General features: G+C 66.9%; 53 protein-coding genes, 1 tRNA gene, 1 pseudogene and 1 CRISPR repeat array (2 of these 56 only partly in view). Of the genes and pseudogenes, 24 read left to right on the plus strand and 31 right to left on the minus strand.

Features of this window, described 5'->3' with window-relative positions:
* From B2G71_RS09985 to B2G71_RS10085, 21 genes are all read right to left on the minus strand, one after another.
* Positions 1-1276, minus strand: the 5' portion of a protein-coding gene (locus tag B2G71_RS09985; RefSeq protein ID WP_141521544.1) for an SPOR domain-containing protein. Its footprint begins 521 nt before the window's first position; 1276 of the gene's 1797 nt are visible here — the first part of the coding sequence; the start codon lies at positions 1274-1276; its stop codon lies off the left edge, out of view.
* Positions 1277-1501: 225 nt separating this feature from the next.
* The gene (gene ftsZ, locus B2G71_RS09990) at positions 1502-3151 is read right to left on the minus strand and encodes a cell division protein FtsZ (protein ID WP_098105627.1); all 1650 of its coding nucleotides are present in this window, start codon (positions 3149-3151) and stop codon (positions 1502-1504) included.
* Between the two features lie 157 nt (positions 3152-3308).
* Positions 3309-4586 carry a cell division protein FtsA gene (gene ftsA, locus B2G71_RS09995; protein ID WP_098105628.1) on the minus strand — a complete coding sequence of 426 codons (1278 nt, stop codon included), beginning with the start codon at positions 4584-4586 and terminating at the stop codon, positions 3309-3311.
* The gene (locus B2G71_RS10000; protein WP_098105629.1) at positions 4586-5518 is read right to left on the minus strand and encodes a cell division protein FtsQ/DivIB; all 933 of its coding nucleotides are present in this window, start codon (positions 5516-5518) and stop codon (positions 4586-4588) included. The genes ftsA and B2G71_RS10000 overlap by 1 nt, the downstream gene beginning before the upstream one ends.
* A complete protein-coding gene (locus B2G71_RS10005; RefSeq protein ID WP_098105630.1) occupies positions 5515-6477 on the minus strand; it encodes a D-alanine--D-alanine ligase in 963 nt (320 codons plus the stop codon). Before B2G71_RS10005 ends, B2G71_RS10000 begins: the two co-directional genes overlap by 4 nt.
* Complete coding sequence (gene murB / locus B2G71_RS10010; protein WP_098105631.1) at positions 6474-7364, minus strand: UDP-N-acetylmuramate dehydrogenase; 891 nt, start codon at positions 7362-7364, stop codon at positions 6474-6476. The genes B2G71_RS10005 and murB overlap by 4 nt, the downstream gene beginning before the upstream one ends.
* Complete coding sequence (murC, locus tag B2G71_RS10015) at positions 7364-8773, minus strand: UDP-N-acetylmuramate--L-alanine ligase (protein ID WP_098105632.1); 1410 nt, start codon at positions 8771-8773, stop codon at positions 7364-7366. The genes murB and murC overlap by 1 nt, the downstream gene beginning before the upstream one ends.
* Positions 8770-9951, minus strand: coding sequence for an undecaprenyldiphospho-muramoylpentapeptide beta-N-acetylglucosaminyltransferase (gene murG, locus B2G71_RS10020; protein WP_098105633.1), 1182 nt, complete (start codon positions 9949-9951; stop codon positions 8770-8772). The genes murC and murG overlap by 4 nt, the downstream gene beginning before the upstream one ends.
* Entirely contained in the window at positions 9948-11090 is a 1143-nt protein-coding gene (locus B2G71_RS10025; protein ID WP_240530111.1) for a putative peptidoglycan glycosyltransferase FtsW, read from the minus strand. The genes murG and B2G71_RS10025 overlap by 4 nt, the downstream gene beginning before the upstream one ends.
* An 83-nt stretch (positions 11091-11173) precedes the next feature.
* The gene (murD, locus tag B2G71_RS10030) at positions 11174-12505 is read right to left on the minus strand and encodes a UDP-N-acetylmuramoyl-L-alanine--D-glutamate ligase (RefSeq protein ID WP_098105635.1); all 1332 of its coding nucleotides are present in this window, start codon (positions 12503-12505) and stop codon (positions 11174-11176) included.
* A gap of 10 nt (positions 12506-12515) precedes the next feature.
* Positions 12516-13586 carry a phospho-N-acetylmuramoyl-pentapeptide-transferase gene (gene mraY / locus B2G71_RS10035; protein WP_098105636.1) on the minus strand — a complete coding sequence of 357 codons (1071 nt, stop codon included), beginning with the start codon at positions 13584-13586 and terminating at the stop codon, positions 12516-12518.
* Between the two features lie 25 nt (positions 13587-13611).
* On the minus strand, positions 13612-15072 hold the full coding sequence (murF, locus tag B2G71_RS10040) for a UDP-N-acetylmuramoyl-tripeptide--D-alanyl-D-alanine ligase (protein ID WP_098105637.1): 1461 nt from the start codon (positions 15070-15072) through the stop codon (positions 13612-13614).
* Positions 15073-15076: 4 nt separating this feature from the next.
* Positions 15077-16540, minus strand: coding sequence for a UDP-N-acetylmuramoyl-L-alanyl-D-glutamate--2,6-diaminopimelate ligase (locus B2G71_RS10045; protein ID WP_098105638.1), 1464 nt, complete (start codon positions 16538-16540; stop codon positions 15077-15079).
* On the minus strand, positions 16540-18297 hold the full coding sequence (locus B2G71_RS10050; protein ID WP_098105639.1) for a penicillin-binding protein 2: 1758 nt from the start codon (positions 18295-18297) through the stop codon (positions 16540-16542). The genes B2G71_RS10045 and B2G71_RS10050 overlap by 1 nt, the downstream gene beginning before the upstream one ends.
* Positions 18294-18821, minus strand: coding sequence for a hypothetical protein (locus B2G71_RS10055; protein ID WP_098105640.1), 528 nt, complete (start codon positions 18819-18821; stop codon positions 18294-18296). The genes B2G71_RS10050 and B2G71_RS10055 overlap by 4 nt, the downstream gene beginning before the upstream one ends.
* Complete coding sequence (gene rsmH / locus B2G71_RS10060) at positions 18818-19777, minus strand: 16S rRNA (cytosine(1402)-N(4))-methyltransferase RsmH (RefSeq protein WP_098105641.1); 960 nt, start codon at positions 19775-19777, stop codon at positions 18818-18820. Before rsmH ends, B2G71_RS10055 begins: the two co-directional genes overlap by 4 nt.
* Positions 19774-20271 carry a division/cell wall cluster transcriptional repressor MraZ gene (locus B2G71_RS10065; protein ID WP_098105642.1) on the minus strand — a complete coding sequence of 166 codons (498 nt, stop codon included), beginning with the start codon at positions 20269-20271 and terminating at the stop codon, positions 19774-19776. Before B2G71_RS10065 ends, rsmH begins: the two co-directional genes overlap by 4 nt.
* A gap of 317 nt (positions 20272-20588) precedes the next feature.
* The gene (locus B2G71_RS10070) at positions 20589-21386 is read right to left on the minus strand and encodes a GldG family protein (protein ID WP_240530093.1); all 798 of its coding nucleotides are present in this window, start codon (positions 21384-21386) and stop codon (positions 20589-20591) included.
* Positions 21355-21702 (minus strand): hypothetical protein, encoded by a 348-nt coding sequence (locus B2G71_RS10075; protein WP_098105643.1) that lies wholly within the window; start codon positions 21700-21702, stop codon positions 21355-21357. Before B2G71_RS10075 ends, B2G71_RS10070 begins: the two co-directional genes overlap by 32 nt.
* 16 nt (positions 21703-21718) lie before the next feature.
* Positions 21719-22717, minus strand: a complete 999-nt coding sequence (locus B2G71_RS10080) for a cysteine synthase A (protein ID WP_098105644.1) — start codon at positions 22715-22717, stop codon at positions 21719-21721.
* A 103-nt stretch (positions 22718-22820) separates the two neighbouring features.
* On the minus strand, positions 22821-23138 hold the full coding sequence (locus B2G71_RS10085; RefSeq protein WP_098105645.1) for a 2Fe-2S iron-sulfur cluster-binding protein: 318 nt from the start codon (positions 23136-23138) through the stop codon (positions 22821-22823).
* Positions 23139-23245: 107 nt separating this feature from the next.
* Here B2G71_RS10085 and B2G71_RS10090 point away from each other — a divergent pair, with 107 nt between their 5' ends.
* On the plus strand, positions 23246-23863 hold the full coding sequence (locus tag B2G71_RS10090) for a DNA-3-methyladenine glycosylase (protein WP_098105646.1): 618 nt from the start codon (positions 23246-23248) through the stop codon (positions 23861-23863).
* A gap of 51 nt (positions 23864-23914) precedes the next feature.
* Here the strand turns inward: B2G71_RS10090 and B2G71_RS10095 are convergent, their stop codons facing one another.
* Positions 23915-24205, minus strand: a complete 291-nt coding sequence (locus tag B2G71_RS10095) for a 4a-hydroxytetrahydrobiopterin dehydratase (RefSeq protein WP_098105647.1) — start codon at positions 24203-24205, stop codon at positions 23915-23917.
* Here B2G71_RS10095 and ccmA point away from each other — a divergent pair.
* From ccmA to B2G71_RS10110, 3 genes are read left to right on the plus strand one after another with little or no spacing between them, the layout of a single operon-like run.
* Positions 24198-24866: a heme ABC exporter ATP-binding protein CcmA gene (gene ccmA, locus B2G71_RS10100; protein ID WP_346426935.1), complete on the plus strand. Its 669-nt coding sequence runs from the start codon at positions 24198-24200 to the stop codon at positions 24864-24866. The two genes, B2G71_RS10095 and ccmA, sit on opposite strands and share 8 nt — an antisense overlap.
* A complete protein-coding gene (locus tag B2G71_RS10105) occupies positions 24866-25522 on the plus strand; it encodes a heme exporter protein CcmB (RefSeq protein WP_098105648.1) in 657 nt (218 codons plus the stop codon). The genes ccmA and B2G71_RS10105 overlap by 1 nt, the downstream gene beginning before the upstream one ends.
* Before the next feature lie 58 nt (positions 25523-25580).
* Positions 25581-26057, plus strand: a complete 477-nt coding sequence (locus B2G71_RS10110) for a DUF2200 family protein (protein WP_168176325.1) — start codon at positions 25581-25583, stop codon at positions 26055-26057.
* Here B2G71_RS10110 and map read toward each other — a convergent pair.
* On the minus strand, positions 26048-26875 hold the full coding sequence (gene map / locus B2G71_RS10115) for a type I methionyl aminopeptidase (protein WP_098105649.1): 828 nt from the start codon (positions 26873-26875) through the stop codon (positions 26048-26050). The two genes, B2G71_RS10110 and map, sit on opposite strands and share 10 nt — an antisense overlap.
* A gap of 38 nt (positions 26876-26913) precedes the next feature.
* Positions 26914-27759 carry a DUF4163 domain-containing protein gene (locus tag B2G71_RS10120; protein WP_240530094.1) on the minus strand — a complete coding sequence of 282 codons (846 nt, stop codon included), beginning with the start codon at positions 27757-27759 and terminating at the stop codon, positions 26914-26916.
* Between the two features lie 49 nt (positions 27760-27808).
* Here B2G71_RS10120 and B2G71_RS10125 point away from each other — a divergent pair, with 49 nt between their 5' ends.
* The 6 genes from B2G71_RS10125 (at position 27809) to B2G71_RS10150 (ending at position 33017) form a co-directional block, all read left to right on the plus strand.
* A complete protein-coding gene (locus tag B2G71_RS10125) occupies positions 27809-29191 on the plus strand; it encodes a leucyl aminopeptidase family protein (protein ID WP_098105812.1) in 1383 nt (460 codons plus the stop codon).
* A 54-nt stretch (positions 29192-29245) separates the two neighbouring features.
* Entirely contained in the window at positions 29246-29611 is a 366-nt protein-coding gene (locus B2G71_RS10130; RefSeq protein WP_240530095.1) for an SH3 domain-containing protein, read from the plus strand.
* Positions 29608-30531, plus strand: coding sequence for an N-acetyl-gamma-glutamyl-phosphate reductase (gene argC / locus B2G71_RS10135; protein ID WP_098105650.1), 924 nt, complete (start codon positions 29608-29610; stop codon positions 30529-30531). Before B2G71_RS10130 ends, argC begins: the two co-directional genes overlap by 4 nt.
* 187 nt (positions 30532-30718) lie before the next feature.
* Positions 30719-31120 (plus strand): hypothetical protein, encoded by a 402-nt coding sequence (locus tag B2G71_RS24075; RefSeq protein ID WP_168176326.1) that lies wholly within the window; start codon positions 30719-30721, stop codon positions 31118-31120.
* Positions 31121-31343: 223 nt separating this feature from the next.
* Positions 31344-31790, plus strand: coding sequence for a hypothetical protein (locus tag B2G71_RS10145; RefSeq protein ID WP_098105814.1), 447 nt, complete (start codon positions 31344-31346; stop codon positions 31788-31790).
* Between the two features lie 81 nt (positions 31791-31871).
* Positions 31872-33017: a glycosyltransferase family 1 protein gene (locus tag B2G71_RS10150; protein WP_098105651.1), complete on the plus strand. Its 1146-nt coding sequence runs from the start codon at positions 31872-31874 to the stop codon at positions 33015-33017.
* 23 nt (positions 33018-33040) lie between these two features.
* Here B2G71_RS10150 and B2G71_RS10155 read toward each other — a convergent pair whose 3' ends face one another.
* Positions 33041-33487, minus strand: a complete 447-nt coding sequence (locus B2G71_RS10155) for a hypothetical protein (protein WP_240530096.1) — start codon at positions 33485-33487, stop codon at positions 33041-33043.
* A 90-nt stretch (positions 33488-33577) separates the two neighbouring features.
* Between B2G71_RS10155 and B2G71_RS10160 the strand changes: the two genes are divergently transcribed.
* The 13 genes and pseudogenes from B2G71_RS10160 to cas2e all read left to right on the plus strand — a co-directional run bounded on the left by B2G71_RS10160 (position 33578) and on the right by cas2e (position 46784).
* Positions 33578-34906 carry a replication-associated recombination protein A gene (locus B2G71_RS10160; protein ID WP_098105652.1) on the plus strand — a complete coding sequence of 443 codons (1329 nt, stop codon included), beginning with the start codon at positions 33578-33580 and terminating at the stop codon, positions 34904-34906.
* Positions 34903-35787, plus strand: a complete 885-nt coding sequence (locus tag B2G71_RS10165) for a hypothetical protein (protein WP_098105653.1) — start codon at positions 34903-34905, stop codon at positions 35785-35787. Before B2G71_RS10160 ends, B2G71_RS10165 begins: the two co-directional genes overlap by 4 nt.
* 73 nt (positions 35788-35860) lie before the next feature.
* Positions 35861-37588: a DUF885 domain-containing protein gene (locus B2G71_RS10170; protein ID WP_098105654.1), complete on the plus strand. Its 1728-nt coding sequence runs from the start codon at positions 35861-35863 to the stop codon at positions 37586-37588.
* A 90-nt stretch (positions 37589-37678) separates the two neighbouring features.
* Positions 37679-37754: transfer RNA gene (locus B2G71_RS10175), tRNA-Thr, on the plus strand.
* A gap of 139 nt (positions 37755-37893) precedes the next feature.
* Positions 37894-38124: pseudogene (locus B2G71_RS10180) on the plus strand (IS5/IS1182 family transposase); the annotation flags it as partial.
* 86 nt (positions 38125-38210) lie between these two features.
* Positions 38211-40793 carry a CRISPR-associated helicase Cas3' gene (gene cas3 / locus B2G71_RS10185; RefSeq protein WP_098105655.1) on the plus strand — a complete coding sequence of 861 codons (2583 nt, stop codon included), beginning with the start codon at positions 38211-38213 and terminating at the stop codon, positions 40791-40793.
* A gap of 228 nt (positions 40794-41021) precedes the next feature.
* Positions 41022-42359: a hypothetical protein gene (locus B2G71_RS10190; RefSeq protein ID WP_141521545.1), complete on the plus strand. Its 1338-nt coding sequence runs from the start codon at positions 41022-41024 to the stop codon at positions 42357-42359.
* Positions 42359-42898 (plus strand): type I-E CRISPR-associated protein Cse2/CasB, encoded by a 540-nt coding sequence (casB, locus tag B2G71_RS10195; RefSeq protein WP_098105657.1) that lies wholly within the window; start codon positions 42359-42361, stop codon positions 42896-42898. The genes B2G71_RS10190 and casB overlap by 1 nt, the downstream gene beginning before the upstream one ends.
* Complete coding sequence (gene cas7e / locus B2G71_RS10200; RefSeq protein ID WP_098105658.1) at positions 42895-44082, plus strand: type I-E CRISPR-associated protein Cas7/Cse4/CasC; 1188 nt, start codon at positions 42895-42897, stop codon at positions 44080-44082. The genes casB and cas7e overlap by 4 nt, the downstream gene beginning before the upstream one ends.
* Positions 44082-44798: a type I-E CRISPR-associated protein Cas5/CasD gene (gene cas5e / locus B2G71_RS10205; protein WP_098105659.1), complete on the plus strand. Its 717-nt coding sequence runs from the start codon at positions 44082-44084 to the stop codon at positions 44796-44798. Before cas7e ends, cas5e begins: the two co-directional genes overlap by 1 nt.
* 44 nt (positions 44799-44842) lie before the next feature.
* The gene (cas6e, locus tag B2G71_RS10210; protein ID WP_168176327.1) at positions 44843-45553 is read left to right on the plus strand and encodes a type I-E CRISPR-associated protein Cas6/Cse3/CasE; all 711 of its coding nucleotides are present in this window, start codon (positions 44843-44845) and stop codon (positions 45551-45553) included.
* Positions 45553-46419, plus strand: a complete 867-nt coding sequence (gene cas1e / locus B2G71_RS10215; RefSeq protein WP_098105661.1) for a type I-E CRISPR-associated endonuclease Cas1e — start codon at positions 45553-45555, stop codon at positions 46417-46419. The genes cas6e and cas1e overlap by 1 nt, the downstream gene beginning before the upstream one ends.
* Before the next feature lie 17 nt (positions 46420-46436).
* Positions 46437-46784, plus strand: coding sequence for a type I-E CRISPR-associated endoribonuclease Cas2e (gene cas2e, locus B2G71_RS10220; protein WP_098105662.1), 348 nt, complete (start codon positions 46437-46439; stop codon positions 46782-46784).
* Between the two features lie 19 nt (positions 46785-46803).
* Positions 46804-49272: a CRISPR direct-repeat array (repeat unit 28 nt; unit sequence GGTTCCCCCGCACCCGCGGGGATAGTCC).
* A gap of 349 nt (positions 49273-49621) precedes the next feature.
* Here cas2e and B2G71_RS10225 read toward each other — a convergent pair.
* Positions 49622-50347 carry a hypothetical protein gene (locus B2G71_RS10225; protein WP_141521546.1) on the minus strand — a complete coding sequence of 242 codons (726 nt, stop codon included), beginning with the start codon at positions 50345-50347 and terminating at the stop codon, positions 49622-49624.
* On the opposite strand from B2G71_RS10225, the gene B2G71_RS10230 reads away from it, so the two are divergent.
* The gene (locus tag B2G71_RS10230) at positions 50346-51812 is read left to right on the plus strand and encodes an ADP-ribosylglycohydrolase family protein (protein WP_206049366.1); all 1467 of its coding nucleotides are present in this window, start codon (positions 50346-50348) and stop codon (positions 51810-51812) included. The genes B2G71_RS10225 and B2G71_RS10230 overlap by 2 nt on opposite strands.
* Positions 51813-52179: 367 nt before the next feature.
* Here B2G71_RS10230 and B2G71_RS10235 read toward each other — a convergent pair whose 3' ends face one another.
* The 5 genes from B2G71_RS10235 to B2G71_RS10260 form a co-directional block, all read right to left on the minus strand.
* Complete coding sequence (locus B2G71_RS10235) at positions 52180-53970, minus strand: DUF927 domain-containing protein (protein WP_168176328.1); 1791 nt, start codon at positions 53968-53970, stop codon at positions 52180-52182.
* On the minus strand, positions 53963-54823 hold the full coding sequence (locus B2G71_RS10240; RefSeq protein ID WP_098105665.1) for a toprim domain-containing protein: 861 nt from the start codon (positions 54821-54823) through the stop codon (positions 53963-53965). The genes B2G71_RS10235 and B2G71_RS10240 overlap by 8 nt, the downstream gene beginning before the upstream one ends.
* A complete protein-coding gene (locus B2G71_RS10245; protein WP_098105666.1) occupies positions 54810-55202 on the minus strand; it encodes a hypothetical protein in 393 nt (130 codons plus the stop codon). The genes B2G71_RS10240 and B2G71_RS10245 overlap by 14 nt, the downstream gene beginning before the upstream one ends.
* Before the next feature lie 262 nt (positions 55203-55464).
* Entirely contained in the window at positions 55465-55683 is a 219-nt protein-coding gene (locus tag B2G71_RS10255; RefSeq protein WP_098105668.1) for a helix-turn-helix domain-containing protein, read from the minus strand.
* Positions 55684-56255: 572 nt separating this feature from the next.
* On the minus strand, positions 56256-56353 hold the 3' end of the coding sequence (locus B2G71_RS10260) for a tyrosine-type recombinase/integrase (RefSeq protein WP_098105669.1). The gene runs 1306 nt beyond the window's last position; the window shows 98 of its 1404 coding nt (coding positions 1307-1404); the start codon falls outside the window, past its right edge; the stop codon is at positions 56256-56258.

Genomic DNA, 56353 nt, shown 5'->3' on the forward strand with positions numbered 1-56353 from the left:
CCGTCGGCTCGCCCGAACTCGAATCGATGATGCTGGCCGGCGAGGGAATGTCCGCAGCACGCGGCGACGAAGACGTGGCCTGAGCAGGCCTGGCGCTCGAAAGCCTCGCGAGATCGAAGCCCGGAGCGGGGGTTGCCGAGGAGCCGGGCGCCACCGCCTGACGCACGGGCTGGCTTTGCGGCGGCGGCGAAGCGGTCGCGGACGGCGCCGCAGCGGGCTTCGTCTCAGCCGCCTTCGCGCTCGCCGCGGCATTGAGCGGCGGCAATTCCTGGCCGCCACCGCTGCGCTCGATCGCGGGCTTGGGCTCGGGAGGGGCGACGCGCTCTTGCTCCGCCCTGGCGACCTTGGTCGATCGCGCGGGCGCGGCCTGCTTCGGCCTGTCCGCGCTCGCGGCCTTCTTGCCGAGACCGCTGCCCTGCGGAATCAGGCCCGCGTCGGCGGTCCCGGCCTTGGGCTGCGCAAGCGGCTTGGGCGCGTAAGCCGCGATCTTCGGATCGTCGCGACCGATCTCGGACGCGCGCGGAAACTGCCCCAGATTGGCCGCCGCCGCCTGCTGCGCGGGCGTCAGACGCGGCATGTACCGCAGATAGGGCGCAACCCGCTCGGCCAGTTCGGCGGGCAGGATCGTGTTCGAGATCTTCACCGCCTCCTTGATGTCGCCAAGGATCGCGAGCGTGAACGCGCGCGTGCGCCAGGCCGGTTTGTCCTGCTCGCGCAGCAACGGCATCAGCGTCGCCTCGCTCGCTGCGCCGTCCCCGGCGATCGCCTGACTGACGGCGAGCCGCCGCCGGAGCACCTCGTTGTCGCCCTTCTTGAGCGCGGCGGCGTAGTATTGCTGGGCCCGGGCGCTGTCGCCGACGAGATCGTAGGCGAGTCCGCGTTCGGCGGCGAGCGTGTCGGCCGAGGCGCCTGCCGCGACGGCCGCGTCGAACATCGGGATCGCCGCGACCGGATCACCCTTCAGCACGAGCGCCGAAGCCATTCCGGCCTTGACCCGGGGGTTGTTGGCCGAGATCTGGTCGGCCCGGCGAAAGAAGCCGAGCGCCGCATCGGCATCACCCATTGCGCTCGCGGCGTCGCCCGCATCGAGCAGGGCTTCGACGTCGCGCGGATCGCGTCCGAGCTTGGCCAGCGCGGCATTGAGGCGCACGGTATCCTGGCTCGGCAGCGGCTGCACGACTTCGCGCGCGGGCGCCGTACCGGACAGCGCAATTGCGGAGAACGGCAAGGCCAGCGCCAATGCCGCCGTCAGCCGCCGCGCCGTCCGATGCTTCATGTCATCACTCAAGATCGCGTACTTTCCGCCCGATTCCTGCGGCCGTCGTCCATGGGCGACTCGCGCCAAGGCGCACCTCATAGACCCCGGCGCCTCCGACGACAAAATCGGCGGACCACACGGGGGGACCAGGGAGCGCGTTACGACCGTGCGCGACGGAATGGCTCAGGCCACATGAACCAGACGCGAACCGGCGACGCGCACGCGCCGCCGTCGCGCGCGGGGCTACTGGTTGTTCTGCCGCCCGAGGAAACGCGGAATGCTGATCGAACCGGCCTCCTCGTCGTCTTCCTCGGCTTCGGCCGTGCGCGAATTGCGCGAGAGATTGGCCATGCGCTCGAACAGCGTGCTGCCCGAAACCTGCGGTCGGTTGGGCTCGGGCTGCTTCTGCGCGACGGCTTCCTGGCTGCCGACCAGCGGCCGGCGGCGTCCGGAGATCGGCGTGACCGGCGCATCGCGTTCGGCAAGACGATCGGCATCGAGCAGAAGCTCGTCGCTCTTCTTCTCCTCGGCGGGCTTTTCGGCCTGCTCAAGCCCAAGCTCGAGCGGCTCCGCCCGGTCGCGCGTGCCCGAAAGGCTGGCGTAGCTGCCGTTCGCGGTCTCGTCCTCGGCTTCCTCCTCGCGCTCGGCGGCCGGCACTTCCTGGCCGGCGTCGAGCTCGAGTTCGCTGGCGTACTCGTCCTGCGATCCGGACGAGACCTGCTCGGCCCCGGCGAGATCGAGCGGCTCTTCGGCGGCGACTTCGGGCTGCTGCTCTTCGGACGGGGCCACCGGCGCACGCGGACCGCGCTCGAAAAGCGGCTGTACGTCGGCGCCCGTCGAGGCCGGCGTCGGCGTCGCCGCCGGGCGCATCGGCCCGCGCGACATGCCGAGGTTGACCGGGCGGGAGGCCTGTTCGGCCTGTTCGGCGCTCTGCTCGATACCGGTGGCGACGACCGAGACGCGGATGCGGCCCTGCAGATCGGGATTGAACGCCGAACCCCAGATGATGTTCGCGTCCGCATCGACCAGTTCGCGGATGTGGTTGGCGGCTTCGTCGACCTCGAGCAGCTTCATGTCCTCGCCGCCGATGATCGAAATGATCACACCCTTGGCGCCCTGCATCGAGACGCCGTCGAGCAGTGGATTGGCGATCGCGCGTTCCGCGGCCTCGAGCGCGCGGTTGGGGCCCTCGCCCTCGCCGGTGCCCATCATCGCCTTGCCCATCTCGCCCATCACCGAACGGACGTCGGCGAAGTCGAGGTTGATGAGGCCCGGCATGACCATGAGGTCGGTAATCGAGCGCACACCCTGCTGAAGCACTTCGTCGGCGAGCTGGAACGCTTCCTTGAAGGTCGTCTCTGCCTTGGCAACCAGGAACAGGTTCTGGTTGGGGATGACGATGAGGGTATCGACTTCCTTCTGCAGCTCCTCGATCCCCGCCTCGGCGGCGCGCATGCGGCGCGTGCCCTCGAACAGGAACGGCTTGGTGACGACGCCGACGGTGAGCACGCCCTTCTCGCGCGCGGCGCGGGCGATGATCGGCGCGGCGCCGGTGCCGGTGCCGCCGCCCATGCCAGCGGCGATGAAGCACATGTGCACGCCTTCCAGAAGGCGTTCGAGTTCGGGCAGCGTCTCTTCGGCGGCGGCGCGGCCGACTTCGGGGCGCGATCCCGCGCCCAGACCCTGCGTGATGTCGGGACCGAGCTGGATGCGGTTTTCGGCAACGGCGTTGTTGAGCGCCTGCGCGTCGGTGTTGGCGACAACGAAGTCGACGCCTTCGATCTCGGCCGCGATCATGTTCGCAATGGCGTTGCCACCGGCTCCGCCGACACCGAATACGACGATGCGCGGGCGCAGTTCATCGATCGCCGGCGGTCCGATATTGATGCTCATCTTACTCTCCTGGCACGAAACGCGCGGATAGATTCCTTAATCGCGTTTGATTGCACGCATCGACTCGCCGAACCAAGGTGGCCCGGGCCTTTGTCCACAGTCCGCGCGCGCCCGGGGCGGGTCCCCGGCCCGTCGAGGATAGGCGCATCGGCGCCCATCAGAAATATTCCTTCAGCGCTTGGAATACACGGCTCACCACGCTTCGGCCGGGCCGGATCGCGGTCTGGTGGCGAGCCCCCAGGCGCCGAATGTCGATCGGGTCGTGGGCGGCGTATAACACAAGACCCGCCAGCGTTGCGAACCCGGGCTTCACATGCGCCTCGGCAAGCCCGGTGAGATGGGGAGTCGTCCCGATGCGGACCGGGCGGCCGAGCGCCGCCTGCGCGAAGTCGGCAAGGCCGACCAGCTCGGCGCCGCCGCCGGTGAAGACCACCTGCTTGCCGCGCTGCTCCTGCGAGCGCAGCTCCTTGAGCGCCTTGCCGACGTCTTCCATCAGCAGCCCGAGCTGGGTGGTGATCACCCCGATCAGCTCGGCGCGCGGGATACGGTTCTTCTCGTCGGCGTGGCGCGCGATGGGGCCCGCATCCTCCTCGCCCGGCGCGTTGACCGGGATCATTTCGCGATGGTCGTGCGGGCTCGCCAGCGCCGATCCGCTGACGCACTTGAGCCGCTCGGCCTGCGAACGCCGGATGCCGAACACCGAAGCGATCGCGTCGGTGATATCCGACGAGCCGCGTGGGATCGCGATCATGCCGCGCAGCAGCCCTTGCGCGTAGACCGCGACGTTGGTCACTTCCGCGCCGAACTCGACCAGCGCGACGCCGAGGTCGCGTTCCTCGGGAGAAAGACAGGCATGACCCGCCGCGATCGGCGAAGCGACCACCGCCTCGACCTCGAGATGCGCGTTCTGGACGGCCTCGGTGAGATTGCGGATCGGCGCGCCGTCGGCGAGCATGACGTGGATGTTGACGCCAAGGCGCTCGGCATGGAGGCCGCAGGGATCGGCGACGCCGTGCGCGCCGTCGAGCCGGTACTGCGCGGGCTGGGCGTGGAGCACCATGCGCCCGTCGGGGCGGATCGCGTCGCGTGCGCACACGAGCAACTGGTCGATGTCGTCCTGCTCGATCCGGCGGCCGTTCATCTCGGTATCGACTTCGACCACCTGGCTGGCGAGCCCCGCGCCGGCACAACCCACCCACACGCTCTGCACGCTTTGGTTGGCCATGCGTTCGGCGCGGTCGATGGCGTCGCGCACGGCATGCGTGGCCGCGGCCATGTTGGTCACGTAGCCGCGCTTGATCCCGGCCGAGGCACGGTGTCCCGAGCCCAGCACGACCATGTCGCCAAGCTCGGTGATGCCGGCGACGATCGCGGAAATGCGGAACGAGCCGAGGTTCACCGCGCCCACGACGCGTACGATACGAGGTGCCGGCATCAGTCGATCTCCTCCCTGCCCCGCCCTGCCCCGGCGGCAAGCGCGGCCTCCATTTTCGCCCTTTCGGGAATGCGCAGGTAGATCCGGTCCTTGCCGCGCATGTCGACCACCTTGACGGGACCGCCGAGCAGGCGGTTGGTGCCATCGAGGCGGGCGAAGGCGACGAGCGCGGAACTCGCCTGCTTGTCGCCTTCGGGCAACGCCAGGACTTGCCCGGTCTTGAAAGTCAGGTTCCAGCGCCGGTTGCCGATCCATTCCGCTTCGCGCACGCGCGGCTTGAGTGCAGGCGCGGCGGCAAGCAGCCCGCCGAGCTGCGTCACCTGCTGGCCGGCGCCGAGCCCGGAGACGATCAGCATGCCTTCGGCGTCACGGCGGCTGATCGGCTCGAGTTCGTGACCGGTCGCGTCGATCAGCACGAAGCGGTCGGCCTTGCGCAGCACCGCGTGCGGCTTGCGCTCGACGATGTCGATGACGAGCGTATCGGGAAGCTGGCGCGAGACGCGCGCATCCTTGACCCACGAGAGACCGAGCAATTCGGTGCGCAGCCCTTCGAGATCGACCTCGGACATCGCCTGGTTGCGCTGCGCGAGCGCGCGTTCGTAGACCTTGAGCTCGTTGAGGTTCTCGACCCCGCGCACTTCGACGTGCGCGACTTCGAAACCGGCATCGGCGGCGATCGCGGCGACCTGCCGCCGCGCCATTTCCGGCACGCCCATCATCGCGGCCGTGACCCAGGCGATCGCGACCACCACGGCCAGCGCGACGACGAGCACGATCTTGTGAAGCTGGTCTTCGGAAAAAGGCAGCGCGCCCATCACCGTGTCGAGCAGGCCGCCGGTCGTCGCCTTGGCCTTGCGCACCTTGCGGCGGTTGCCCTGCGCCGCGGCGGCCTTGCGCGCGCTTGTCGGCTTGCGCCGGTTCTGCTGACTCATCCGCGCCCCTCCTGCGGTTGCTTCGCCTTCGCGTCGGCCAGCGCCTCGGCGATGATCGCCTCGACCAGTTCGGGATAGTCCATGCCGCAGGCCTTGGCCTGTTCGGGCACGAGGCTGAGCGGAGTCATGCCCGGCTGGGTGTTGGTCTCGAGCAGGAACAGGCCCTCGACCCCCTGCGTATCGTCCCAGCGGAAGTCGGAACGGCTCGTCCCCCGGCAGCCGAGCAGGCGGTGCGCGCGCAGGGCGAGGTCCTTGCAGGCGGCGGTGATCTCGTCGGGCACCTCGGCGGGGCAGACGTGCTCGGTCATCCCGTCGGTATATTTCGCGTCGAAGTCGTAGAAGCCGGACTTGGGCCGCAGCTCGGTGACCAGCAGCGCGCGGTCGGCGATGACCGCCGTCGTCAGCTCGCGCCCGCGAATATAGGGCTCGGCAAGCAGCCGGTCGAACTCCTGCCAGGGGCCCTTCGCCTCGGCGCTGATCGGATTGCCGTAGTTGCCCTCGGCGGTGATGATCGCGACGCCGACCGAGGAGCCCTCGTTGACCGGCTTGAGCACGTAGGGGCGCGGCAGCGGATCGCGCCGGTATAGGTCTTCGGTCTCGACCATGCGCCCGCCGGGCATGGGAATACCGTGCGGGACGAGCGCCTGCTTGGTCAGTTCCTTGTCGATCGCGATCACCGAGGTGGCGAGGCCCGAGTGCGTGTAGACGAGACCCATCAGGTCCATCATCCCCTGCACCGTGCCATCCTCGCCCGGCGCGCCGTGGAGCGCGTTGAACACGACGTCGGGCGCGGTCTCGGCGAGCCGCTGCGCGACGTCGCGGCCCATGTCGATCCGCGTGACCTTGTGGCCCTTGGACTCGAGCGCCTTGGCCACGCCCTCGCCGCTCATCAGCGAGACCGCCCGCTCGTTCGACCAGCCGCCCATCAGGACCGCGACGTGGAGCTTGGGAAGAGTCATTCGCGGCCTACTCGCTGGATTTCCCACTCGAGCATGACGCCCGAGCTGTCCTTCACCCGGCGGCGCACCTCCTCGCCGAGCGCCTCGATCTCGGTGCTGGTCGCCGCGCCTGTGTTGATGAGGAAATTTGTGTGCTTTTCGCTCACTTGCGCGCCGCCCAAGGCGAGGCCCCGGCAGCCGGCCGCGTCGACCAGTTGCCAGGCCTTGTGGCCTTGCGGGTTCTTGAAGGTCGAGCCGCCGGTCTTGCTCCGCAGCGGCTGGCTCGCCTCGCGGCTGGCGGCGATGCGGTCCATCTCGGCCTGGATCGCGGCGGGCTCGCCCGGAGCGCCGCGAAAGCGCGCGGCGACCACGATCGCGCCCTCGGGCAGCTCGGAGTGGCGGTAAGTGTAATGAAGGTCCGCATTGGCGAGCGTGACCAGCTCGCCCGAGCGCAGCACGACGTCGCAATCGACCAGGATGTCCTTGACCTCGCCGCCATAGGCCCCGCCGTTCATCCGCACGAAGCCGCCGACCGTGCCGGGAATCGAGCGCAGGAATTCGATCCCGGCGATACCCTTATCGCGCGCCGTCGAGGACACGAGGATGCCGCTTGCCCCCCCGCCGCATTCGAGCGTGACCGCGTCGATTGCCGAGACGTGCGCGAAGGGCTTGCCCAGCCGCACCACGACGCCCGGCACGCCGCCGTCGCGCACGATCATGTTCGAGCCGAGCCCGAGCGCCATGACCGGCACTTGCGGATCGAGTTCGTGCAGGAAATGCCGAAGATCGGCGAGATCCTTTGGCTCTAACAGCCAGTCCGCCACACCGCCCGACTTGAACCAGACCAGCGGCGCCAGCGGCGCATCCGGCGTCAGCTTGCCCGCGACCTGGGGGAGCGTATCGGCCATCACGCCGCCTGCCTCCCCCGGATCGCGTCGGCGAGCCCGGCCGCCCACTTGGTGATGTCGCCCGCGCCGAGGCACACGATCATGTCGCCCGGACGGATCGTGGCCGCCAGCGCGCCGGCAAGGTCCTCCGCGCTGTCGACGACGTGCGCATCGCGGTGGCCGCGCGCCTTGAGGCCATCGACCAGCGCGGCGGCATCGACCCCCGCGATCGGGGCCTCGCCCGCGGCGTAGACCGGGGTGACGTAGACCGCGTCGGCATCGTTGAAGGCGGTCTGGAACTCGCTCATCAGGTCGCGCAGGCGGGAATAGCGGTGCGGCTGCGCCACAGCGATCACGCGCCCCTCGACGCCCTCGCGCGCGGCGGCGAGCACCGCGCGGATCTCCACCGGGTGGTGGCCGTAGTCGTCGATCACGGTTGCCCCGCCCACTTCGCCGACGCGGGTGAAGCGGCGCTTGACCCCGTCGAACTTGGCGAAGCCGTTGCACACGATCGTCTCGGGGCAGCCCATCTCGATCGCGACGGCGACCGCCGCGAGCGCGTTCTGGACATTGTGGCGACCAGGCATGGGCAGCTCGATACCCTCGATCCTGCGCGTCGCCCCGTCGCGCTCGCGGATCACCACGTCGAAGCGGTTGCCGCCCGGGATCGGCGTCACGTTCTCGCCGCGGATATCGGCCTGCGCGGAGAATCCGTAAGTGATGACCCGCCGGTCGCGAACCTTGGAGATCACCGCCTGCACTTCGGGGTGATCGATGCAGAGCACCGCCGCGCCGTAGAACGGCACGTTCTCGATGAACTCGACGAAGGCATCCTTCACCGCCTCGAAGCTGCCGTAGTGATCGAGGTGCTCGGGATCGATGTTGGTGACGACCGCGATGGTGCCGTCGAGCCGCAGGAAAGAGCCGTCGCTCTCGTCGGCCTCGACGACCATCCAGTCGCTCTCGCCGAGCCGCGCGTTCGAACCGTAGGCATTGATGATGCCGCCGTTGATCACGGTCGGATCGACTCCGCCCGCCTCCAGCAGGCAGGCGACCATCGAGGTGGTGGTCGTCTTGCCGTGCGTGCCCGCCACCGCGACGGTGTTCTTGAGCCGCATCAGCTCGGCAAGCATCTCCGCGCGGCGCACCACGGGAATGCGCGCCTCGAGCGCGGCCTTCACTTCGGGGTTGTCACGCTTCACCGCAGTCGAGGTGACGACCACCGCGCAGCCCGCGACATTGGCCGCATCGTGGCCGATCAGCACCTTGATGCCGCGCTTTCTCAGGCCCTCGACGACATAGCCTTCGGCGATGTCGGAGCCCTGCACGTCGTAGCCCAGGTTGTGCATGACCTCGGCGATCCCCGACATGCCGATGCCGCCGATGCCGACGAAGTGGATCGTGCCGATATCGGTCGCGACGCCCTTCATTCGGCGCCCTCCATCGCCAGGGCTTCCTTGCCGCTCGCGACGGATTTCGGCTTCACGCGGATGACATCCATCAGCGGTTCACCGCCGAAGCTCTCGACCAGGTCGGCGAGATCGGCGGCGGCGTTGGGATAGCCGCAGTTCCACGCGGCGTGCGCCGCGTTGGCGAGCGTTTCGGGATGCTGCGCCATGGCCTGGATCTGCTTGGCGAGTTCGGTCGCGGTGAAGCGCTCCTGCCGGATCGCGCGCGCGCCGCCCGCCGCGACGATCTCGCGCGTGTTGGCGGCCTGGTGGTCGTCGGTGGCGATGGGCAGCGGAACGAGGATCGCGGGGCGGCCGACCGCGGTCAGTTCGGCGATCGTCGAGGCGCCGGCGCGGCCGATGAACAAGTGCGCGTCGGCGAGCCGGTTTTCCATGTCCTCGAAATAGGTCGCGAGCTCGGCGGGAATGTCGTGCGTGGCATAGCGGTCACGCACCGCCGCGATGTCCTCGGGACGGCACTGCTGGATCACCTGGAGCCGCGAGCGCAGCGCGGGCGGCAGCATGGCGAGCCCGTCGGGCACGATCTCGGAGAGCACCCGCGCGCCCTGGCTGCCGCCGGTCACGAGAATGCGCAGCAGGCTCTCGGCGGTGAACGCGGGAAACGGCCGGTCGCGCAGCGCCAGCACCTCGGCGCGGACCGGATTGCCGACGAGCGTGACCTTGTCCGCGAGCTTGGCCGGAAGCCGATCGACCTCGCCGCACGAGGTCGCGATCGCATCGACCCTGGGTGCGAAATAGCGGTTCACGCGGCCGAGCACCGCGTTCTGCTCGTGCAGCACGGTGGGCAGCCCCGCCGAGCGCGCCGCGAGCAGCGTCGGCAGCGCCGGATAGCCGCCGAAGCCGACCACGGCGGAAGGCTCGAAGCTTTCGAACAGGCGCAGCGCCATGCGCCGCCCCTCGAGCACGCCGCGCGCGCCCTTGATCCACCCGAGCGGGTTCTTGCCCGCTATGCGCCCGGGCGGAAGGATGTGCGCGGGCAGGAAATCGGGCTTGCCGGGGATCGCCGCGCCGCGCGTATCGGTGATCAACGCCACGTGGTGCCCGCGCCGGTCAAGCTCGGCCGCCAGCGAGAAAGCGGGGATCAGGTGTCCTCCGGTTCCTCCTGCGGCGAGGACGTAGTGGCGGCTCACGGCGGTCATCGTTTGTCTCCAAGGTCGCTGCCAAGATCGCTGAGCGAAAACCGCTCACCCTGGATAAAGGGATTTCTGCGGGTGATGGCCAGCAGCAATCCGATGCTCAGCCCCATCGCGAGGGTCGAGGAGCCGCCGTAGCTGATGAGCGGCAAGGTCATGCCCTTCGACGGAAAGAGCTGGAGATTGACGAGGATGTTGATGAAGGCCTGTCCACCGAACTGCGCGGCGAAGCCGGTCGCGGCGAGCACCGTGAACAAGTCCTCCTCGCGCACCAGCCGGATCAGCACGCGCAGCACCAGCGCGAGGTAGAGGATCACCACGACCATGCACGAGAGCAGGCCGAACTCCTCGCCGATAACCGAGAAGATATAGTCGGTATGCGCTTCGGGCAGCGCCAGCTTGCGCTCGCCCATCCAGAAGCCGAGCCCCGTCCAGCCGCCGTTGAGCAGCGTGCGGCTGGCAAGGTCGACCTGGTCGAACGCGGTGCCGCCGCCGAGGAACGAATCGATGCGGCGCTGCGCGTTGTCGTAGAGGAAATAGGTGGCGATGATCAGCACGACCCCGCCCGCTCCGGCGACCGCGATGCGGCGCACGTCGATGCCCGACAGCAGCACCAGCGTGAACCAGGTCCCGGCGAACAGGATGGTCGAGCCGAAGTCGGGCTGCGCCATGAGCAATGCCGAAACGAGCGCGACGATGCCGAACGTAACCGACATCATCGGCAATTGCTCGTCGCGCACCTTGAGCGAAAGCAGCCAGGCAAGCAGGATCGGAAAGCCGCACTTGAGGAATGAGGACGGCTGCAGCGAGAGGCCGAGATTGAGCCAGCGCCGCGCGCCGTTCACCTCGAAGCCGAGGAACGGCACCAGCATCAGAGCGAAGATCATGCTCGCCGCGAGCACGATACCGAAGCGACGGGCCATGTCCTTTGGCAGTGTGGAGGCCGCCAGCATCGCCCCGAGCGCGACGATCTGCCAACGCACGTGAAGATAGAAGAAGTGGAGGTCGTCGAGCGACTTGGTCGAGGTCGACAACCGCCGGGCGCTCGCCGGCGAGCCCGCCGCGACGCTGACAGTGCCGATGATCATCAGGATCAGCGCCAGCATCAGCACGCCGCGATCGATTTCCTGCCACCAGATCTGCATCGCGCCGCGCCGCCCGCCGCGATAGTGCGTCACCGCGCGGCTCTTGGCGGCGCCGTTGACGGGAACCGGAGGATGCGTCGCCATCAGTCTTCTCCCTCGCCCGGATCGTCGGCGGAGATCAATGCGCCTACGATCCGGCGGAACGCATCGCCGCGCGCCTCGAAATCACGAAACTGGTCGAAGCTGGCGCAGGCGGGCGAGAGCATCACGACATCGCCCGGCTTCGCCGCCGCCATCGCCTCGCGGATCGCTTCGGCCATCATCTCGCTGCGGCGGACCGGCGCATGCGGCGCGAGCAGGTCGGCGAACATCGGGCCGGCATCGCCGATCGTGTAGGCGGCGGCGACGTTGCCGAAATAGGGCTCGCACTCGCCCAGATCGTCGCCCTTGGGCAGGCCGCCGACGATCCAGTGGATGCGCGGCCTCGGATCGGGCGGGAAGGCGGCCAGCGCGGGAGCGGCCGAGGCCGGATTGGTCGCCTTGCTGTCGTTGATGTAGAGCACGCCTTCGTTCTCGGCCACACGCTCCATGCGGTGCGGCAGGCCGACGAAGCTTTCGAGGCCAGCCTCGATCTGCGCGTCGGAAAGCCCGAGTTGCCGCGCGACGGCGATGGCGGCGGCGGCGTTCTGGCGATTGTGCGGCCCTTGCAGCGAGGGCCAGCGCGCCTGATCGCCGGGCAGCTCGACGTCGTCGATGAACTGGATCGGCTGCCCTTCGGGCGAGAAACGCAGCACGTCCACCCCGGCTTCGGCCTCATGATCGACGATCGCGAGCGATGCGGCGGACTGCATCCCGAACAGCCGCGCCTTGGATGCGACATAGGCGTCGAAATCGGCGTAGCGATCGAGGTGGTCGGGCGTCACGTTGAGCAGCACCGCGACTTCGCAGTCGAGCGAGAAAGTGAGGTCGATCTGGTAGCTCGACAGTTCGAGCACGTAGACGCCGCCCTCGGGCAGCGGATCGGCGGCGAGGATCGGCACGCCGATGTTGCCGCCCACGCGCACGGGGACCCCCGCCTGCGCGAACAGATGCCGGACAAGCATCGTCGTGGTCGACTTGCCGTTGGTCCCGGTTATCCCGACGACGCGATGCGCCGGCAGGACGGCGCGCGCGCGCGCGAACAATTCGATGTCGCCGATCACCGGAACATCGGCCGCGGCGGCGGCCTCGGCGATCGGATGACGGTTGAGCGGAATGCCCGGGGACACGACCACCGCCTCGTACCCCTCGAGCACCGCCGTTACCGGGTCGGCGAGTTCCACTCGCCCTTCGAAGGCCTGCCTCGGCTCCTCGCGGCTGTCCCAGGCCATGACCTGCGCGCCGCTCGCGAGCAGCGATTCGACCGCCGCCGCGCCCGAACGGGCAAGGCCGAGGACGGCGAAGCGCTTGCCTGCAAAGTCGGGCGAGGTGATCATCGCGGCCGGCCTACCTCAGCTTCAGGGTCGAAAGGCCGATCACCGCGAGCACGATCGAGATGATCCAGAAGCGGATCACGACGGTCGATTCGGCCCAGCCGAGCTGCTCGAAGTGATGATGGATCGGCGCCATGCGGAACACGCGCTTTCCGGTACGCTTGAAGAAGAAGACCTGGATGATCACCGAGGCCGCCTCGAGCACGAACAGCCCGCCGACGATGGCGAGCACGATCTCGTGGTGCGCCGCCACCGCGATCGCGCCGAGCGCGCCGCCGAGCGCAAGGCTGCCGGTATCGCCCATGAAGATCGCCGCAGGGGGCGCGTTGAACCACAGGAAGGCGAGCCCCGCCCCCATGATCCCCGCGCAGAAGATCGCGAGTTCGCCCGCGCCCGGCACGTGCGGAATGCCGAGATAGGTCGCATAGTCGACGCGGCCGGCAAGGTAGGCGATGATGGCGAAGGTCCCCGCCGCGACGATCACCGGAAAGGTCGCGAGCCCGTCGAGCCCGTCGGTGAGGTTCACCGCGTTGCCCGCGCCGACGATCACGAAGGCGGCGAAGACATAGTAGAACGGGCCGAGCGGGATCGCCGCGTTGCTCAGGAACGGCACATAGAGATTGGTGTTGAGCTGGCTCACGATGATCCATGAGGCGACGCCCGCCACCGCGAACTCGAACAGCAGGCGCACTTTGCCCGACACGCCCTTGTGGCTGCTCTTGGTCACCTTGTCGAAATCGTCGAGGAAGCCGATCAGCCCGAAGCCCACGGTCACCGCGATGCAGGCGAGCACGAACGGGTTGGTCGGGTCCATCCACAGCACCATCGAGATGAGCAGCGCGGTCAGGATCATCAGCCCGCCCATCGTCGGCGTGCCGCGCTTGGCGAGGTGGCTCTTGGGCCCGTCCTCGCGGATCGGCTGGCCCTTGCCCTGGCGGATGCGAAGCATGTTGATGAAACGCGGGCCGATCACCAGTCCGATCAGCAGCGCCGTCATCAGCGCGCCGCCCGAACGGAACGACCGGTAGCGAAAGAGGTTGGCAAGCCCCTCGTAGTTCAGCCAGTCTGCGAAGAGATAGAGCATCGTTCGAGGGGCGCGGCCCGCCTTCCTATTTGCTGAGCACAGTAACGAGGGAAGCAAGTCCCACCGAGTTCGACCCCTTGACGAGGATCGCATCGCCTCGCCTCAGTCCGAACGCGGACAATTTGTCCACAGCTTCCTCCACTGTCGCGCAATGGGCGAAGGGTATCGGTTTGCCAAGCGAATCCCCGCCCGATTTCCCCAGCTCGCCGACCAGCGCGGCCATTTCGGGCCCGACGAGCACGGCGTAATCGACGCCCGCCTCGCGCATCGGCGCGGCGAGCGCGGCGTGATAGCCCTCGGCGTGCTTGCCCAGTTCCTTCATCGAGCCCAGCACCGCGATGCGGCGGGTCGCGTCGGTACGGCCGAGCTGCGCCAGCGTGGCCCGCATCGAGGCCGGGTTGGCGTTGTAGCTCTCGTCGATCAGCAGGGCGCGACCACCGCCGTTGGCCTCGGGCACGTCGATCTCGATCCGCGCGCCGCGACCGGCGAGCCCCTCCATCTCGGCGAGCGCCACGCCCGCGGCGCCCAGGTCGCCCTTGACCGCGCGCACCGCCGCCATGACCGCGAGCGAGTTGATGATCCAGTGCTCGCCGGGCGCGGCGACGGTGTAGCACAGGCGGCGATCGCCCATGTCGGCCGTGACCAGCGAGCCGCCGCCCAGCGCGGGCACCGAATCGAGCAGGCGCACGTCGGCTTGCTCGGACCGGCCGAACGAGATCACATGCGCCCCGTTGCGCAGCGCCGCCTTGCGCAGGCGCTCGAAATGCGGACTGTCGGCGGGGATCACCGCGGTGCCGCCGCGTCCCAGGCCCTGGAATATCTCGCCCTTGGCCTCGGCGATCGCCTCTTCGGAGCCGAGCATCTCGATGTGCGCGGGCGCGATCGTGGTGATGACCGCGACATGCGGGCGCACCTGCCGGGTCAGCGCGGCGATCTCGCCCGCGTGGTTCATCCCCATCTCGAACACGCCGAAGCGCGCGCGGGCGGGCATCCGCGCCAAGCTGAGCGGCACGCCGGTATGGTTGTTGTAGCTCTTCACAGAGCGGTGCGCGTCGCCGCGGCTGGCGCGGTCGAGCGCGGCGTAGATCGCTTCCTTGACGCCGGTCTTGCCGACCGATCCGGTCACCCCGATGATCGGCGCGCGGCTGCGCGCCCGCGCCGCCGCGCCGAGCCGGACGAGCGCCTCGGTGGTGTCCTTGACCAAGACGTGCGGACCTTCGACCGGCCGGTCGACCACGACCGCCGCCGCGCCCTTGGCGAAGGCCATGTCGACGAAGCGGTGCCCGTCGGTGTTCTCGCCGCTCAAGGCGAAGAACAGGTCGCCCGGCTTCACTTCGCGGCTGTCAAACTCGATGCCGGTCACGACGAACTCGGCGTTGGCCGTTCCCTTGACCGCGCGCGCGATCGAGACCGCGTCCCACAGGACATGCGAGTTGTCTTCGCAGTCCTGCATCGGCCAGTCGAGGATTCGCGTCACTGCATTCATAGTGTCAGGTCCTTCCCACGGTGCCAGCGACTTGCCTGGCCACAGCTACGTCGTCGAAGGGCAGCACGCGCATGCCGGCGCCGCTGCCGATGATCTGCCCTTGTTCGTGCCCCTTGCCCGCAATCAGCACGATGTCCCCCGCCGCCGCCTCGGCGACCGCCGCTGCGATCGCTTCGCGCCGATCCCCGATCTCCAGGGCCTGCGGACAACCCTCGCGTACCATTGCCCGGATGCCCGCCGCATCCTCGCCGCGAGGGTTATCGTCAGTCACGATCACGACTTCGGCCCCTTCGGCCGCGATTTTGCCCATTTCCGCACGCTTGCCGGTGTCGCGATCGCCGCCCGCTCCAAACACGACGATCAGCCGCCCGCTCGCGTGCGGGCGCAGCGCGTCGATCGCCGCCTTGAGCGCGTCGGGCGTGTGCGCGTAGTCGACGTAGATCGGCGCCCCGCTCGCGGAGAGGCCAGCGCGCTCGAGCCGCCCGCGCACGGTCTGGAGCCGCTTGACCGCATCGAAGGTCCGGTCCGGCTCGCCCCCGGTCGCGAGCACGAGCCCTGCCGCGACCAGCACGTTGGCCGCCTGATAGGCGCCAATCAGCGGCAGTTCGATACGGCGCCCCCGTCCGGCATATTCGATCTCGAGCGTCTGGCCGAGCAGCCCCGGCGCGCGCGAGACGAGACGGATTCCCTCGCCCTTCTCGCCGACGGTGAAGGGCTCGAGCCCGCGCCGCCGGGCATGCTCGACGGCGCGCGGCGACCAGGCATCGTCGGCCCAGATCACCGCGGTCCCGCCGTCCGAGACGACTTCGTCGAACAGCCGCATCTTGGCCGCGAAGTAGTCTTCCATGTCGGCGTGGTAATCGAGGTGATCGCGGCTGAGATTGGTGAAGGCGCCCGCCGCGACCGCGGGTCCCTCATTGCGGAACTGCGAAAGACCGTGGCTCGAGGCCTCATAGGCGACGTGCGTCACGCCTTCACGCGCAAGGCCCGTCAGGTTCGAGAGGAAGGTCACGATGTCGGGCGTGGTGAGGCCGGTCGAGACGCTCTCGTCGCTGGTGGTGACGCCCAGCGTGCCGATCGAGGCCGCGCGCAGCCCGGCCATGCGCCAGAGCTGGCGCGTCAGTTCGACGGTCGAGGTCTTGCCGTTGGTCCCCGTCACCGCGACAAGCGTGTGCGGTACGGGCGTGAAGAACTGTCCCGCCAGCCGGGCGAACAGGCGTCGCGGCTCGGCAGCGGCGAAGTGCACGGCGCCTTCCACCCTGGCTTCGGGCCGCGCGACGATAGCGACCGCGCCCGCCTCGATCGCGGCGGGAATGAAGTCCTCGCCGTTGAAGCGCGCGCCGACGAAGGCGCCGAACACGGTGCCCGGCGCGACCTTGCGGTGATCGATCGCGAAACCGGTGACCTGCGCGTCGCCGCCCGTCGCCAGCGCCACTTTGGCCGATCGTGCGAGCGCCCCCAGCTTCATCAGTGCGCCTCGCCGGGAATGAGCGGCTTGAGGTCCGAGATGTCGATGTCGCGCGTCTCGTCGGGCATGATGCCGAGCAGCGGACCGATCCGGGGCACCACCCGGCCGACCGCGGGCGCCGCGTTCCACGCCGCCGTGCGCTGGTACGAGGTGGCGGGCGTGCCCTTGGGCTCGTCCATCATGGCGATGACGACAAAGCGGGGACTGTCCATCGGGAAGGCCGCAGCAAAGGTGGAGACGAGAGTCGAGTGGCGGTAGCCGCCTGCCCCCGGCTTTTCCGCGCTTCCGGTCTTGCCGCCGATGCGGAAGCCCGGTGCGTCGGCCTTGCGGCCCGTGCCGTAGGCGACGATCATGCGCAGGAGCTGACGGATGCGCGCGCTGGTCGAGGCCTTGAACACGCGCCGTCCCTTGGGAACCTCGTTCGGAGCGAGTTTCTTCAGGGTCGCCGGGCGCCAGATGCCGCCGTTGACGAGCGCCGCGTAAGCCGAGGCGAGATGCAGCGGCGTTACCGCGATGCCGTGGCCATAGGAGACCGTCATCGTGCGCAGCCGTGGCCACTTGCCCGAGGGCCAGATCGGGAAACCCTTGGCGGGCAGCTCGATATAGGGACGCTCGTTCATGCCGAGCGCTTCCATCGTCTGCTTCATCCGCACCCCGCCGAGTTCGTCGGCGATCTGCGCGGTGACCACGTTCGAGGAGTGGATCAGCGTCTCGGGCACGTTGAGCGTCGCGCCCATCGCGTGGAGGTCGCGGATGGTGAAACCGGCGACGTGGAACGGCTTGGCGGGATAGCGCCGCCCGAGATCGGTGATCGTACCGGCATCGAGCGCGGCGGCGACGGTGATCGGCTTGAAGGTCGAGCCCAGCTCGTAGACCTGGTTGGTCACGCGATTGAAGCCCTTGGGCACCTCGCCCTGGTCTGCGAGTGCCTGCGAGACCGCCATGTCGCCCGCGCGCACGCGGTTCGGATCGAAGGCCGGCAGTGAGGCGAGCGCGAGGATCTCTCCGGTCTCGACGTCGAGAACGATGCCCGCCGCGCCCTTGGCCTGCGATTCGACCATGGCGCGGCCCAGCTCGTCCTCGAGCGCGCCCTGGACCCGGAAGTCGATCGACAGCGCCGACGGGTGCGTGCGCCCTTCACGCGAGATCAGCCGGTCCTGGAAGACCTGCTCCATGCCGATCTTGCCCTCGCCGTGCGAATCGACATAGCCGAGCACGTGCGCCGCCATCGACCCCTGCGGGTAGAACCGCTCGACCTCGCGCGGGTGCTCCAGCGCCGGCTCGCCTAGCGCCTCGACCTTGTTCACCTGCTCGGGCAGCACCGACTTGCGCAAGTAGCCCTTCTTGCCCGAGGCCAGCCGCCGCGCGGTCTTGTTCACGTCCAAATCGGGGAAGATGCCGTGCAGTTCCTCGGCGATCTTGCGCGGGTCGCCGACCAGCGGCGTGCCGCCGCCTTTCAACGCGTCGGGATTGTACCACAGGGAATAGGTGCGAAAGTCGCGCGCCAGCGGCACGCCGTTGCGATCGACGATCATGCCGCGATCCGGCACCAGACTGTCGTAGAGGCCGCGTTCGGTCCGGTCGATTCCCGAAACGCCGAGATAGAGGATGCGCATCAGCGCGCAGGCCCCGACCAGCGCGAAGCCGGCGAGAACCCACAGCGCGCGCCACTTCGCCATCAGCAGCGAGCGCTGCTTTACGCCCGCCAGCTTGTGGCGGCCCGTGGTCACCGTCGTCGAGATGGCGACGCTGCTCATTGCTCGCTGGGCGCTCCCGCGAGTTCGACACGAGCGAGCCGCTCACCCAGCCGCGCCGCATCCTTGCGCAGCGTCTCCGCTTCGCCGCTGTGGGCCGCTTCCTCGCCCGCGCCCGACTTTTCGATCTTGCCGCCGACCGGCGACATCATCGCCACGACCGTGCCGCTGCCCTCGTCCTGGCGGATCGCCTTGGCCATCAGGATCGGCTGCGGCGCATCGGGCGCGCGCGGCACGCCAAGCGAGGCAAGCTGGCGCTCGCCCTCGATGTACTGATCCGCCCGCGGCGCGCTGTAACCGAATTCGAGATCGTTGATCGTCTTGAGCTGATGCTGGTTCGAGCGCGTCTGGAACTCGACTTCGAGCATGTCGATGTCGCGGCGCAGGCCGACGACCTTCTGCTCGCTCCGGTACACCTCGCTCTTCACCGCGTTGACGTGGAGCCCGAGGCCGAGCGTCATGGCCCCGCAGATCGCGAGCACCGACACCCAGCCGATAGAATGCAGGCGGTCTCTGGTCAGGTTCATGCGGCAATCCTTTCGCGGGCGGGGGCTTGGGTGCGCACGGCGCTGCGCAAGGTGGCGGAACGGGAACGGGGGTTGGCGGCGAGTTCGGCTTCTCCCGGGCGAATGGCTTTCGAGACCTGCTCGAAGGTCGGCGCAGGACCGCCGACGGCTTCGGGCAGATGCCGCGAGGTGGCGGCGTTCGCGCCGCTGGCCTCGCGCAGGAAGCGCTTGACGATCCGGTCTTCCAGGCTGTGAAAGCTCACCACCGCGAGCCGACCGCCCGCGGGCAGCAGCGCCTCGGCGGCAGCGAGCCCGGCTTCGAGTTCACCGAGTTCGTCGTTCACCGCGATGCGCAGCGCCTGGAAGGTCCGCGTCGCGGGGTCCTTCGGCGCGCCGGGGCGATGCCCCAGCGTCTTGCGGACGAGATCGGCCAACTGGCCGGTGGTCGAAAGAGGACGGGCAGCCACGAGCGCACGGGCCAGGCGCCGTGACTGCCTCTCCTCGCCGTAGCGGAACAGCACGTCGGCTATCTCCGCTTCGGCGGCGGTATTCACGAAATCTGCCGCGCTGGGGCCGTCCTGCCCCATGCGCATGTCGAGCGGACCGTCGGCCGAGAACGCGAAGCCGCGCTCGGCCTGGTCGAGCTGCATCGAGGACACGCCGATGTCCATGGCGATGCCATCGACCCGCTCGACGCCGGCCTCGGCGATCGCCTCGCGCATCTCGGAATAGCAGCGCGCGTGGAGCACCAGGCGCGGCGGCACGGCCTGCGCCTCGGGCCACAGCGCGGCATCGTCACGCACCGCCGCGATCGCGCTGGGGTCGCGGTCGAAGGCGTGAACGGTCGCGCCCGTGTCGAGAAAGCGCCGGGTATAGCCGCCGGCGCCGAAGGTCGCATCGACGATCACGTCGCCCGCCTGCGGCCTGAGCGCGGCGATGACCTCCTCGATCAGGACGGGGATGTGCGGCGCGCTCATTTGCGGCTCGCCTTTGCGCGCTCGCGCTCGGCGTAGTTGCGGCACGCGGTCTTCGCCGCATCCCAGCTCTCGTCCATCTCGTAGAGATGCTCGGGGTTCCAGACGGTGAAGAACTTGCCGCCGCCCAGGAAGAAGAGTTCATCCCCAAGGTCGGCGAGGCTTACGCAGTCCTCGGGCATGACGAAGCGGCCGCTAGTGTCGAACGGGGCCTGGAAGTCGCTGTAGAGTTCGCTCGCGCGCTTGTCCTCGTCGAAGTCGCGACCGAGGCGCAACGCCGCCTCCTTCTCGTCGGCGATCTGCTTTTCGAAGCCTTCGACGCTGTTGAGGCCGTAGCCCTTGAGGCAGGGCCAGCGCTCGTGCTTGTTGAAGCACACCGTCAGTCCCTCGCTCAGTTCCTTGAGGACGCCACGGAACGGGACGGGCAGCACGAAGCGGTTCTTGTCGCGCTGAAGCGAGAAGCCCTGCCCCCTGAAGATCAATGGCTGGCCGGCCATGTCGACCAAAGTCCTCGTGTTTGCCCCTCATCGGACACGACTTCGCCTGTGCCGGCCGCGCGCTCGCGCAGCCGGGTCCGCCACGAGCGAACGGGGCGGCAGGTTCAATCGATCCGATTTCTCTTGGTAATATCGCGGGAATTGTCGGGAGCAAAGGGAAATCTTGGGAAAATTCGCAGAATCCACAGATTCTTATCCGAAAGATAGGAGTTTATGGATGAAGCGAGATCAGCCCTCTTTGGCGGAAATTCGAGGACTCGCGCACAATTGTGCACCGGAACGCCGAAATTGGCGGTCGCTCCCCAAATTTCCCCTGATCAGCGCTTTTCCGGAGTGGCTGCGCCGTTTTGCGCGTGATCGAGCAGCTTTCGCAACGCCGCCGCGCGCGATCGGACATTCCGCGATTCGCCGGTTTCCAGCACCGCCGCATCGGCAAGTGCGACGATTCGGCCCTTTTCGAGGCGGCATTCGGCCACGATCGCCTTGGCCGCGAGCGCGCAGCGCGCGTCGCCGGGGATCAACCGGAAGTGACCCGCGAGATTGACGGGAATTCCCGTCCCGTCCCATCCCGTTTCGTGCTCGCCAGGCAGCGCCGTCTCGTCGAACAGCAGTTCGAGCCCCCAGTGCGCGAGGATCGGCGAGAGCAGCGCGACATCCTGCGGGCGGCGCGGATCGCCCAGGGCGAAGTCCGAATGCGCGGTGAGCAGCGGGTCGACGAACAACAGGAGCCGCCCTCCGCCGCGCACCCAGCGGTCGAGCGCGACGTTCTCGTCGGGCGAGAGCGGTCGCGGCTGCGCCAACACCAGCAGGGCATCGCCGGGCAGGTCGAGCACGCCTTCGCGGTTCGCCAGGGTATCGAGCGGCACGACCTCGCCCCGCTCTTGCAGCACCGCCAGCGCCCAGTGCGCCTCGCGGTCCGTCGCCAGCAGGTCGGCCACGCCGCCTGCCTCGGGCCAGAAGATCGGCAGGCTCGTGTAGAGGCCGACAGTGCCTTCGCCGTGCAGCTTGCGCGGACTGGCCTGCCCGCACCCCGCGCAGGCCGCCGCGAGGCTCAGCGCGGCCAGCAGTGCGCGGACAAGCCGCCTAGAGTTCGGTTTCGGGGTCGAATTCGGCATCGCCGCTAGCCGATTCGCTGGGCGTCGGATCGGCGGCGGGAACCACTCCGATGTCGGCCAGCGGATCGGTCGCCGGCTTCTTGGGCTCGGCATCGACCGCGACGATGTCCTGGATCGGGTCGGGCTCGGCGGACAGCTTCGCCCGCTCCATGATGATGTTGGCAAGGCCCACGATCATCAGCATCGTGCACAGGCCGAACAGACCGACCTGAAGCCGCTGGACCGCCTGCGAGCGCAGATCGCGCGGGGTGGGGGCAGCGGGGCGAGCCGGAGCGCTGAGCGGTCCGATGACGCGAGGCGGGGCGTTTTCTGCCATCGACGGACTGTTTACCTCAGCGCGCCAGCCAAGGGAAGACCGGCAAGTTCTTGGCTTCGAGCCATTCGCGATTGTAGAGCGTCGAAAGATAGCGGAATCCGGTGTCGCACAGGATCGTCGCGATCCGCTTGCCGCCGCCCAGCTTGCGCCCCAGCGCGACCGCGCCCGCGACGTTTATGCCCGACGAGAGGCCAAGGCAGAGCCCTTCCTCCGCGAGCAGCCGGGTAACCCATTCGAGTCCTTCCTCGTCCGAGATGCGGAACTGGTCGTCGATCGGCGCGCCATCGAGATTGGCGGTGATCCGCCCCTGTCCGATGCCCTCGGCGACCGAGTTGCCTTCGGATTTCAGTTCGCCCTCGGCATAGTAGCTGTAGAGCGCGGCGCCGTGTGGATCGGTAAGCGCGATCGTCACGGCATCGTCGAACGCCTTGAGCCCCATGCCAACGCCCGCGATCGTCCCGCCGGTTCCCGCCGCACAAGTGAAACCGTCGATACGCCCCGCCATCTGCGCCCAGATTTCCGGCGCGGTGCTTTCGATATGCGCCTTGCGGTTGGCGACGTTGTCGAACTGGTTGGCCCAGACCGCGCCCTCGGTCTCCTCGGCCATGCGCCGCGAGGTGTGCACGAAGTGGTTGGGATCGGCGAACTTGGTCGGCGGCACGGTGACGAGCTGCGCGCCGAGCGCGCGCAAGGTGTCCATCTTTTCCTTGGACTGGTTGTCGGGCATGACGATCACCGTCTTGTAGCCCAGGGCATTGGCCACGAGCGCGATGCCGATGCCGGTATTGCCCGCCGTGCCCTCGATGATCGTGCCGCCCGGCTTGAGTTCGCCGCGCGCTTCGGCGTCGCGGATGATCCACAAGGCCGCGCGGTCCTTTACCGAGGCACCGGGATTGGCGAACTCGCACTTGCCGAAGATTTCGCAGCCGGCCGCCTCGCTCGGCCCCTTGAGCAGGACGAGCGGGGTATTGCCGATGAGATCGAGCGTGGTCGCGCGGACGGAATCTGTGGTCATGCCGCGTCAGTTAGGAACTGGTGCGTGCGCGCGCAAATGATTTGGGCTTTGGCTCCTGAAAGCCCGACCACGCACGGGCGGATGCCCGGTCTTCCCGCGCGCCTCAGTCTTCCTGCGCGATCGTGACCTTGAGACCTTCAAGCTCAGCGGTGATCGGGATCTGGCACGAGAGGCGCGAATTCTCGTCGCGGTGCTCGGAACTGTCGAGCAGGTCGTTTTCGTCTTCGCTCATTTCGGGAAGCTTGTCCTTGAACGAAGGATCGACGTGCACATGGCAGGTGGCGCATGAGCAGCAGCCGCCGCACAGCGCGAGCAGTTCGTCAAATCCGTTGTCGCGGATCGTTTCCATCAGCGTACGGCCTTCGACGGCCTCGACGCTCGATTCTTCCCCGGACTGATTGATGACGGTGATCTGCGGCATTTCGGCTCCATCCCCTACGATACGGCCTGTATCGATCCTCGGCGCAGGCTGCTAAAGGCTGGCGCCGCCTTTGGCAAGGTGCCGAAGAGCTAGGACAGGTAAGGAATATGGGCCTTAACGCCGAGGCGTTACGCCATGGTCTGGACGAGATCGCCGCGCGCGACAAGCGGATGGCGCGCGCCATCGCCGTGGCCGGTTACCCCGAGCCGCGCATCCGGCCGACGGGGTACGCCACGCTTTTGCGCACGATCGTCGGCCAGCAGGTGAGCGTCGCTGCGGCAGCCTCGGTCTGGACGAAGCTGGAGACGCTGCTCGGCGAGGCGATCCCGCCAGAAGAGCTGCTCGCGGCCGAGTTCGACGCGCTGCGCGCCTGCGGGCTGAGCCGTCAGAAACAGGGCTATGCGCGCTCGTTGTGCGAACTGGTGGTCGCCGGTTCGCTCGATCTCGAAAACCTGCCAGCGGACGACGAGGCGGCGATCGCCGAACTGGTGCGGATCAAGGGGATCGGCCGCTGGTCGGCGGAAATCTACCTGCTCTTCGCCGAGGGCCGTCCGGACATCTGGCCGGCGGGCGACCTCGCGGTTCAGGCGGGCCTGCACAAGATCCTCGGCCTGGGCGAACGCCCCGCCGAAAAGGCGACGCGCGAACTTGCCGAAAGCTGGCGGCCGCATCGCGGCGCGGCGGCGATATTCACCTGGCACTGCTACAACAATCCGGCACTGTAGCGCCCGATCATCCGGTTTCGCGGGCGCCCAGCGCCGCAAGGAGCGCGCGCACTAGGCGATCGATTCGATGAAGCGCGCCATGGCCTCGTCGCGGGCGGACAGGCCCTCGGCGTCGTGCGTGGTCAGCGTGATCTCGACGCGGTTGTAGACGTTGAACCATTCGGGATGGTGGTCGACCTTGTCCGCGTGGAGCGCGACGCGCGTCATGAACCCGAAGGCCTCGTTGAAATCGGCGAACTTGAGCGATCGGCTGATCGCCAGCCCGTCGGCGCGCAGCGTCCATTCGGGCAGTTCGGCGAGAAGCGAATCGATATCGTCCCTGGTGAGGCGGGCGATGGCCATCAAGCAGTCTCCTTGGCAGTCGCGCGGCTTTCGCCTATCGCCGCTCGCCATGCAAGCCAGCGGCCTTACTGCATGGGAATTGTTTTGCCGACGGGGCGACCGCTTCCTGTTCGGATCGCTCGACCTCTGGCTCGATCGAGGCGCCGCAATGCATTTGGTCGGCCCGAACGGCATCGGCAAGAGCAGTCTCATACGCATTCTGGCCGGATTGCTGCGCCCCTCGCCGACCGGCTACGGCAAGGGTTCCGGCACGAGCACAGCCGGATCGGTCCATTGGAACGGCAATGTCGGGCTTCTCGACGGTCACATGGCTCTCGATCCGCAACTGCCCCTGGCAAATGCGCTGGCCTTCTGGTCAAGGATCGATCGGGGCACGCCGCCTTTTGCACGCCTCGGTCTCGACGGCTTGGAGGATGTCCCAGTCCGATTGCTATCAACAGGCCAAAAGAAGCGCGCCGCGTTTGCAAGGCTGCTTGGACAAAACAGCAATCACTGGCTACTCGATGAGCCGCTCAACGGCCTGGACGATGCGGGGGTCTCGCTGGTTGAGGAATTGATAGCGGAAAAGCGGTCTGGCGGAGGAGTGGTCGTCGTGGCATCGCACCAGCCCATCGCTATGCCATCCGCGCAGATCCTCGATCTGAGGAAGCATCCCTACTGATGGCTGTGCTTGGGCCGATTCTGCGACGCGATCTTTCGCGCCTCGTGTTCGGCGCGCGCAAGGGCGGCGCGGCGCTGCCGGTGCTGTTCTTCCTTGCCGTCGCGATGCTCTATCCCTTCGCGGTCGGGCCCGACGCCCCGGTGCTGGCGCGCACGGGCGGCGGCGTGATCTGGGTGGCGGCGCTGCTCGCGGCGATCCTCCCGCTCGACCGGCTGGTCGAGCCCGACATCGAACTCGGGATGTTCGACCAGTGGGCGCTGCGCGGCATATCCGAGGAATGGGTGATCGCGGTGCGCGTGCTGGCGCACTGGCTCAGCTTCGGCCCGCCGCTGATGCTCGCCGCCCTGCCCGCCTCGGCGCTGCTCGGGATCGACGGCGCGGCACTGCGCACGGTCGAACTGGGCCTGCTGGCGGGAACGCCCGGCCTTGCCGCGGTCGGAGTGATGATCGCGGCGATCACCGCCGGCCTGCGCGGCGGCGCGGCGCTGTCGGGCCTGCTCGTGATCCCGCTCGCGGTGCCGCTGCTGATCTTCGGCGCGGGCAGCCTCTCGACCGGCGGCGAGGGCGGCATTGCGCTGACCGGCGCGGTCAGCCTGGTGTTGCTTGCCGTTACGCCCTTCGCGGGCGGCGCGGCGGTTCGCGCAAGCCGCGAGTAGCTTGACCGAAAACGCCGCCTGAAGCACTTTCCCTCGCGTTCTGGGGAGAGAGAGACCCATGGCCAAGCACCGCATCTTCACGATGAGCCTTTCGGGCGTCTATCCGGCCTATGTCGCCAAGGCCGAAAGGAAAGGCCGAACCAAGGCCGAGGTCGACGAGATCATCTGCTGGCTGACAGGCCACGACGCCGCTTCGCTCGAGGCCGAACTGGCGAACAAGACCACGCTCGAGGACTTTTTCGCGCAAGCCCCGGCGATGAATCCTTCGCGCGCCGAGATCAAGGGCGTGGTCTGCGGCGTGCGGGTCGAAGAGGTCGAAGATCCGACGATGCGCGAGATCCGCTACCTCGACAAGCTCGTCGACGAACTCCCAGGGGCAAGGCCATGGACAAGATCTTGCGCGGGTAAGCTGCCTGGAAGCGCTTCACCACGAAGACCGGCGGCTTTCGACGGGCCGCGACAGTCGCTGGCAACGCCTGCCATGGCGAGCCCCCACCCGCTCGTGCGCTCAGTCAAAACCGCCCCCTATTCGTAAGGCGGCTTGTGCAGGCCCTTGGGACTGAGCGTGAAGATCTCGCAGCCGTCTTCGGTGATGCCGATCGAATGCTCGAACTGCGCCGAGAGCGACTTGTCGCGGGTGACCGCCGTCCAGCCGTCCGAAAGCAGCTTCACCGGCGGCTTGCCGAGGTTGATCATCGGTTCGATGGTGAAAAACATGCCGGGCTTCAGCTCGGGGCCCGTTCCCGGCCGCCCCGCGTGGATCACCTCGGGCGCGTCGTGGAACAGGCGGCCGACGCCGTGGCCGCAGAACTCGCGCACGACGCCGTAGCGGTTCTGCTCGGCATAGGCCTGGATCGCGGCGCCGATGTCGCCGAGGCGCGCGCCCGGTTTCGCCTTGTCGATGCCGATCATCAGGCATTCGTGCGTGACGTCGACCAGCCGTCGCGCCTTGAGCGATACGTCGCCGATACAGTACATCCGGCTGGTATCGCCGTGCCAGCCGTCGAGCAGCGGGGTCACGTCGATGTTGACGATGTCGCCGTCCTTCAAGGTCTTTTCGGACGGGATACCGTGGCACACGACATGGTTGATCGAGATGCAGCTCGAGTGCGCATAGCCGCGATAACCGAGCGTCGCGGGCACCGCGCCGCCGTCGAGCGTCAGTTCGCGCACCTTGTCGTCGATCGCCGCGGTCGTGACCCCCGGTTTGACCAGGGGAACGATCTCGTCGAGGATTTCGGCCGCGAGCCGGCCGGCCTTGCGCATGCCCTCGAAAGCCTCGGGCCCGTGAAGCTTGATCGTGCCGTCGCGCAGCACGGTCTCGTCGGCGGTAACAGTCTGGTATTCGGTCATCGCCGCTAGATAGCGCCGATGCGCGCAAATTGCGAGTATCAGCCCCCGGCCGAGAAACTGCCCCGGAATTCCGGCCTTACCGCGCGCAGAACCGCCGGCGTCACCGGGAGCGTCACTTCGTAGCTGCCCTCGGCATAGGGTCCGGCGGAATAGGGCGCGACGAGCACCCCGATCCGGTCGAAGCCGCTGCCGCCGGCCGAGCCGAGAATCACCACGCTTTCCATCGGATCGATGCATTCGGTGAACATGTCTCCGCTCGCCCGGTCGACCGGCTCGCCGCGCTTCTTCGCCCGCTCGCGGTCGAGCGCGTCACAGAACGGTTTCCGGATCGCATCGCGCAGCGCGGCATCGGAAACGAACAGCTCGGTCGGCTCGCGCACCTTCTGCGCCGTCTTGTCCCACAGCAGCGTATCGGAAACGGTCATGCCGTGGGCGCCGCCCGAATAAGTGTAGATCTGCGCCGATAGCGAGAGCCAGTTCGGAAGGTCGGTCACCACCTGCCATTCGGTCCCGCTCGAATGCGGGCGATAGGGATAACCGTCCTTCGTCGCGCTCGCCTTGTCCTCGCGCGCGGCCTCGTCGATTTCCTCACGCTTCTTCTCGAGATCGCCGTCGAGCCATTCGCGCAAGTCGGGATAGCGCGCGGCGGCGGCCGGATAGGAATAGCTGAACTCATAAAGGTCGTTATCGACGCTTTCCTTGCGCCCCTTGGCGGCGGGATCGACCGCCGGCGACGGCGCGCTCGCGGCCTCGTCAGACATAGTGATGGCGGCGGGCGCCGTGGCCTGTTCGGGCGGCGCGTCGCTCGCCTGCGGCGTCACCTCGGACTGCTGGCAGGCACTCGCCAGAAGCATCGCGGACAGGGCCGCAAGCGATCTCGACATGGCATTTTCTCTCGCGCTTCGCATATCGGCGAGGCTAGAGACCGGAACGATGACCGACAAGAACGCATTGATTCAGCCCGATCGCGGACAGAAAGCCGTCGCGATCCACCTCGTCGACAAGGACGGCCTCGAAGCCTTCCTCAAGGCGCGCACCGCAGCGCAGCGCGCCGCGCTCGAAGCCGCGAGATTCGAGGCCGAGGGCTACAGCCACGCGATCATGCCCGACGGCGAAGGCTGGGCGGCGGTGGCCGGCGTCGCCAACACCGCCGAGCTTTCGAGCTGGTGCATGTCCAAACTCGCCGAAGTGCTGCCCGCCGGAACCTACCGCCGCGAGGGCGGCGAGCCCGGCCCGGCGCTGTTCGGCTGGATCACCGGCCAGTACAGGTTCGAGCGCTACAAGACCGAGCCTTCGAGCGAAGGTCCGCGAATCCTGCTCACCAAGGATGCCTCGGCGATCGCCGCCGCCTCCGCCGAGGCCGAAGCCGTCGAACTGGTGCGCGACCTGGTAAACACGCCGGCCGAGGACATGGGCCCCGCCCAGCTCGAAGCCGAGGTCGAGGCCATGGCCAAGGCGTTCAAGGCCGAGGTGCGGGTGACTCGCGGCGACATGCTCGAGCGCGAGTTTCCGATGGTGCACATGGTCGGACGCGCCGCGGGCCGCAGCCACGCGCCGCGCATGATCGAGCTCGAATGGGGCGATCCCGGGCACCCGCGCGTTGCCGTCGTGGGCAAGGGCGTCTGCTTCGATTCGGGCGGTCTCGACATCAAGCCCTCTTCGGGCATGCTCTTGATGAAGAAAGACATGGGCGGCTCCGCGCACGCGATCGCGCTCGCCCGGTTGATCATGGCGAACGCGCTTCCGGTGCGGCTCCACTTGCTCGTGCCCGCCGTCGAGAACGCGGTTTCGGGCAATGCCTTCCGCCCCGGCGACGTGCTGCGCTCGCGCGCGGGAATCTCGGTCGAGATCGGCAACACCGACGCCGAAGGGCGCCTGATCCTCGCCGACGCGCTTGCCCGCGCGGGCGAGAGCGAGCCCGAGCTGATCCTCGATTTCGCCACGCTGACCGGCGCCGCGCGAGTCGCCGTCGGGCCCGATCTGCCCGCGCTCTTCGCCCGCGAGGACGCCACTGCCGAGGCGCTGCTGGCGGCGGGCACCGCGAACGACGATCCGTGCTGGCGCCTGCCGCTCCACGGCGGTTATCGCGACTACCTCAAGTCCGACATCGCCGACATCAACAACTCGCACACCAACGGCTTTGCCGGCGCGAGCGTGGCCGCGCTGTTCCTCGACAAGTTCGTGCCCAAGGACACCGACTGGGCACACTTCGACACGTTCGCCTGGCGGCCGGCGGCGAAGCCCGGCAGGCCCAAGGGCGGCGACGCGCTGGGCCTCAGGGCGAGCTGGCACATGCTGAAACAGCGCTTCGGCTGAGCTTGCGGAATGGAGCATCCAGAGCTAAGCGCGCCGATCTTCCCTATTGGAGCCATGAGTTCGTTGTCCGGCGAGGATTCCTACCTGCGTCCCGATCATTTCGGCGGCATGCTATCATTGAGCGGTCCCAGCCAGTGCGAAGACCGCAGCCGCCTGCCGCTACGCGGCGATCTGGCGCATATCCGGCTGGCCGGGCGCTGCTTCGTGCCGCACTACGCCGTCCCCATGCCGCACCGCGCGCAGGCCGGCGCGGTGCTGATGAGCGCTGATTCGGACACCGCCGAGGTCATCGCCGTTCTCACCGAGGGCGCGGTGTTCCACGTGCTCGATATCTCCGGCGGCTGGGCCTGGGGCCAGTACGGCGAGAATGGGCCGGTCGGCTATGTCGCCCTCTCCGCGCTCGATCCGGTGATGTCGTGAGCGCGCGGGTCTTCATCGACGGCGCCGCCGGGACGACCGGGCTCGAAATCGCCGAGCGGCTGGCGGGCCGCGACGAATTCGAACTCGTCGTGCTCGACGAGGAGGCGCGCAAGGACACCACGGCGCGCGCCGAAGCCATCAACGCCGCCGACTTCGTGATCCTGTGCCTGCCCGACGATGCCGCGCGCGAAGCGGTCTCGCTGATCACCAGCGACACGGTGCGCGTGATCGACGCGAGTTCGGCGCACCGCACCGCGGTCGGCTGGGTCTACGGGCTGCCCGAGGTGACCGGCCGCAAGGCGATCGCCGGGGCCCGCCGCGTGAGCAATCCGGGATGCTATCCGACCGGCTTCATCGCGCTGCTGCAGCCGCTGGTCAGCGCCGGACTGCTGCCTTGCGAATGGCCCTATGTGTGCCACGCGGTCTCGGGCTATTCGGGCGGCGGCAAACAGCTCATCGCGCGCTTCGAGGCCGACGACGACATCGCCTTTCGCGATTACGGCCTCGCGCTCGGCCACAAGCACGTGCCCGAGATGAAGACGCACGTCGGCCTGGCCTACGATCCGGTCTTCGCCCCCGCCGTGGTTCCCGCCCATCGCGGGATGATCGTGGAGGTGCCGCTGGCGCTCGAGGCCATGCCGGTCGCGGCCGCTCCCGAGGTGCTGCGCGAGACGCTCAAGCACGCCTATCTCGGTAGCGAGATCGTGCGCGTGGCCGAGCCCGGTGTCGACGAACTGCTCCTGCGCCGCTCGATGGCGCCGGTCGACACGCTCGAACTGCACGTGTTCGGCGCGAAGGACGGCAAGCAGGCGCGGCTGGTCGCCGTGCTCGACAACCTCGGCAAGGGCGCGAGTGGCGCGGCGGTGCAGAACCTCAACCTCATGGCGGGCCTGCCCGAGACGGCCGGGCTGCGGCTCTGAGGCAACGTCTTCGCCGACAGTCCATCCGCCAAAGAAATTCATACAAACTCGCGAAAAGCTGAACGAAATCTGCAAGAGGCATCCCGCGCTCGTTCAGCTACAAGCGTGTAAACATGAACTCGAAGGTACGGCGTGCGAGAGGCAATCTTGCCGCACTCGCCACCGCCGGACCCACGGAGTTCGAGTCATGAACATCATCAAGAAGGGCATCCTCGCGGCCACGCTCGGCGCCACCGCGCTCGTGACGACGACGCCCGCGATGGCGCGCGACTATCACGACCGGGGCGACAACACCGCGGCCATCGCCATCGGCGCCGGCATCGTCGGCCTTGCGCTCGGCGCGATCATCGCGTCGGATAACAAGCGCGATCGTTACGATGATCGCTATTACGTGCGCGACGGCTGGTACTACAACGACGGCTACTACTACAATCGCCAAGGCCACCGCTACGCGCGCGACGACTGGCAACGGCGCTACAACCGCGATGTGCGCTACGACAGGCGCGACCGCCGCTACGACAACCGCCGTTACGACAACCGCTACGACTACGGCCACAACAACGGCTACTACCAGCGCCGCGGCTATTGAGCCCCGCGCAAGTGACTGGCCGGGCGGCTCTCCTCCCTCGTCCGTCCGGCCGATACCGCCGGCCCTGGCACGGGCCCGGCGTCCTCAGCGCCCTGTTCCGCAGCCACGATCCACGAGGGTTAAGTCGCGGTTCAGGGCGCACCTGCAAGGGTGCCAGGCTGCAACACGCAAGGAATTTCCCGCCGCGATCGCCGGACGGTCGGGACGCAAAGGGAGTTGCCAGATGATTGCACGACTGAAGAAAATCGGCCTCGCCGCCGGTGTCGCGGCGATGGTCGCCGGCACCGCGACCAGCGCGCAGGCCCGGGACCGCTGGGACCATCGCGGTGGTGGCAACGATGCCGCGATCGCGATCGGCGCCGGGCTGGTCGGCCTGGCGATCGGCGCCGCCATCGCCGATCGTGACGACCGCCGCTACTACGACCGCCGTTATTATCCCAGCCGCCGCTACGTTCGGGTGCGGGGCTATCCGGGATACTACTATTACTACGACGGCTATCCCAACCGCTATTATCGCGATCGGTACTACAGCCGCTATTACCAGCCCTACTACCGGGACCGATATCGGAGCCGTTGGGATCGCGGATACGGCCGGGTCGACCGCATGTATCGCGGCGACCGCTATGACAGGCGCGACTATCGTCACGATCGGCGGGACTGGCGCCGCTAGAACCGAACCGTGCGGCGGGGCGATGGTGGGGGCGATAGGCTCTCGCCAAGCGGTCCGAGCACCGCTATCTGCCCCGCCAAGATGGACACGCCTGACCTCCGGATCGCCCTGTTTTCAGGGAACTACAACTATGTCAGGGATGGCGCGAATCAGGCGCTGAACCGGCTCGTCGGCTATCTGCTCCGCCAGGGCGCATCGGTGCGGGTCTACTCGCCGACGGTTCGCGAACCGGCCTTCGAGCCGACCGGCGATCTCGTCGGCATCAACGCGGTGCCGATTCCGGGCCGCAAGGAATACCGCTTCCCGCTGGCGCTCTCGCGCAAGGCGCGCAAGGACCTTTCCGGCTTCGCGCCCAACATCGTCCACGTATCTTCGCCCGATCCGGTCGCGCATCAGGCGCTGACCTGGGCCAAGAAGCGCTCCATTCCCGTCCTCGCCTCGGTCCACACCCGCTTCGAGACCTACCTGCGCTATTACAACATGGCCTGGGGCGAGCCGGTTATGGAGGCGTTCCTGCGCCGCTTCTACCGGCGCTGCGATGCGCTCGTCGCGCCGTCGGAATCGATGGCGCAGGTGCTGCGCGAGCAGCGCATGAACTACGATATCTCGATCTGGTCGCGCGGCGTCGACCGCGAGATCTTCAATCCGGCGATGCGCGACACCGCATGGCGCCGCGCGCACGGCATCGCCGACGACGAGATCGCGATCGGCTTTCTCGGGCGGCTGGTGATGGAAAAAGGGCTCGACGTCTTTTCCGACACGATCGACGATCTGCGCCGGCGCGGCATCGCCCACAAGGTGCTGATCATCGGCGAAGGCCCGGCGCGCGAGTGGTTCGAGGCCCGGCTGCCCGACGCGGTCTTCGCCGGCTTCCAGCAAGGACCCGATCTCGGCCGCGCCGTCGCCGCGATGGACGTGCTGTTCAATCCCTCGGTCACGGAGACCTTCGGCAACGTCACGCTCGAGGCGATGGCCTGCGGGCTGCCGGTCGTCGCCGCCGCCGCGACGGGCAGCGAGAGCCTGGTCGACGACCACGGCTCGGGCCGCCTCATCCGCCCCGGCGCGGTCCACCAGTTCGCCGAGGCGCTAAAGGCCTATATCGAGGACCCCGAGCTGCGCGCGCGTCACGGCGCCGCGGGCGAGCGGCGGGCTAGCGACTTCGCGTGGGACCGCATCAACCAGGCCGTCGCCGACACCTACCTGCGCCTGATCCGCCAGCGGCGCTAGAGTCAGGCGGGCTGGCGGGGCCGCTACGTTATCACCCGCAGGGCCCGCATCCGCGCGGTGTAGACGAGCAGCAGCACCGCGACGACCCAGATGACAACCTGCATGGCCGTGTTCGCGCCACCTTCGAGCGAGTCCGGAATATCAATGCTCCACTGGTAGAACGAACTGATCGCGAGTCCGATCAGCGAAACCGTGAAGCCGTGAAAGGCATACCGGCTACGCAGCAGGAGCAGGACCGAGCCCGCCAGCGCGCCCCAGACGCCCAGCGCCCAGGCCGCCGTCACCCATATCGGAAAACTGTCGATAACCTGCATCATCTCCGGGGGGAACTGCGCGAGATATTCCGGATCGCGCAGGTTGGTCATCACGTAGTCATAGCAGCCGTAAGCATTCCACAGCAGGCTGACGCCGCCAACGACCCACAAGTGCCATGGCGATATCCGTCGACCGGGAAGGATCCTTCCACTCACATGCGCCCCCTACTTCGGCTTTCCCGTATCCAACGTTAAGCATGTCGCGGCGGCAGTGCAATCGCGGCGCCGGATCGCTAACTAAGTGTCATGCCAGACTTGTTTGCCGACGATCCGCCGCCCAGCACGACACCCGAGAGCGTCAGGGACGACGCGCCGCTTGCCGATCGGCTGCGCCCGCGCGCGCTCGACGAAGTGGTCGGGCAGGACCATCTCACCGGCCCGGAAGGCGCGATCGGCCGCATGGTCGCGGCGGGGCGGCTGTCCTCGATGATCCTGTGGGGTCCGCCCGGCACCGGCAAGACCAGCATCGCCCGCCTGCTTGCCGCCGCCGTGGGCATGCGCTTCGCTGCGGTGAGCGCGGTCTTCTCGGGCGTCGCCGACCTCAAGAAGGCCTTCGCCGAGGCCGAGACCGCCGCCCGGGCGGGACAGCGCACCTTGCTGTTCGTCGACGAGATCCACCGCTTCAATCGCGCCCAGCAGGACGGCTTCCTGCCTTTCGTCGAACGCGGCACGGTGACACTTGTCGGCGCGACCACCGAGAACCCGAGCTTCGCGCTCAACGCGGCGCTGCTCAGCCGCGCGCAAGTGCTGATCCTGCACCGGCTCGACGCCGCCGCGCTCGCCCGCCTGCTCGAGCGCGGCGAGGCGCTCGAGGGCCCGCTTCCGCTCGACGACGACGCGCGCGCCGCGCTCGTCGCGTCGGCCGACGGGGACGGCCGCTTCCTGCTCAACCAGGCCGAGACGCTCTATGCCGCGAAGCTGGACACGCCGCTGGGGCCCGCCGAACTCGGCGCGTTCCTGCAGCGCCGCGTCGCCGTGTACGACAAGGACCGGGACGGACACTACAACCTGATCTCGGCGCTGCACAAATCGCTGCGCGGCTCGGACCCGCAGGCCGCGCTCTACTATCTCGCGAGGATGATCACCGCGGGCGAGGAACCGCTCTACGTGCTGCGCCGGCTGGTGCGCTTCGCCTCGGAGGATATCGGCCTCGCCGATCCGCAAGCGCTGGTCCAATGCCTCGCCGCCAAGGATTCCTACGAGTTTCTCGGTTCGCCCGAAGGCGAACTCGCGATCGCGCAGGCTTGCCTCTATTGCGCCACCGCGCCCAAATCGAACGCGGCCTATGTCGCGCAGAAGGCCGCGTGGAAGAGCGCCCGCGAGACCGGCTCGCTCGCGCCGCCCGCCAATATCCTCAACGCGCCCACCAAGCTGATGAAGGACATCGGCTATGGCGCCGACTATGCCTACGACCACGATGCCGAGGACGGCTTTTCCGGCGCGGACTACTGGCCCGAGGATATGGCGCCGCAGACCTACTACGACCCGGTCGAGCGCGGCTTCGAGCGCGAGATCAGGAAGCGGCTCGAGTGGTGGGCGAAAAAGCGTAGCGAACGGCGCGGCGAGGCGGATTGAGCGGGCGGTTCAGCCATTTCGTCGCGATCGACTGGTCGGGCGCGCAAGGCGAGCGGCAGAAGGGCATCGCCGTGGCCATGGCGGATGCCCGGGGCGGCGCGCCGGTCCTGCTGGACCGCGCCTGGAGCCGCCCTGCGGTGCTCGCCTTTCTGCGCGAGGATCTGCCCGACGACAGTCTCGTCGGGCTCGACCTCGGCATCTCGCTGCCTTTCGTCGATGCCGGAGGTTTTTTCCCCGACTGGCCGGACGATCCGCCCGACGCCCGCGCGCTCTGGGCCCTGGTCGATGCGATCTGCGCCGACGACCCGCACTTGTCGGCGGGCAGCTTCGTCGACCATCCCGAGCTGGCGCGGTATTTCCGCCGCCATGGCGGCCGCGAGGGGGAGCGCTTCCATCTGCCCGGCGCGCCGCACCGCCGCGGCCGCTTCCGCGTCACCGAAGCCGCGCAGGAGCGGCTAGGCTGCAAGCCCTACTCCAACTTCAACCTCGTCGGCGCCGCGCAGGTCGGCAAATCGAGCCTGACCGGCATGCGCGTGCTGCACCGGCTGGAAGGCGCGATCCCGGTGTGGCCGATCGACGGCCTCGCCCTGCCCCGGCACGGCTCGGTGATCGTCGAGATCTACACCGCGATCGCCTCGGTCGAGGCGCGGCGGCGCGCCGGCCGATCCAAGATCCGCGACGCCGCCGATCTCGACGCCGCGCTGGGCGCGCTCGGCTCGGCCGCCAGCGGCCTTGCCGGGCCGCTCGACGATCATGCCAGCGACGCGATCCTGACGGCGGCCTGGCTGCGGCTGCGCGCCGACGACCCGGCCTTGTGGCACCCGCGCGAACTGACCGAGCCGATCGCGCGCACCGAGGGGTGGACCTTCGGCGCCCCGTGACGCACAACGGGCTCACCACGGGGCCCGGTCTTCCTCCGGCGCCCCCTCCCTATCCGGGTCGAGGGGAAGAGACATGATGAGACACCTGTTCGCCGGCGCAGCCGCACTCGCGCTCGCCGGTTGCGCGGCAACGCTGCCGATGGCCGAGAGCGCCGCGCCCTCCGCCAGCGCCGCCCGGCAGGCATGGGGCGATTTCGTCCGGACCACGCTCAAGGGCTGGTGGGAGATCGATCCCGCCTTCGCGATCTATCAGGGCGCGCACGAATACGACGGACGTCTGCCCGACTGGAGCGAGGCGGGGCTTGACAAGACAGGCGCCTTCTACCGCTCGGTCATCGCCGATGCCGAAGCGTACGAGGATCTCTCCCCGGCCGACGCCTTCGAGCGCGACTATCTGGTGCAGGTCGCCAAGGGCCGGCTGTTCTGGCTGGAGGACGCCGACCAGCCGCACACCAATCCCGCCTACTACGTCGGCGGCGGGCTCGATCCCAACGTCTACGTCAGCCGCAATTATGCCGACAAGCCGACGCGGATGAAGGCGATGATCGCCTTCTTCAAGGCGGTGCCGCAGGCGGCGGCGAACATCCGCGCGAACCTCGAGACCCCGCTGCCAGCGAGCTTCATCAAGTATGGCGTCGCCGGCTTCGGCGGCTTTGCCGAGTACTACAAGGGCGATGCCCGCGCCGCCTTCGCCGACGTCGACGATCCGGCGCTGCAGGCCGAGTTCAAGGCTGCTTCCGAAGCCGCCTCGCAATCGATGCGGCAGCTTGCCGACTGGCTCGAAGGTCAAAAGCCCACGGCCACGCAGGACTTCGCGCTGGGCGCCGAGCGCTTCTCGCGGATGCTTTCGGCGACCGAGGCGGTGGACATCTCGCTCGACGAACTCGAACGCGCCGGCCGCGCCGACCTCGCGCGCAACCAGGCCGCGCTCAAGCAGGCCTGCGGCCAGTTCGCGCCGGGCAAGACCATCGCGCAGTGCTTCGACAAGCTCAATGCCGACAAGCCCGCCGACGGCCCGGTCGCCGAGGCGCGCCGCCAGATCCCGGTGCTCACCGCCTTCGTGCGCAAGAACGACCTCGTCACCATTCCCGGCACCGAAAAGGCGCTCGTCGAGGAAAGTCCGCCCTACAACCGGCAGAACTCGGCCTACATCGACCCGCCCGGACCGTACGAGAAGGGCATCCCTTCGATCTACTACATCTCGCCGCCCGACCCGGCCTGGCCGCAGGACAAGCAGCGCGACTACATTCCGGGCAAGGACGACCTCCTGTTCACCAGCGTGCACGAAGTCATGCCCGGTCACTTCCTGCAATTCCTCCATTCGAACCGCTCGCCCTCGTGGATCGGGCGGCTGTTCGTCGGCTATGCCTTCGCCGAGGGCTGGGCCCACTATTCCGAGGAGATGATGTGGGAAGCCGGCCTCGGCGACGGCGATCCGGGCGTTCACGTCGGCCAGCTTTCGAACGCGCTGCTGCGCAACTGCCGCTTCCTCTCGGCGATCGGCCTGCACGCGCGCGGGATGACCCAGGCGCAGTCGCAGGCAATGTTCGAGAACGAGTGCTACCAGGCGGAAGGCACCGCCGAACAGCAGGCCGCGCGCGGCACTTATGATCCGGCCTATCTCAACTATACGCTCGGCAAGCTGATGATCCGCAAGCTGCGCGCCGACTGGACCGCGTCGCGCGGCGGCAAGACCGCGTGGAAGGCGTTCCACGACGCGTTCCTCGGCTACGGCGGCCCGCCCATCCCGCTCGTGCGCCGCGCGATGATGAACGAACCCGAACCGCGCGCGGTATTTTGATCAAGCCGCCCGCCGAAACCCACTGGACCGGCGCCCCCGCCGCTTGGTAAGGGCGCCGAACCGCATCGGCGCCCACCCGCCGAAAGCCGGGCCGGCTTAGCTCAGTTGGTAGAGCACCTGATTTGTAATCAGGGGGCCGCGGGTTCGAATCCTGTAGCCGGCACCATGTTTTTCAATGTCTTAGAGGCCTTTTTGCTGCCGCAGAAGCGAACGGGGTAACGCTGGGGTTACTTTTCCACAAAATCGCGACCCTAGAAGAATGAGTGGCGTTTGCGACTTCGGAAGCTCGTGACAATCTAGCCACCCGCAATGAGATTGTTCGCTCAAGTCGGCGGTTCGGCAGGGCAATCTGGAAACGATGGAGCGGCTATCATCAGCGCAGCCTGGTCGAAACAAAAATGCATTGCTTCAAACTGCTGGGCGAGCGGATCATGGCACGAGACTTCGATCGCCAGGTCGCTGAAATGCAAATCCGCGCCGCCATCCTCAACCGCTCCACCGCGCTCGGAAGGCCCCAAAGTCAGCGTGTCGCGTAATCGATGTCTTCAAAGGCCAACTGCTGCTCTGCGACCGATTGGCGGAACAAAGCCGTACCACCTCAGACAAAGCCGATTGCTACATAGTGTTCCTTGCGATTACCAAGGACGCGATGGATCAATTTCGGGCTGAAACACCTTTCGCCTGGGCCAAGCTCGATGCGACCGGCGCTCTCCCGTTATCCGATCATGGGGCGGACGTCGGCGCGACGCTGGGTTCGCTGCTGGAACAACCGCACTGGATCGCGCTTCTGGAACATGCAGCGCAGCGTCCGCTTTCGACGCTCGATGTGGAACGGCTGCGCGTGCTGGCCTATCTGCACGATCTAGGGAAAGCCAATCGCGGGTTCTGGGCCCGCCAGTTCGCCGAATCGCCCATTGTTGGACACACCAACGAAACCGGCGCGTTGTTCTTTTCCCGCCTTGCCCACGAGCCCGCCGTCGCCCCGCTCAATGCCCTGATAGACCATTGGAGGTGCTGGGAACATTTTTTGGCGGTGATGGCGCACCACGGCACGCCCTTGCGCGCCTATACGTCTGAAACGAAAATGCTCGAACCGGGCAATCGGCCCCAGAACTGGCAGGCCGATGCGCATTACGACCCGATGGCGCAGCTCGCGGCGCTTATGGGCGATGTCGCACAGCGGTTTCCGGCAGCGTTCGGGCCGGGACGACACCTGCCCGACAATCCCGCCTTCGTCGCACTGCTGGGCGGGATGGTGACGCTGACCGACTGGCTCGGCTCGGACCCCGCGCTGTTCCCCGTTGCCGAACCGCATCTGGAAATGCGGGAGCACCTGCGCGCGGTCTCGGCACCGGCGGCGATCCACTCACGCGGGCTGGCTCACGAAACTATCGTGGTGCGCAATTTCCACGAGGCATTCGGCTTCGGCCCGCGCGGCGCACAAGCAGAGGCGAACGATCCGGCGTTGGGGCGCATCGCTCTGCTGGAAGCGGAGACAGGTTCCGGCAAGACGGAGGCCGCGATCTGGCGCTGGCTGGCCTTGCGTGAGGCAGGAGCCGTTGATGGCCTCTACTTCGCCTTACCCACCCGCGCGGCGGCAGTGCAGTTGCACGGTCGCATTAACGCAGTGCTCGAACGATTGACCGGCGGCGCGGTCAACGCCGTCCTTGCTGTTCCGGGCTACATCCGCTCAGGCACGGATGAGGCGAACCGGGCGCGCGACGACGACGGGCGCTTGCTACCAGGCTTCGATGTTGTCTGGCCGGATGCACAGGCGAATGACGGACGTTGGGCCGCCGAACACCCGAAGCGCTTCCTGGCCGCGCGTGTGGCGGTGGGAACAATCGATCAAGCGCTCATGGCTGGCCTGAAGTTGCACCACGCGCATTTCCGGGCGGCGATGCTGGCCCGCAGCCTGCTGGTCGTGGATGAAGTGCACAGTTCCGATCATTTCATGGGCGAGGTGCTGCGCGCGGTCTTGCGCAATCACACCACGCTCGGCGGTCACGCCCTGCTACTTTCGGCAACGCTCACCGCCGAGATGCGCGCAAGATTGCTCGATCCGTTCGCCCACACGCTCGCATTTCCTGCGCTGGATGAAGCTGTGGCGACGCCTTATCCCGCGCTGTCGGGGTCGCACGCGCCGCCCCGCCCGGTCGGAAGCGATGGGAGGCGGGAAAAGACGGTAAAGCTGACGCTGCTCGGCGCGATGGACGATCCTCAAGGAATCGCGGAGCAGGCGGTGGAGGCAGCGCGAAAGGGCGCCTCGGTGCTGGTCGTGCGCAACAGCGTGAACGGAGCGGTCGCGGTCGCGCAGGCTTTGGAGGAACTCGCTCCCGAACTGGTGTTTCGGGCCGGGCACGTCGCCACGCTTCACCACAGCCGCTTCGCCCCCGATGACAGGCGGCTGCTGGACGGGGCGGTGGAAGCCGCGTTCGGCAAGGGCCGCAGCTCGAAGGGCCGCATCCTGTGTGGAACCCAGACGCTCGAGCAAAGCCTCGACATCGACGCCGACCTGCTGCTGACCGACCTTGCCCCGATGGACGTGCTGCTGCAGCGTATCGGCCGCCTGCATCGCCACGAGCGGCGCGACCGGGGCACGTTCCTGCACGCTGAAGCCATCATCCTTACCCCTAACGAGCGCGACCTTTCCCGCTATCTCGGCCGGGTGCGTGACCGGCACGGGCTTGGCCCCAGGGCCGATGGCGGCGGCGTCTATCCCGACATGCTCGCGATCGAGGCAACATGGCGGCTGATCGAAACCCATGCCGAAATCGCCATCCCGGCAGACAATCGCCGCCTTGTGGAAGAGGCGCTTCACCCGGATCGGGCCGAAGCGCTCCAGCAGGAACTTGGCACCGACTGGATGAACCACCTTGCACAACAACAGGGCATATACATTGCCGACCGGCAAGCCGCCCACGCCGCTTCGCTGGACGTGCGGACACCATTCAGCGAGCTGGCCTTTCCCAAGGACATGGCAATCGCGACCAGGCTTGGTGCGCGGGACAGGCTGGCGATGTTCGATCCGCCGGTAACGGGACCGTTCGGGACGCAAGTTGATCGCATGACCGTGCCCGATTGGATGGCGCAAGGTATTGCGGCTGAGGCAATGCCGGAAGTTCTTATATCCGGCGACGTCTTGCGCTTTGCCTGGGATGCGGCCCGGTTCATTTATGACCGCTTCGGTTTACGGCGAGAATGAATTGCTCGCCTGAATTGTCCGATGCCTCTTGTCGTACCCCACTTTCTGAAGTTAAATCAGGTGTCGGGGGAATTCATGATCAGATGGCAGGAAATATCTGCACATGTCGCCGAGGGTGATCTCTTTCACCTGCTAGCCGCGCTTTCGCGCGGCGAAGTGGAGAGCTTCCCCGCTCTGCGTCCGCATCAGCGGCAGGCGTGGCATTCGTTTCTGGTGCAATGCGCAGCGATGGCGCTGATCCGCGCGGGGCAGCGCACCCTGCCGACCGACCCGGCGCTCTGGCGCGCGTTGCTGATCGGCCTGACTCCCGAATGGCCCAAAGGCGAGGCGTGGGAGCTGGTGGGCGGGGACTGGCTGGAGCCCGCCCTGCTGCAACCGCCGCTGGAAACGGCGGGCGAGTGCAAGGATTTCAAGACCACCCTCGAAACCGCCGACGAACTCGACATGCTCGTCACCTCGCGCAACCACGATGTGAAGGCAGCGCGGATCGGCGCCGGGCGCGATGATGACTGGCTGTTCGCGTTGGTCACTCTGCAAACGATGCAGGGGGTTTACGGCGCGAGCAATTACGGCATCTCGAGGATGAACAAAGGCTACGGCAACCGGATGGCGCTTGGCATCCAGCCTACCGGCAACCTGTCCGCCGCATTCGCGCGGGACGTGAGAAGACTTGTCGATACAGCGTCGAACGACGCGAGTTCAGGCAAGGGGATTGCCGCGCTCTGGGCCGTCCCGTGGGAAGGGACGCGGCAGTTGTCGTTCGCGCAGCTCGATCCCCTTTACGTCGATATCTGCCGCCGGGTGCGACTGGAACGTCGCGCGGACGGCACGCTTTGCGCGATGACGGCGGGTTCGAAAGTCGCGCGCGTGGCGGCGGCGGGGCTGAACGGCAACACCGGCGATCCGTGGGCGCCGATCCGCTTGTCTGACAACGCCAGCGTGTCAGCTTCGCCGGCCACGTTCGGCTATCGTAAGTTCACCGAACTACTCGACCGGACAAAGACTGGGCGGCCCCTGCTTTCCCTTCCCGCCGAAACTGACGATGCCGAGGGGCTCGCCCTCGTCGCCACCGCGCTGGTCCGCGGACAGGGCAAGACCGAGGGCCTTCACCGTCGCGCCATTCCGGTTTCCCGGCGGCGCAAGAGCGGTCGGCTCGGCGATGTGTATCTCGACCGCATGGGGCAGGTGGCCCAGGTCCGTGCGGTCGAAGCGGGCGAAGTCCGCAAGCGCCTGCGGATGGCGACGATGTCGCTGATGCAAGGCGGCCCGGCATCGCTGAGGCTGGACGACGATTCCAGCGCGCGTAAGTGCGAGCCGTGGTTGCAATCCTTCGAACTCGGCGTTGATCGCGCCTTTTTCGATCCGGCCTTCTGGGACGAATTCGACGAGGCGGAAGGCAATCACCGCCTTGTCTGGCGCAAGACGCTCACTGATCTTGCCAACGACGTTTTCGAACAGGCCGCCGAAGCCGCTCCGCGCACCGACGTTCGCCGGATTCGGGCCCATGCGGTTGCCCGCAACATGCTGGACGCCACACTGGCGGCCTATCTCAGGGAGGTTCGCTGATGAGCGTTGACGGCAGCGAAAGCAGCGCCCCGCCGAAAGATCCCGTCGCCTCCATCGGCGGCCAGTTGCCGCACCTTTCCACCGGCAACCGCTCCGCGCTGCGCCGCATGTTCCTGACCAAATCCGCCGACGCGGACGGCGTGGTCATGGGCCTGCTCAGCGCGGCTGAGGTGCCCGATGCCGAATGGCGCAGCCCTGCTTCGCTCAAGCGCTGGCGCCTGATTGCGCATGTCGCGGCGACCTTGTCGGGCACTGCGGGCGTGAACCCACATTCGCCCGTGCGTCCGCTGGGGCAGGCGCTCCACGCTGCCGGGCTTTCGGAGAACCGGTTGATGAGGCTCACCACTGCCCGCGGCCCCGCGCTTGTCGACCAGATTGTGCGCACAGCGCGGTATTTGGCGCAGGCGGGCCAGACTCTGGTCGATCTGCGTTCCATCCGCGCGCTTGTCAGCGACCGCGCGGACATTGCCGAGGAAGCGCGCCTGCGCATCGCTCGCGATTACTATTCGGCTGCCTACAAAGCCAAGGAGAAAGCATGACACCGCGGTTCGTACAGATCCACTTTCTCAGCGCATGGCCAGGCGCACTGCTCAACCGTGACGATGCCGGGCTTGCCAAGCGCCTTCCCTTCGGTCCGGCAACCCGCACGCGGATTTCCTCGCAATGTCTCAAGCGACACTGGCGCATGGCCGACGATCCGCGCGGGCTTCATGCGCTGGCGCTGGAGAACGGCGTCGCGGGCGAGCGCAGCAAAGTTGCCATCGAGCGACTGGTCACAGGACCACTCCGCGACAGGTTCGCGACCGATCTCGTCGATGCGGTAGAAGCCGAATTCATCGCGAAATACTACGGCAAGAAGGCGACCGACCCCAAGCAGCGGCAGGCGCTGCTGTTCGGCCAGCCCGAGGTGGCTTTCCTGTGCGAGGCCGCCGAATGGATTCTGTCGGAAAGCACAACCGCAAAGGAAGCCGCCGCTGCAGCGCAAGCATTCGCGAAGGAGGAGCGAGCCAACCTTTCTGCCCTGGGCGATCAGGTCGCGCTGGCGCCGGGGCTCGAGGCCGCGCTGTTCGGCCGGATGATGACGTCCGACGTGCGCGCCAATACCGATGCGGCCATTCACGTCGCGCATGCCTTCACCGTACATGACGAGCAGCCCGAACTCGACTACTTCACCGTGGTCGACGATCTGCGCAACCGCGAGGACGATGGTGATTCCGGCGCTGCGGGTGTGTTCGACACCGAACTGACCTCCGGGCTTTACTACGGCTATGCCGTGGTCGACGTGCCGCTGCTGGTTTCCAATCTGACCGGCTGCCCCCGTGCGCAGTGGAACGGCGATGAAGATCGCGAACTGGCGGCGCGCGTGGTGGAAAACCTCGTCTGGCTGATCGCGGAAATCTCGCCGGGGGCCAAGAAAGGCTCCACCGCGCCTTACAGCCGCGCCGAGTTCATCCTGATCGAAGCTGGCGAACGTCAGCCGCGCACGCTGGCCAACGCCTTCCGCGAGCCGGTGTCGCTGGCGCCGCAGCACAATGAAAGCCTTGGACGGCGCAGCGCCGATGCGCTTGCGCGCCACCTTTCCGACCTTGATGAAACGTACGCCACGGGCGAGGTGCGTCGTCACATGGCGCTGCCCGACATGGCGCTGGACGGGGTCGAGAGGCAGTCACTTGCCGCCATCGCAAGCTGGGCCGGCGAGCTGGTGCGGGACGCCCGCTGCTGATGTCCACCCATCTCATCATGAGTCTGGAAGCCCCATTGATGAGCTTCGGCGGCGACATGGTCGATGCCTTTGGCGTCGTTCGCGATTTTCCCGCGCGGTCGATGATCACCGGCCTCATCGCTAACGCGCTGGGCTGGGACCGCGCAGAGGCGGATTTGCACCAGGCGTTGCAGGCGCGCCTCATAATGGGATCGGTCCGCCTTCGCGAAGGGCGCCGGGTGCGGGATTTCCAGACTGCGCAACTGGGTGCTGCGGACAAGGGCTGGACCACGCGGGGAAAGCCCGAGGGACGAGCAGGCGGAGCGGGCACCTACAACTCACCCCACATCCGCTATCGCGATGCCGATGCCGATGCGCTGGTTCTGGTCGCCCTGCGCCTTGAACCTGTAGAAGCCGCGCCTGATCTGGGCACCGTCACGGCGGCGCTAAACATGCCGGAGCGACCGCTGTTCATCGGCCGCAAGCCCTTCCTGCCATCCGGGCCCCTCGTGGCCGGACACATCGACGCCGCCACCGTGCTCGACGCTCTGCGCGCCGCAATCGCGCGCTTCGCTCCGGCCCCGGCAGAACACTACGCCGCGCAGTGGCCCCTCGACGAAGGTAGCGCACAGCAAGCCCGGATCGAGGAGTTGACCGACGAACGCAACTGGCCCGCTGGCGTCCACGCCGGTCTGCGCCGCACAATAAATGCCCGGATCGGTGGTGAAGCGGCATGAGCGCACTGCAGCTTGTCCGAATTGCGTGCGATCGCCCGGCGCTGATGGCCTTCGCCATCGCCCGCCGCCTGTCCGACGACGATCTGGGATACGCGCTGCATCTAGCGCTTCGACTACGCTTTGGCGATGCCGCGCCGCAGCCGTTCCGCCTCGAAGAACCGCCGGGGCGCCCGCCGTTCGTGATCGGCTATGCCGCAAACGGCGATGCGCTTGGCGCTGCCCACGCGCTTCCACCGGCGGACGCAGCGTTGGAGGCGATCTTTCCCTCAGATCCCGAATGCCGCCCGATGCCCGAACTGTGGCAAGCGGGCGCGCGCTTCCGTTTCAAGGTCCGCGTTCGGCCGCTGGTACGATACGGCACGCGCATCCGCGCAGAACGTGCCAGATCGGCAACGGCCCTTTTGCCGAAAGCCGGAGAGGTCGATGCCTTCCTTGCCGCCTGCGACAAAGCCGAACCTGGCAAACCGCTCGACCGCGAAGCAGTCTACCGCGACTGGCTGACGCATCGCCTTTCGCCCGCAGCCGTGCTGGAAGACGCGCGGATGGAGCGGGTGCAGCGGGTCCGCACCCGCCGATCGCGCCACGACGGGAATGGGACACGCGCCACACAATCGTATGAGGCTGCCTTTTCCGGCACGCTGGAAGTTGCCGATCCCGGAAAGTTCGCCGATCTTCTTGCGCGCGGCGTCGGCCGACATGGCGCTTTCGGCTTCGGGATGCTGACGCTGGCCCCTCCCGGACCGAAGATCGTCTGATGCTCCATGGCCGTCTCGGTCTGGAAAAGGCGCGGATTCCGCACGCCGACCGGCACGGCCTTGTCTGGCTCGATCGCGGGCGTCTGGAAGTGGAAGACGGGTGCCTGCGCTTCGTGACCGCAGGCGGCGGCGATCTTGCGGCGGGCGATTACCAGATACCGCATCAGGCCATCTCCATCGTACTGCTCGGCCCTGGATCAAGCGTGACCCATGATGCCTTGCGGCTTCTCGCCCGTCATGGCTGCGCGCTAGCCGCAATCGGCGCGGGGGCGGTGCGGTTCTACACCGCCCCCCCGCTAATGCCCGACACATCGGCCATCGCGCGCAATCAGGCACGGCTGTGGAACGATCCGCAAAAGCGCATGGGAGTGGCCCGCGCGATGTATGCCATGCGTTTTGGAGATATCGTGCGGACGCGCGACATCGAAGTGCTGCGCGGGCAGGAAGGCGCCCGCATCAAACGCGCCTATGTTCTGGCCGCTGAACGCCATGGCATCCGCTGGTCCGGCCGCAATTATGATCGCGCCAGCCCGGAAGCGGGCGACCTTGCCAATCAGGCCATCAACCACGCCGGCTCCGCCATGACCGCCGCCGCCAGCGTGGCCGTGGCATCGGTGGGCGCCATCCCGCAACTGGGCTTCGTGCATGAGGACAGCGGACAGTCCTTCGTGCTGGATATCGCCGACCTCTATCGACACGACGTGCTGCTCGATATCGCGTTCGGCGCGGTCAAGGCCGCGAAAAGCGAGCCGATAGAGCGCGTCGTGCGCCGTCACGCGGCACAGTTGTTCCGCCAGAGAGAAGTCATTCCCAGCATGATCGACAGGATCAAGCAGTTGCTTGCGCCTGACGCTCAGGCCGATTGACGGTCCTATCGAAAGCTATGCCCCTCGTCGTCGTCATCACCCGCGATGTCGAAAGCCGGTACAGGGGCTTTCTCGGCTCGGCGATGCTGGAACTGGCCCCCGGAGTATATGCGCAGCCACGCATGTCGGCAGGCGGGCGTACGCGCATTGCGGACGTCCTGTCCGACTGGCACAGCCGCCTTCAACGCGGCAGTATCGTGATGTGCTGGGCAGAACCGAAGGCGCACGGCGGCCTCGGCCTGCGAACCTGGGGAACCCCGCCCCGGGATATCGTGACACACGATGCCATGCTCTTGGTGCGCCGCGCTTGCCAAAGCCCGAGAAACGGTGAAGATGCGGGGCAACCCGATCTTTCCAAGCGTTAATAATGCGTTAGAATGCAGAGGTTCCCCCGCACCCGCGGGGATAGTCCCTGCGCCCTGACACAGACCAGTGTAGACCGCATGGTTCCCCCGCACCCGCGGGGATAGTCCCTCACCCGTGACCGTATCGGTGAAGCGCGCATAGGTTCCCCCGCACCCGCGGGGATAGTCCCGACACACGCCCATGAAGGTCATGTCGGTATGCGGTTCCCCCGCACCCGCGGGGATAGTCCCTGGGCCCAGGGCGAGATGATGCTCGGCCATCGGGTTCCCCCGCACCCGCGGGGATAGTCCCCCGCCGAACAGTGCGAACACGCCTCCCTCGGCGGTTCCCCCGCACCCGCGGGGATAGTCCCTGGCGCGGTGCCTGCGATGCCTTCCTCGCCTGGGTTCCCCCGCACCCGCGGGGATAGTCCCGCTACCTGCGCAAATGGCGCGCGGCTGTCGTTGGTTCCCCCGCACCCGCGGGGATAGTCCCCAGTCGAAGCGGCCGGGAGAGCTCTACTTCGAGGTTCCCCCGCACCCGCGGGGATAGTCCCTGAGCATCAGGCGGCGATACGATCTCGATTTCGGTTCCCCCGCACCCGCGGGGATAGTCCCGCGACAGCAATGACCGCAGCTTCCTCATCGGTGGTTCCCCCGCACCCGCGGGGATAGTCCCAAGCCCAGACCCAGCATGCCCCGCATCAGAGCGGTTCCCCCGCACCCGCGGGGATAGTCCCCTGAAGGCTGACGAGCCGCTTACGATCGGCGAGGTTCCCCCGCACCCGCGGGGATAGTCCCACCTTCGGCGAGTCCCCGACGATCGCTGAGATGGTTCCCCCGCACCCGCGGGGATAGTCCCGAGACGAACAGCGATTGCCGTGCCAGCTCGCTGGTTCCCCCGCACCCGCGGGGATAGTCCCTTGTAACGCTGGCTTACATGCTCGCCCTCACCGGTTCCCCCGCACCCGCGGGGATAGTCCCGCGAAGGGTGAGCGACTGCCACCAGCGCCCCCGGTTCCCCCGCACCCGCGGGGATAGTCCCCTGCCACCACCGGGTACACGGTGATCGCTGTCGGTTCCCCCGCACCCGCGGGGATAGTCCCGTCGTCGCCAGCGTCATAGTCTGGCCATGGATGGTTCCCCCGCACCCGCGGGGATAGTCCCCGACGCTTGCGACCGATGCGAGACCGATGAGGGGTTCCCCCGCACCCGCGGGGATAGTCCCTGATCATCGATACGTTCGATAAAATCCCGGCGGGTTCCCCCGCACCCGCGGGGATAGTCCCACATATTGCCATCTGGACAACATTTTTTTTGGGGTTCCCCCGCACCCGCGGGGATAGTCCGTACTACGTCGACCTCGGCTTCCTGACCGCGCTGGTTCCCCCGCACCCGCGGGGATAGTCCCTCACGATTGGCACCTCTCGTACGCTCAAGCGCGGTTCCCCCGCACCCGCGGGGATAGTCCCTCGGGATGGGACACGCACGAACACGTCGACGGGGTTCCCCCGCACCCGCGGGGATAGTCCCGAGACCATCGTCGGCGGTCCACCCCGTGAGCGGGTTCCCCCGCACCCGCGGGGATAGTCCCATCGTAAGAGACCTCTCTGGTTTTGAGGTTCTGGTTCCCCCGCACCCGCGGGGATAGTCCCGCGACCCGGCCGACCGGCGCCCACCCGTATTGGGTTCCCCCGCACCCGCGGGGATAGTCCCGCTTCACCCTGCTTTTGGGTCATACCGGCCATGGTTCCCCCGCACCCGCGGGGATAGTCCCGACGAATGGGGCTTCACGATCGGCTATTCCCCGGTTCCCCCGCACCCGCGGGGATAGTCCCTCGCTCCTGCATGTGGACAAGCCCGACTGGTCGGTTCCCCCGCACCCGCGGGGATAGTCCCATGTGGCACAAGTATCGACGCGCCATGTTCCGGGTTCCCCCGCACCCGCGGGGATAGTCCCTCGTGCGCCAGCGATGCCGTCGACCAGTCCGCGGTTCCCCCGCACCCGCGGGGATAGTCCCAGGAAAGGCGCCTGGTCGTAGACCGCGCCGGAGGTTCCCCCGCACCCGCGGGGATAGTCCCTACGTCAAGCTGGCGGGCAAGGCGAGCGCGACGGTTCCCCCGCACCCGCGGGGATAGTCCCGATCTTGTTGACAGAGTATTGTCCGCGATTGCGGTTCCCCCGCACCCGCGGGGATAGTCCCATAGTCATGCCGCTGGTCGCGATCGCGTGGCGGGTTCCCCCGCACCCGCGGGGATAGTCCCGACGTCTCCGAGCGCGGCCAGCGAACCATTCGGGTTCCCCCGCACCCGCGGGGATAGTCCGCAGTGCAGGTTCTTGATCCGCTGCCCGTAATCGGTTCCCCCGCACCCGCGGGGATAGTCCCCCGGATGACAATCGCGAGAACATCGCCGACGAGGTTCCCCCGCACCCGCGAGGATAGTCCCAGGTAGGGACCCATGACGCGATGATGCATCGTGGTTCCCCCGCACCCGCGGGGATAGTCCCATGCTCTTCATGTCCTGCCGGACAGCTCGGGCCAATCGGCGTTGCAAAGCTGACTTACCGGTGTGTCAGACTGAGCAGACCTGAGCGGAAAAAAAGCACCGTGACCATCTTACCTGCCTGCCTGAAGCAATCAGCATGGCCAGATTGCCCGCACCGACAACCGCCCAATATTCGAGACAACTGAATGGACAACCGGCTGACCTGCAGAAATGCGGAGTTTTCAGAACGCTTGGTTGTCGGTCATGTCGAAGTTACGTTGTCTCCAAGACAACCCGGCAGGCACCAGATGCAGGGGCTCCCTTGGAAGACCGGCGCCGTTGGTCGTCGCTAGTCACGGTGGCCCATCGCGCTAACCATCCTTCGATGATCCGAAAAGCTTTCGGACCATTTCGGCGGTCCAAGACTTCCCGGTTGCGCTACGCAGGCCCTCCCCATCGAGTGCCAGCGCGATGTCGCCAAGCGCCAACCCCTCGCCATGCAAAGTGTCTGCGCGGGCCCGTGCCTTTTCGATGCGACCTGCCTTGCCCTTGGTCCAGTCCGCCTGACGCTCGCGCCACGAGGCGAAATGGCTGCGGAATGCTTCGTCAGCTGGCCACCCGAGCGCGATGGCCGTGAAGTGCGCCTCGTGGTCGCCGACATACAGGCGCAGGTACTGGTGGCTGCGTTGCTGGATCGCCTCGCCGAAATCGACGTAGAGGATCTGGGCATCGTGGTCTCGCGCTTGCGCCACCAGCTTGGTCAGTTCCCCGGCGATCTCCTTGCCGCCGCGGTCCGGCGCGACTTCGATATGCGTGGCTTCGGCGATGAGCTGATAGCCTTCGGACTTGGCGAAGCCGTGGACGGCCTTGCGTTGCATGGCGATGGTTCGGCTTTGGCCGGCGGCCTTCGCGGCGTCCTTGGTGTCGACCTTCGTGAACCCCGCCCAGGGCACCGGCAACGTCCAGTAGAACCCGATAGCCTTGCGCTTCATGCAGCTCCCCGTTTCGCGAAAGACCGGAAAATCCCGAGCAGAACCCGCGTGGGCCCTTCGTCTCGATAAACCTTTGCCATCGAACGCAAAGGAGACCAAGTCCATGATCCGCACCAGCCAGTCACACCCCCTCAAGATCGCCACCATCGACACCTTCGCCCCCGGACGCATCGGCATCGCCTTCTGTCCGGGCAAGACCCAGCGCGCAGCGATGTCGGGCAGCTGGGCACGCGATCTCGACACGGACCTCGATGCCGTCGGCGACTGGGGCGCGACGGCCGTCGTCAGCCTGATCGAAGACCACGAACTCAGGGCACTGAAAGTCGAAGGCCTCGGCGATGCCGTGCGCCACCGCCACATGGACTGGTACCATCTGCCGATCCGCGACGTCGACGTGCCCGGCCCCGCCTTCGAGTTCGCCTGGAAGACGGTGGGCGCCGAACTACGCCATCGGCTCTCGAACCGCTTCGATGTCTTCATCCACTGCAAGGGCGGAATCGGCCGGGCCTGCATGGTTGCCGCCCGGCTGATGGTCGAACTTGGCGACAACCCGGATGCGGCGATCCGACAGCTGCGCATGAAGCGTGATCGGCGCGCTGTCGAAACCCGCGCGCAGGAGCGTTACGTTCATGCGCAAAGCCTGCTGTTGAAACGCGATCCTGACACAAGTCCGGCTGCCATCCGCGACCGAGCCGTCGGCGCGCTGCTCGGCCTCGCGGTTGGCGATGCCGTCGGGACCACGCTCGAGTTCAAGGCGCGGGACAGCTACCCTCTGCACTGCGACATGACCGGCGGTGGTCCGTTTCGACTGGCGCCTGGAGAATGGACCGACGACACGGCAATGGCTCTCGCCCTCGCAGACAGCCTGCGGGGCCGCGATGACCTCGACGAGACCGAGCTCATGCGCCGCTTCCTCGCCTGGCGCGATCATGGCGAATACGCGCATAACGGCACCTGCTTCGACATCGGCGCGACGACCAGCGCTGCCCTGACGCGCTTCAAGCGTAGCGGCAATCCCATCGCCGGCTCGACGGATCCCGCCACCGCGGGGAACGGATCCCTGATGCGGCTCGCGCCCGTGGCGATCCGGTTCCACCGCAGTGAGGACCGGGACAAGTTGATCGATGTCGCCGCACGCCAGAGCCGCACCACGCATGCCGCGCCTGAAGCAGTGGAGGCCTGCGTCGCCTTCGCGCAGATGCTGGCGGATGCCATCGCGGGACGTCCGCTCCTCCAGGTCCTGCGTTCGCATCCCACAGGCACGACAGGCCGGATCGCGGCGATCTGCGAAGGGTCGTGGCGAGGCAAGCGCCGGCACGAAGTTCACGCCAGCGGCTACGTCGCGCACAGTCTCGAAGCCTCACTGTGGTCCATCGGCCGCAGCGGGACCTACCGCCAAGCCGTGCTTACCGCGGCGAATCTGGGTGACGACGCCGACACGACCGCAGCGATCACCGGTCAACTCGCCGGAGCGGCATGGGGCGCCAGCGCAATCCCAGAGGAATGGCTGAAACGTTTGGCCTCGCGGCGAAAGATCGAGGCCATGACCGACACGCTACTTGCGAGCTGATCGGTGAGAGAAAGAGCCCTGCGGCTCAACGAGGTGATCGTATAGTCAAATATGGTCCATGTGCCTTACGCAGCGGCTGAGGGAAAGCCTTGTGGCGTCCGGCACGAATCGAGCGCAGCAAGACGCCAGCAGCACTCGCGCACCAGCTTGTGTACCCATCTGTTCCGGATTGCAGTGTTCCCGGTGTTCCCGGTGTTCCCGGTGTTCCATGTCTGATTTCTGCGGGATTCCGCTCACCACGAGGTGTTCCGGCGGAACACAGGGAACACCTTAGCACTTGGCACGTGTTCCGTACGCATCGGCAGTTTTCTGCGGCGGAACACAGGGAACACCCGGAACACGCAGATTCGGGATGGATTCGAGCCAGTTAGATATCATCACCGCCGAAGATCGACGTCCTCACGACATAGAACCGCGCTTTGCCCATGCCCGGCGCAGAGAAGGTTCGAGAAGCCTTGCCCTCCCCATCCGGCACAATGTGCCGGCGTTCGATAAGCAAAGCCGCCACCCGCTTGGAGTTGAGACCGCGGCAGACCTCGTTGCGCCATGTCGGGGCAGGAATCAGGTACTCGCGGCCACCAACGCCATCATCGCGCCAGAAGCCAGCGCGGTTGTAGACGACCTGCTCCCATTCGCCACAGAGCGGCTGGAAGCGGGATGCACCGTGCGTCGATAGGAAGTCTGCAACCTGTTCGATGGCGGCAGTGTCTTCAGCGCTGCCGACACCACCTCGGGCTTCGAGCCAGTCAACGAACATGGACCGCGCGGCCTCGATGGCATGCCCCTGCGGCCAAGGCAAGATACCCTCGACGATGGCCCGTTCGCCAGCCATGGCAATCAAGCCGAGCCGGCGGCAGGCCCGTTCAGCCTGTCCAGTCGCACCCGCAGGAACTGACCTGGCTGCAAATTGGTTGACGCCCTCGCGCACGTCTTCGCCGATCTGATCGAGACGACCAAGGAGGCGCTGCACGAACGCCGGCCCCGCGATGCCAAAATGGCTAGCCGCACCATTCTTCACGCTGCGAGCCAGTTCATCACCGCTAGCTAGACCATTCAGTGTGTCGAACAGACCGAGCCCCTTGCCGGCATCAGCTTCGACATCGAGGATGCGCACTTCCTGCCCTGCCGGCGAACGACGCCCGCGCCCATCGGAGCGAGCGAGTTCAGAGAATGAAATCTCGCCTGACGATAGCATGGATACTTTCCACGACCGGGCAGCCCGGACTTCACCGGTCTTCGAGGCCCGCGACTTCCCACGACCGTTGGCAAGGAGATAGCCGACATGGCCCGCTTCTTTCGGATCGAGCTGCGCTAGCTCGTCAAGAATAAGCAGGCAATCATTCGCCATCTCAGCAACGCCTTCAAGGCCGTTCGCGGTCGCGCGCCATGACCCCACGAATGTCGGCCCACCCCAGACACTAGCAGCAGCAAGGAGAGCCGTTGATTTGCCGATAGAGGAAGCTCCTCGGAAGTGGAGGCCTCCGCCTTCTGCACCGGCGGCGGCAAGCAGCGGACCGACGAAAGCGGAACAAAGGGCGACGACCAGACGCGTGTTACCTTCAGCGGGCCGCGCAACAGCTTTCTGCCAGCCTTCCAAGGCGCCCTGCGCACGATATTCGTGGTCGAGACTCCCAGGCCCCTGATAGACAACCAGATCACCGTCAGGAGGGCCGATGGTGCGATCCGGCAGGGCAAAGCTGCCATCCTGCCAGCCGACTCGGGTCACGGCGCGAGCACGGCGTTCAATTTTCACCTGCGCGAAAAACTGCTGGAGAAGGTTGCGATCCCTCTGGTGGGGGCTGACGTACAGGCCGCCCTTGGAAAGCAGCTGGCGGACGGCCAAGCCATCACTTGCCAGATCCGAACGAGCGATCGCTGCCCTGTGCTCCTTGTCATCGTCATCGTACCAGCGGATAAGCACACCCCAGCCTTCAGAATGCTTGTCACGGGTCTGTGCCTGCACTTCAAATTGGCCAGCAATCACACGGACGTCGTTGCCATCTTTGAAGGTCAGCCCCTTCCCCGTCATCGTGAAGCCCTTGGGGAATTCCGCCTGCGGTTTGGCCGCCTCGATGGTGGCGCGCACCGCATCATCGCCAAGCTCGTTTGCGGCATCATTGAAATCGCGCCCAGTGGGCGTGTTCGCCATGTCATTCATTCGGGTCACTCCGTGGCGGTAGCGCGACGCGGCCACCGACGGCGCGGGCGGCATGCTGTGCTGCCTCCACACCGAGGTTCTTGAGAACGCGGGGATTGGAGACGAGGTGAGCGTCATCGTCCGCGCAGATGATTATTTCGGCGTCGGACCAGCGCGCCCGAATCGAGAGCGCCGTTGCCGTCAGGTTGTCCTTCGAAAACGCGACGACAGACGCATACCCCATCGCACGGCGGAGCGACGCCGTGGTCGAGAAGCCTTCCGCAATCAGGATAGTGCTTTCTGGTTTGCCAAGGACGAGGTGCAGATCCTTCTGCCGCCCGCCCTTGGCAAAACGCTTTTGTCCGTCGGGACCGATCTGCTGGATATTCCAGAGATGCCCCGATCCGGCATACATGGGCACGAGCAACATGCGCCCCTGCTGGCGAAGGCCCTCGCCTAGGATGCGCTTGCGCATCAGATAGGGATGGGACGGATTGGCCGGCCGGGAATTGGACCAGACGTGCTGGCAATGGCGCGCCACAGCCTCCTGCCTGGCCAGCACCTCGAGATCGCGCTTACGGCGGGCCGCCTCCCATTCCCGGACCCGGTCTACACGTTCCCCATGCGACAGCATCCGAGCGGCATTCGCCCGCCACGACTGCGAGATCCCAAGGGCATGGTGGCCGAAGGCTCCGGCTGGCACGCCATCGAAGTGGAGCACTGCCCAGCCATTCTTTCGACCCTTGCGGTCGCCTTCGCATTGAAAGCGGATCAGACCGCCATTGGCGAGCTTACTGGCAATTGGTTCGACCGGAGTCATGCCAGCCGCTTCCATGGCGGCAAGGAAAGCCGCAATCGTATCAGTAGCAGCCATGGACGGTCTCCCACTGATGCTGCCCCATCCGGCGGCAGAGATTTTTCAGCCATTCCTTCTGCTTGTCGGAGGGACGGCTGCCCTCCCGTTCCATGTCTTCCAGAAATTTGCGTTCGTGCACCTTCCAGCGAATGCCGGAATTCAGGCAGCGCTGCGCATCCAGCCGGTGCGATCCCGTCCGGACGACCGGCGCTGACTGGCGCTCGATCACGGACGACCTCTTCAACCTTTCGCCGATGTCGACCAAGCTGATCGAACGGGCACTGCAGTACTCGGTCAACTTGTTGAAGGCCGCATTACGTTCGCCTGCCTGATCGGAATCGAACATGGCGATCAGCTTGGCGATGCGCTCGATGTCCCGAGGATTGGGCATGGTCATCAGCGGCCCTCCCCAAAAACATCGGCGCCGAGATGGCCCGCGTGGTTCATAGGAAGAACTTTGCGCTCCAGGAATTGAACGCTCAGATCGGTGGTGGTATTAGCGCTGGCGTCGCCTCCAAGCAGACACACAGCGCCTTTGGCCTCAGTAGAGGCCGGGGCGTTTTTCCTTTCGGTCATGGTCGATCACGCGCCCCCCAGCTTGAGGGGAGCGCGGTTCTGGAAATCGCACGCGTTGCGATGAACGGTCGTCGGGTTCCCCGTCATGCCGTGGCTCCCGAAATACGGGCGCGGCTTTCCAGCCATGCCTCGAGATCGGTACGGCGGTAGCGGACCTTGCGGCCGACCTTCACGAACGGAAGGTGGTAACGCCCAGTGCTGCGCCAGACAGACAGGGTGCCGGGGGAAACATTAAGGAACTCTGCGGTCTGGCGCTCGTCGAGCAAATCAGATCCCAACAGAGCACCGAGGTCGTTGGACATGGAGCGACTCCAATGGCTTCGGCAACGTAGTCGTGGTCGCGGAGTTACCGAGGTTAACAGCCAGCAGGATTGCTGAGCATCAGAGTAAGCTCGATCAAATCAGAATGGATTTCTGTGCATCCATGTAGATGCCATTTTATGATGATATATTAGAATGTTAGATCATTAATCACGATCAAAAACAGTGAAGGTCCAGCCGGGATCAGCGTGCGGCCGGGGTTTGCTAACAGGGCGATATCGCAGTTTCAGCTGTCTTTCCCAAATCGCAATCCGATCATGCAACCAGCGATTGTAGCCACGTGATGCCTCCCCTCTTCGGGTCAAGACTACGCCGACATAGCACGATTCGCTTTTTCCAGAACGCGTCACATAGTCAGACCTGAACGCCCTGCTCTCTTCCGTGAGCCATTGCGCGGCCTCTACCCGAGATGCCCACTGTTTCTGCCTCATCCCACTGATGTACAGTGTCCGAAGCCATAGCTCGGTGACGCCATATTTTTCGGCCCTGGGCTGCCTGGCCACTTCCATGTTGGCCCTTTTTATTTCAGTCCGACGGCGCAGCTTCGGCAAATTCAGGACTCCATGTTCCGAATTGTTGTCTCAGTATCTGCCTGCATGACCACAGCAGCAAACATCGCGGAGGCCGCAGTTTCCATCGAACGGCGAACCG

The organism is Novosphingobium sp. PC22D (assembly GCF_002556635.1).
Lineage (GTDB): Bacteria > Pseudomonadota > Alphaproteobacteria > Sphingomonadales > Sphingomonadaceae > Novosphingobium.

Excerpts from the sequence above, each read along its gene's own strand:
- cas7e (WP_098105658.1), top strand. The coding sequence starts at position 42,895 with ATGACACCGCGGTTCGTACAGATCCACTTTCTCAGCGCATGGCCAGGC.
- murC (WP_098105632.1), bottom strand. The coding sequence starts at position 8,773 with ATGAAGGGCGTCGCGACCGATATCGGCACGATCCACTTCGTCGGCATC.
- B2G71_RS10145 (WP_098105814.1), top strand. The coding sequence starts at position 31,344 with ATGATTGCACGACTGAAGAAAATCGGCCTCGCCGCCGGTGTCGCGGCG.
- murG (WP_098105633.1), bottom strand. The coding sequence starts at position 9,951 with ATGACCGCCGTGAGCCGCCACTACGTCCTCGCCGCAGGAGGAACCGGA.
- murD (WP_098105635.1), bottom strand. The coding sequence starts at position 12,505 with ATGATCACCTCGCCCGACTTTGCAGGCAAGCGCTTCGCCGTCCTCGGC.
- B2G71_RS10090 (WP_098105646.1), top strand. The coding sequence starts at position 23,246 with ATGGGCCTTAACGCCGAGGCGTTACGCCATGGTCTGGACGAGATCGCC.
- mraY (WP_098105636.1), bottom strand. The coding sequence starts at position 13,586 with ATGCTCTATCTCTTCGCAGACTGGCTGAACTACGAGGGGCTTGCCAAC.
- B2G71_RS10225 (WP_141521546.1), bottom strand. The coding sequence starts at position 50,347 with ATGGACTTGGTCTCCTTTGCGTTCGATGGCAAAGGTTTATCGAGACGA.
- B2G71_RS10240 (WP_098105665.1), bottom strand. The coding sequence starts at position 54,823 with ATGGCTGCTACTGATACGATTGCGGCTTTCCTTGCCGCCATGGAAGCG.
- B2G71_RS10160 (WP_098105652.1), top strand. The coding sequence starts at position 33,578 with ATGCCAGACTTGTTTGCCGACGATCCGCCGCCCAGCACGACACCCGAG.
- B2G71_RS10075 (WP_098105643.1), bottom strand. The coding sequence starts at position 21,702 with ATGGCAGAAAACGCCCCGCCTCGCGTCATCGGACCGCTCAGCGCTCCG.
- B2G71_RS10105 (WP_098105648.1), top strand. The coding sequence starts at position 24,866 with ATGGCTGTGCTTGGGCCGATTCTGCGACGCGATCTTTCGCGCCTCGTG.
- rsmH (WP_098105641.1), bottom strand. The coding sequence starts at position 19,777 with ATGAGCGCGCCGCACATCCCCGTCCTGATCGAGGAGGTCATCGCCGCG.
- B2G71_RS10025 (WP_240530111.1), bottom strand. The coding sequence starts at position 11,090 with ATGCAGATCTGGTGGCAGGAAATCGATCGCGGCGTGCTGATGCTGGCG.
- B2G71_RS10000 (WP_098105629.1), bottom strand. The coding sequence starts at position 5,518 with ATGAGTCAGCAGAACCGGCGCAAGCCGACAAGCGCGCGCAAGGCCGCC.
- ccmA (WP_346426935.1), top strand. The coding sequence starts at position 24,198 with ATGGCCATCAAGCAGTCTCCTTGGCAGTCGCGCGGCTTTCGCCTATCG.
- B2G71_RS10170 (WP_098105654.1), top strand. The coding sequence starts at position 35,861 with ATGATGAGACACCTGTTCGCCGGCGCAGCCGCACTCGCGCTCGCCGGT.
- B2G71_RS10110 (WP_168176325.1), top strand. The coding sequence starts at position 25,581 with ATGGCCAAGCACCGCATCTTCACGATGAGCCTTTCGGGCGTCTATCCG.
- B2G71_RS10050 (WP_098105639.1), bottom strand. The coding sequence starts at position 18,297 with ATGAGCAGCGTCGCCATCTCGACGACGGTGACCACGGGCCGCCACAAG.
- ftsA (WP_098105628.1), bottom strand. The coding sequence starts at position 4,586 with ATGCCGGCACCTCGTATCGTACGCGTCGTGGGCGCGGTGAACCTCGGC.
- B2G71_RS10095 (WP_098105647.1), bottom strand. The coding sequence starts at position 24,205 with ATGGCCATCGCCCGCCTCACCAGGGACGATATCGATTCGCTTCTCGCC.
- B2G71_RS10230 (WP_206049366.1), top strand. The coding sequence starts at position 50,346 with ATGATCCGCACCAGCCAGTCACACCCCCTCAAGATCGCCACCATCGAC.
- B2G71_RS10005 (WP_098105630.1), bottom strand. The coding sequence starts at position 6,477 with ATGACTCTTCCCAAGCTCCACGTCGCGGTCCTGATGGGCGGCTGGTCG.
- ftsZ (WP_098105627.1), bottom strand. The coding sequence starts at position 3,151 with ATGAGCATCAATATCGGACCGCCGGCGATCGATGAACTGCGCCCGCGC.
- map (WP_098105649.1), bottom strand. The coding sequence starts at position 26,875 with ATGACCGAATACCAGACTGTTACCGCCGACGAGACCGTGCTGCGCGAC.
- B2G71_RS10055 (WP_098105640.1), bottom strand. The coding sequence starts at position 18,821 with ATGAACCTGACCAGAGACCGCCTGCATTCTATCGGCTGGGTGTCGGTG.
- B2G71_RS10085 (WP_098105645.1), bottom strand. The coding sequence starts at position 23,138 with ATGCCGCAGATCACCGTCATCAATCAGTCCGGGGAAGAATCGAGCGTC.
- murF (WP_098105637.1), bottom strand. The coding sequence starts at position 15,072 with ATGAATGCAGTGACGCGAATCCTCGACTGGCCGATGCAGGACTGCGAA.
- B2G71_RS10150 (WP_098105651.1), top strand. The coding sequence starts at position 31,872 with ATGGACACGCCTGACCTCCGGATCGCCCTGTTTTCAGGGAACTACAAC.
- murB (WP_098105631.1), bottom strand. The coding sequence starts at position 7,364 with ATGGCCGATACGCTCCCCCAGGTCGCGGGCAAGCTGACGCCGGATGCG.
- B2G71_RS10255 (WP_098105668.1), bottom strand. The coding sequence starts at position 55,683 with ATGTCCAACGACCTCGGTGCTCTGTTGGGATCTGATTTGCTCGACGAG.
- cas2e (WP_098105662.1), top strand. The coding sequence starts at position 46,437 with ATGCCCCTCGTCGTCGTCATCACCCGCGATGTCGAAAGCCGGTACAGG.
- B2G71_RS10130 (WP_240530095.1), top strand. The coding sequence starts at position 29,246 with ATGAGTTCGTTGTCCGGCGAGGATTCCTACCTGCGTCCCGATCATTTC.
- B2G71_RS10045 (WP_098105638.1), bottom strand. The coding sequence starts at position 16,540 with ATGAAGCTGGGGGCGCTCGCACGATCGGCCAAAGTGGCGCTGGCGACG.
- B2G71_RS10190 (WP_141521545.1), top strand. The coding sequence starts at position 41,022 with ATGGCGCTGATCCGCGCGGGGCAGCGCACCCTGCCGACCGACCCGGCG.
- cas5e (WP_098105659.1), top strand. The coding sequence starts at position 44,082 with ATGTCCACCCATCTCATCATGAGTCTGGAAGCCCCATTGATGAGCTTC.
- B2G71_RS10125 (WP_098105812.1), top strand. The coding sequence starts at position 27,809 with ATGACCGACAAGAACGCATTGATTCAGCCCGATCGCGGACAGAAAGCC.
- B2G71_RS10080 (WP_098105644.1), bottom strand. The coding sequence starts at position 22,717 with ATGACCACAGATTCCGTCCGCGCGACCACGCTCGATCTCATCGGCAAT.
- casB (WP_098105657.1), top strand. The coding sequence starts at position 42,359 with ATGAGCGTTGACGGCAGCGAAAGCAGCGCCCCGCCGAAAGATCCCGTC.
- B2G71_RS10245 (WP_098105666.1), bottom strand. The coding sequence starts at position 55,202 with ATGACCATGCCCAATCCTCGGGACATCGAGCGCATCGCCAAGCTGATC.
- cas6e (WP_168176327.1), top strand. The coding sequence starts at position 44,843 with ATGGCCTTCGCCATCGCCCGCCGCCTGTCCGACGACGATCTGGGATAC.
- cas1e (WP_098105661.1), top strand. The coding sequence starts at position 45,553 with ATGCTCCATGGCCGTCTCGGTCTGGAAAAGGCGCGGATTCCGCACGCC.
- B2G71_RS10065 (WP_098105642.1), bottom strand. The coding sequence starts at position 20,271 with ATGGCCGGCCAGCCATTGATCTTCAGGGGGCAGGGCTTCTCGCTTCAG.
- B2G71_RS24075 (WP_168176326.1), top strand. The coding sequence starts at position 30,719 with ATGAACATCATCAAGAAGGGCATCCTCGCGGCCACGCTCGGCGCCACC.
- B2G71_RS10120 (WP_240530094.1), bottom strand. The coding sequence starts at position 27,759 with ATGTCGAGATCGCTTGCGGCCCTGTCCGCGATGCTTCTGGCGAGTGCC.
- B2G71_RS10070 (WP_240530093.1), bottom strand. The coding sequence starts at position 21,386 with ATGCCGAATTCGACCCCGAAACCGAACTCTAGGCGGCTTGTCCGCGCA.
- B2G71_RS10235 (WP_168176328.1), bottom strand. The coding sequence starts at position 53,970 with ATGAATGACATGGCGAACACGCCCACTGGGCGCGATTTCAATGATGCC.